62 protein-coding genes (1 of these 62 only partly in view) are annotated in these 53,428 nt (G+C 70.4%); 38 read left to right on the top strand and 24 right to left on the bottom strand.

All coding sequences use genetic code 11. The features are described from left to right. Nucleotides 1–306: 306 nt before the first annotated feature. The 5 genes from ACOKM3_RS20670 to mshD form a co-directional block, all read right to left on the bottom strand. Nucleotides 307–1,254: an ABC transporter permease gene (locus tag ACOKM3_RS20670; protein ID WP_426902478.1), complete on the bottom strand. Its 948-nt coding sequence runs from the start codon at nt 1,252–1,254 to the stop codon at nt 307–309. Further along, nucleotides 1,251–2,267, bottom strand: coding sequence for a hypothetical protein (locus ACOKM3_RS20665; protein ID WP_426902476.1), 1,017 nt, complete (start codon nt 2,265–2,267; stop codon nt 1,251–1,253). The genes ACOKM3_RS20670 and ACOKM3_RS20665 overlap by 4 nt, the downstream gene beginning before the upstream one ends. After that, a complete protein-coding gene (locus ACOKM3_RS20660; protein WP_426902474.1) occupies nt 2,264–3,160 on the bottom strand; it encodes an ABC transporter ATP-binding protein in 897 nt (298 codons plus the stop codon). Before ACOKM3_RS20660 ends, ACOKM3_RS20665 begins: the two co-directional genes overlap by 4 nt. Further along, a complete protein-coding gene (locus ACOKM3_RS20655) occupies nt 3,157–3,567 on the bottom strand; it encodes a GntR family transcriptional regulator (protein ID WP_266712479.1) in 411 nt (136 codons plus the stop codon). The genes ACOKM3_RS20660 and ACOKM3_RS20655 overlap by 4 nt, the downstream gene beginning before the upstream one ends. Nucleotides 3,568–3,718: 151 nt before the next feature. After that, nucleotides 3,719–4,654 carry a mycothiol synthase gene (mshD, locus tag ACOKM3_RS20650; protein ID WP_426902471.1) on the bottom strand — a complete coding sequence of 312 codons (936 nt, stop codon included), beginning with the start codon at nt 4,652–4,654 and terminating at the stop codon, nt 3,719–3,721. Nucleotides 4,655–4,917: 263 nt separating this feature from the next. On the opposite strand from mshD, the gene ACOKM3_RS20645 reads away from it, so the two are divergent. Next, a complete protein-coding gene (locus tag ACOKM3_RS20645) occupies nt 4,918–6,726 on the top strand; it encodes a bifunctional metallophosphatase/5'-nucleotidase (RefSeq protein WP_426902469.1) in 1,809 nt (602 codons plus the stop codon). 106 nt (nt 6,727–6,832) lie between these two features. After that, nucleotides 6,833–8,041, top strand: a complete 1,209-nt coding sequence (locus ACOKM3_RS20640) for an LmeA family phospholipid-binding protein (RefSeq protein WP_426902467.1) — start codon at nt 6,833–6,835, stop codon at nt 8,039–8,041. A 44-nt stretch (nt 8,042–8,085) separates the two neighbouring features. Here ACOKM3_RS20640 and ACOKM3_RS20635 read toward each other — a convergent pair whose 3' ends face one another. From ACOKM3_RS20635 to ACOKM3_RS20615, 5 genes are all read right to left on the bottom strand, one after another. Further along, nucleotides 8,086–9,510, bottom strand: a complete 1,425-nt coding sequence (locus ACOKM3_RS20635; protein WP_426902465.1) for a sensor histidine kinase — start codon at nt 9,508–9,510, stop codon at nt 8,086–8,088. Continuing rightward, entirely contained in the window at nt 9,507–10,238 is a 732-nt protein-coding gene (locus ACOKM3_RS20630) for a response regulator transcription factor (RefSeq protein ID WP_426902463.1), read from the bottom strand. The genes ACOKM3_RS20635 and ACOKM3_RS20630 overlap by 4 nt, the downstream gene beginning before the upstream one ends. Nucleotides 10,239–10,315: 77 nt before the next feature. Then, nucleotides 10,316–11,368 (bottom strand): S1C family serine protease, encoded by a 1,053-nt coding sequence (locus tag ACOKM3_RS20625; protein WP_426902461.1) that lies wholly within the window; start codon nt 11,366–11,368, stop codon nt 10,316–10,318. A 138-nt stretch (nt 11,369–11,506) separates the two neighbouring features. Further along, a complete protein-coding gene (locus ACOKM3_RS20620) occupies nt 11,507–12,529 on the bottom strand; it encodes a LacI family DNA-binding transcriptional regulator (protein WP_426902459.1) in 1,023 nt (340 codons plus the stop codon). Nucleotides 12,530–12,582: 53 nt separating this feature from the next. Next, nucleotides 12,583–13,422 carry a response regulator transcription factor gene (locus tag ACOKM3_RS20615; protein ID WP_426902458.1) on the bottom strand — a complete coding sequence of 280 codons (840 nt, stop codon included), beginning with the start codon at nt 13,420–13,422 and terminating at the stop codon, nt 12,583–12,585. A gap of 247 nt (nt 13,423–13,669) precedes the next feature. On the opposite strand from ACOKM3_RS20615, the gene ACOKM3_RS20610 reads away from it, so the two are divergent. From ACOKM3_RS20610 to ygfZ, 11 genes are all read left to right on the top strand, one after another. Then, nucleotides 13,670–14,494 (top strand): alpha/beta hydrolase, encoded by an 825-nt coding sequence (locus tag ACOKM3_RS20610; protein WP_426902456.1) that lies wholly within the window; start codon nt 13,670–13,672, stop codon nt 14,492–14,494. Nucleotides 14,495–14,549: 55 nt separating this feature from the next. Next, nucleotides 14,550–14,804, top strand: a complete 255-nt coding sequence (locus tag ACOKM3_RS20605; RefSeq protein ID WP_266712497.1) for a MoaD/ThiS family protein — start codon at nt 14,550–14,552, stop codon at nt 14,802–14,804. A 7-nt stretch (nt 14,805–14,811) separates the two neighbouring features. Beyond that, entirely contained in the window at nt 14,812–15,861 is a 1,050-nt protein-coding gene (locus ACOKM3_RS20600; protein ID WP_426902454.1) for a hypothetical protein, read from the top strand. A 35-nt stretch (nt 15,862–15,896) separates the two neighbouring features. Further along, entirely contained in the window at nt 15,897–16,631 is a 735-nt protein-coding gene (locus ACOKM3_RS20595) for an LmeA family phospholipid-binding protein (RefSeq protein WP_426902453.1), read from the top strand. 212 nt (nt 16,632–16,843) lie between these two features. Next, nucleotides 16,844–16,924, top strand: coding sequence for a putative leader peptide (locus ACOKM3_RS20590; protein ID WP_352133573.1), 81 nt, complete (start codon nt 16,844–16,846; stop codon nt 16,922–16,924). 116 nt (nt 16,925–17,040) lie between these two features. Next, the gene (locus tag ACOKM3_RS20585; protein ID WP_426902451.1) at nt 17,041–17,886 is read left to right on the top strand and encodes a sulfurtransferase; all 846 of its coding nucleotides are present in this window, start codon (nt 17,041–17,043) and stop codon (nt 17,884–17,886) included. A gap of 31 nt (nt 17,887–17,917) precedes the next feature. Continuing rightward, the gene (locus tag ACOKM3_RS20580) at nt 17,918–18,205 is read left to right on the top strand and encodes a DUF1416 domain-containing protein (protein ID WP_266712503.1); all 288 of its coding nucleotides are present in this window, start codon (nt 17,918–17,920) and stop codon (nt 18,203–18,205) included. Between the two features lie 111 nt (nt 18,206–18,316). Then, nucleotides 18,317–18,577 carry a DUF3099 domain-containing protein gene (locus tag ACOKM3_RS20575; RefSeq protein WP_426902449.1) on the top strand — a complete coding sequence of 87 codons (261 nt, stop codon included), beginning with the start codon at nt 18,317–18,319 and terminating at the stop codon, nt 18,575–18,577. A 255-nt stretch (nt 18,578–18,832) separates the two neighbouring features. After that, the gene (locus ACOKM3_RS20570) at nt 18,833–19,426 is read left to right on the top strand and encodes a heme-binding beta-barrel domain-containing protein (protein WP_426902447.1); all 594 of its coding nucleotides are present in this window, start codon (nt 18,833–18,835) and stop codon (nt 19,424–19,426) included. Between the two features lie 16 nt (nt 19,427–19,442). Beyond that, complete coding sequence (locus ACOKM3_RS20565) at nt 19,443–19,907, top strand: Fur family transcriptional regulator (protein WP_426902446.1); 465 nt, start codon at nt 19,443–19,445, stop codon at nt 19,905–19,907. Between the two features lie 34 nt (nt 19,908–19,941). Then, a complete protein-coding gene (gene ygfZ, locus ACOKM3_RS20560; protein WP_426902444.1) occupies nt 19,942–20,922 on the top strand; it encodes a CAF17-like 4Fe-4S cluster assembly/insertion protein YgfZ in 981 nt (326 codons plus the stop codon). Between the two features lie 12 nt (nt 20,923–20,934). Here ygfZ and dtd read toward each other — a convergent pair whose 3' ends face one another. Continuing rightward, complete coding sequence (gene dtd, locus ACOKM3_RS20555) at nt 20,935–21,360, bottom strand: D-aminoacyl-tRNA deacylase (RefSeq protein WP_266712508.1); 426 nt, start codon at nt 21,358–21,360, stop codon at nt 20,935–20,937. Between the two features lie 200 nt (nt 21,361–21,560). Here dtd and ACOKM3_RS20550 point away from each other — a divergent pair, with 200 nt between their 5' ends. Together ACOKM3_RS20550 and ACOKM3_RS20545 are read left to right on the top strand one after the other, a co-directional pair. Next, nucleotides 21,561–22,187 (top strand): RsiG family protein, encoded by a 627-nt coding sequence (locus tag ACOKM3_RS20550; protein ID WP_426902442.1) that lies wholly within the window; start codon nt 21,561–21,563, stop codon nt 22,185–22,187. Nucleotides 22,188–22,268: 81 nt separating this feature from the next. Beyond that, a complete protein-coding gene (locus ACOKM3_RS20545; protein WP_426902440.1) occupies nt 22,269–23,561 on the top strand; it encodes a GNAT family N-acetyltransferase in 1,293 nt (430 codons plus the stop codon). A gap of 70 nt (nt 23,562–23,631) precedes the next feature. Here the strand turns inward: ACOKM3_RS20545 and ACOKM3_RS20540 are convergent, their stop codons facing one another. Continuing rightward, nucleotides 23,632–23,817, bottom strand: a complete 186-nt coding sequence (locus ACOKM3_RS20540; RefSeq protein ID WP_266712510.1) for a hypothetical protein — start codon at nt 23,815–23,817, stop codon at nt 23,632–23,634. A 165-nt stretch (nt 23,818–23,982) separates the two neighbouring features. Between ACOKM3_RS20540 and ACOKM3_RS20535 the strand changes: the two genes are divergently transcribed. Continuing rightward, a complete protein-coding gene (locus ACOKM3_RS20535; protein ID WP_426902438.1) occupies nt 23,983–24,939 on the top strand; it encodes a winged helix-turn-helix domain-containing protein in 957 nt (318 codons plus the stop codon). Nucleotides 24,940–24,973: 34 nt separating this feature from the next. Here the strand turns inward: ACOKM3_RS20535 and ACOKM3_RS20530 are convergent, their stop codons facing one another. Beyond that, the gene (locus ACOKM3_RS20530) at nt 24,974–25,165 is read right to left on the bottom strand and encodes a hypothetical protein (RefSeq protein WP_426902436.1); all 192 of its coding nucleotides are present in this window, start codon (nt 25,163–25,165) and stop codon (nt 24,974–24,976) included. A gap of 218 nt (nt 25,166–25,383) precedes the next feature. Between ACOKM3_RS20530 and ACOKM3_RS20525 the strand changes: the two genes are divergently transcribed. The 3 genes from ACOKM3_RS20525 to ACOKM3_RS20515 all read left to right on the top strand — a co-directional run bounded on the left by ACOKM3_RS20525 (nt 25,384) and on the right by ACOKM3_RS20515 (nt 28,041). After that, entirely contained in the window at nt 25,384–26,271 is an 888-nt protein-coding gene (locus ACOKM3_RS20525) for a GntR family transcriptional regulator (protein WP_426906852.1), read from the top strand. Further along, nucleotides 26,220–27,056, top strand: a complete 837-nt coding sequence (locus ACOKM3_RS20520) for an HAD family hydrolase (protein WP_426902434.1) — start codon at nt 26,220–26,222, stop codon at nt 27,054–27,056. Before ACOKM3_RS20525 ends, ACOKM3_RS20520 begins: the two co-directional genes overlap by 52 nt. Before the next feature lie 97 nt (nt 27,057–27,153). Further along, entirely contained in the window at nt 27,154–28,041 is an 888-nt protein-coding gene (locus ACOKM3_RS20515; protein WP_426902433.1) for a winged helix-turn-helix domain-containing protein, read from the top strand. On the opposite strand, the gene ACOKM3_RS20510 is transcribed toward ACOKM3_RS20515, so the two are convergent. Beyond that, on the bottom strand, nt 28,032–28,223 hold the full coding sequence (locus ACOKM3_RS20510; protein ID WP_426902431.1) for a hypothetical protein: 192 nt from the start codon (nt 28,221–28,223) through the stop codon (nt 28,032–28,034). The two genes, ACOKM3_RS20515 and ACOKM3_RS20510, sit on opposite strands and share 10 nt — an antisense overlap. Nucleotides 28,224–28,386: 163 nt before the next feature. Here ACOKM3_RS20510 and ACOKM3_RS20505 point away from each other — a divergent pair, with 163 nt between their 5' ends. The 7 genes from ACOKM3_RS20505 to ACOKM3_RS20475 all read left to right on the top strand — a co-directional run bounded on the left by ACOKM3_RS20505 (nt 28,387) and on the right by ACOKM3_RS20475 (nt 34,755). Continuing rightward, nucleotides 28,387–29,262, top strand: a complete 876-nt coding sequence (locus ACOKM3_RS20505) for a winged helix-turn-helix domain-containing protein (RefSeq protein ID WP_426902429.1) — start codon at nt 28,387–28,389, stop codon at nt 29,260–29,262. Between the two features lie 206 nt (nt 29,263–29,468). Continuing rightward, nucleotides 29,469–31,736, top strand: coding sequence for an aminoglycoside phosphotransferase family protein (locus ACOKM3_RS20500; RefSeq protein WP_426902427.1), 2,268 nt, complete (start codon nt 29,469–29,471; stop codon nt 31,734–31,736). Continuing rightward, nucleotides 31,628–32,494 carry a hypothetical protein gene (locus ACOKM3_RS20495; RefSeq protein ID WP_426902425.1) on the top strand — a complete coding sequence of 289 codons (867 nt, stop codon included), beginning with the start codon at nt 31,628–31,630 and terminating at the stop codon, nt 32,492–32,494. Before ACOKM3_RS20500 ends, ACOKM3_RS20495 begins: the two co-directional genes overlap by 109 nt. A gap of 28 nt (nt 32,495–32,522) precedes the next feature. Next, nucleotides 32,523–33,149, top strand: a complete 627-nt coding sequence (locus ACOKM3_RS20490; RefSeq protein WP_426902423.1) for a TetR/AcrR family transcriptional regulator — start codon at nt 32,523–32,525, stop codon at nt 33,147–33,149. A gap of 85 nt (nt 33,150–33,234) precedes the next feature. Further along, a complete protein-coding gene (locus tag ACOKM3_RS20485) occupies nt 33,235–33,663 on the top strand; it encodes a helix-turn-helix domain-containing protein (protein WP_426902421.1) in 429 nt (142 codons plus the stop codon). Between the two features lie 22 nt (nt 33,664–33,685). After that, nucleotides 33,686–34,297: a hypothetical protein gene (locus ACOKM3_RS20480; RefSeq protein ID WP_426902419.1), complete on the top strand. Its 612-nt coding sequence runs from the start codon at nt 33,686–33,688 to the stop codon at nt 34,295–34,297. 119 nt (nt 34,298–34,416) lie between these two features. Continuing rightward, nucleotides 34,417–34,755, top strand: a complete 339-nt coding sequence (locus ACOKM3_RS20475; protein WP_266712522.1) for a DUF2516 family protein — start codon at nt 34,417–34,419, stop codon at nt 34,753–34,755. A 55-nt stretch (nt 34,756–34,810) separates the two neighbouring features. Here the strand turns inward: ACOKM3_RS20475 and ACOKM3_RS20470 are convergent, their stop codons facing one another. The 3 genes from ACOKM3_RS20470 to ACOKM3_RS20460 form a co-directional block, all read right to left on the bottom strand. Beyond that, nucleotides 34,811–36,199 carry a PP2C family protein-serine/threonine phosphatase gene (locus ACOKM3_RS20470; protein ID WP_426902417.1) on the bottom strand — a complete coding sequence of 463 codons (1,389 nt, stop codon included), beginning with the start codon at nt 36,197–36,199 and terminating at the stop codon, nt 34,811–34,813. A gap of 303 nt (nt 36,200–36,502) precedes the next feature. Next, entirely contained in the window at nt 36,503–37,564 is a 1,062-nt protein-coding gene (locus tag ACOKM3_RS20465; RefSeq protein ID WP_426902415.1) for a C40 family peptidase, read from the bottom strand. Between the two features lie 172 nt (nt 37,565–37,736). Continuing rightward, the gene (locus ACOKM3_RS20460; RefSeq protein WP_426902413.1) at nt 37,737–38,546 is read right to left on the bottom strand and encodes a class I SAM-dependent methyltransferase; all 810 of its coding nucleotides are present in this window, start codon (nt 38,544–38,546) and stop codon (nt 37,737–37,739) included. Nucleotides 38,547–38,725: 179 nt separating this feature from the next. Between ACOKM3_RS20460 and mshA the strand changes: the two genes are divergently transcribed. Together mshA and ACOKM3_RS20450 are read left to right on the top strand one after the other, a co-directional pair. Then, nucleotides 38,726–40,069: a D-inositol-3-phosphate glycosyltransferase gene (mshA, locus tag ACOKM3_RS20455; protein WP_426902412.1), complete on the top strand. Its 1,344-nt coding sequence runs from the start codon at nt 38,726–38,728 to the stop codon at nt 40,067–40,069. Next, nucleotides 40,062–40,562 carry a type III secretion system chaperone family protein gene (locus ACOKM3_RS20450; RefSeq protein ID WP_426902410.1) on the top strand — a complete coding sequence of 167 codons (501 nt, stop codon included), beginning with the start codon at nt 40,062–40,064 and terminating at the stop codon, nt 40,560–40,562. Before mshA ends, ACOKM3_RS20450 begins: the two co-directional genes overlap by 8 nt. Nucleotides 40,563–40,619: 57 nt before the next feature. Here ACOKM3_RS20450 and ACOKM3_RS20445 read toward each other — a convergent pair whose 3' ends face one another. The 3 genes from ACOKM3_RS20445 to ACOKM3_RS20435 form a co-directional block, all read right to left on the bottom strand. Then, a complete protein-coding gene (locus ACOKM3_RS20445; protein WP_356376001.1) occupies nt 40,620–40,811 on the bottom strand; it encodes a hypothetical protein in 192 nt (63 codons plus the stop codon). 68 nt (nt 40,812–40,879) lie between these two features. After that, on the bottom strand, nt 40,880–41,158 hold the full coding sequence (locus tag ACOKM3_RS20440) for a hypothetical protein (RefSeq protein WP_426902408.1): 279 nt from the start codon (nt 41,156–41,158) through the stop codon (nt 40,880–40,882). Between the two features lie 30 nt (nt 41,159–41,188). Next, nucleotides 41,189–42,451, bottom strand: coding sequence for an MDR family MFS transporter (locus ACOKM3_RS20435; RefSeq protein WP_426902406.1), 1,263 nt, complete (start codon nt 42,449–42,451; stop codon nt 41,189–41,191). Nucleotides 42,452–42,586: 135 nt separating this feature from the next. Here ACOKM3_RS20435 and ACOKM3_RS20430 point away from each other — a divergent pair, with 135 nt between their 5' ends. From ACOKM3_RS20430 to ACOKM3_RS20420, 3 genes are all read left to right on the top strand, one after another. Then, the gene (locus tag ACOKM3_RS20430; protein ID WP_426902404.1) at nt 42,587–43,348 is read left to right on the top strand and encodes a phosphoglyceromutase; all 762 of its coding nucleotides are present in this window, start codon (nt 42,587–42,589) and stop codon (nt 43,346–43,348) included. A 134-nt stretch (nt 43,349–43,482) separates the two neighbouring features. Further along, nucleotides 43,483–43,752: a hypothetical protein gene (locus ACOKM3_RS20425; RefSeq protein WP_426902403.1), complete on the top strand. Its 270-nt coding sequence runs from the start codon at nt 43,483–43,485 to the stop codon at nt 43,750–43,752. Nucleotides 43,753–43,781: 29 nt separating this feature from the next. Further along, complete coding sequence (locus tag ACOKM3_RS20420) at nt 43,782–44,081, top strand: hypothetical protein (RefSeq protein WP_426902401.1); 300 nt, start codon at nt 43,782–43,784, stop codon at nt 44,079–44,081. Here ACOKM3_RS20420 and ACOKM3_RS20415 read toward each other — a convergent pair. The 3 genes from ACOKM3_RS20415 to phoU all read right to left on the bottom strand — a co-directional run bounded on the left by ACOKM3_RS20415 (nt 44,054) and on the right by phoU (nt 46,106). Beyond that, on the bottom strand, nt 44,054–44,548 hold the full coding sequence (locus tag ACOKM3_RS20415; RefSeq protein ID WP_426902399.1) for an HAD domain-containing protein: 495 nt from the start codon (nt 44,546–44,548) through the stop codon (nt 44,054–44,056). The genes ACOKM3_RS20420 and ACOKM3_RS20415 overlap by 28 nt on opposite strands. After that, entirely contained in the window at nt 44,545–45,066 is a 522-nt protein-coding gene (locus ACOKM3_RS20410) for a chloramphenicol phosphotransferase CPT family protein (RefSeq protein WP_426902398.1), read from the bottom strand. The genes ACOKM3_RS20415 and ACOKM3_RS20410 overlap by 4 nt, the downstream gene beginning before the upstream one ends. 356 nt (nt 45,067–45,422) lie before the next feature. Next, nucleotides 45,423–46,106 carry a phosphate signaling complex protein PhoU gene (phoU, locus tag ACOKM3_RS20405; protein ID WP_426902396.1) on the bottom strand — a complete coding sequence of 228 codons (684 nt, stop codon included), beginning with the start codon at nt 46,104–46,106 and terminating at the stop codon, nt 45,423–45,425. Between the two features lie 196 nt (nt 46,107–46,302). Here phoU and ACOKM3_RS20400 point away from each other — a divergent pair, with 196 nt between their 5' ends. Next, nucleotides 46,303–47,595, top strand: a complete 1,293-nt coding sequence (locus ACOKM3_RS20400) for a sensor histidine kinase (RefSeq protein ID WP_426902394.1) — start codon at nt 46,303–46,305, stop codon at nt 47,593–47,595. Then, nucleotides 47,592–48,272, top strand: a complete 681-nt coding sequence (locus ACOKM3_RS20395) for a response regulator transcription factor (protein ID WP_266712540.1) — start codon at nt 47,592–47,594, stop codon at nt 48,270–48,272. The genes ACOKM3_RS20400 and ACOKM3_RS20395 overlap by 4 nt, the downstream gene beginning before the upstream one ends. Before the next feature lie 82 nt (nt 48,273–48,354). Here the strand turns inward: ACOKM3_RS20395 and ACOKM3_RS20390 are convergent, their stop codons facing one another. Continuing rightward, nucleotides 48,355–49,014 (bottom strand): copper chaperone PCu(A)C, encoded by a 660-nt coding sequence (locus ACOKM3_RS20390; protein WP_426902392.1) that lies wholly within the window; start codon nt 49,012–49,014, stop codon nt 48,355–48,357. A gap of 619 nt (nt 49,015–49,633) precedes the next feature. Between ACOKM3_RS20390 and ACOKM3_RS20385 the strand changes: the two genes are divergently transcribed. The 5 genes from ACOKM3_RS20385 to ACOKM3_RS20365 all read left to right on the top strand — a co-directional run. Further along, entirely contained in the window at nt 49,634–50,116 is a 483-nt protein-coding gene (locus ACOKM3_RS20385; protein ID WP_266712542.1) for a CarD family transcriptional regulator, read from the top strand. Nucleotides 50,117–50,403: 287 nt separating this feature from the next. Further along, the gene (gene ispD, locus ACOKM3_RS20380; protein ID WP_426902390.1) at nt 50,404–51,165 is read left to right on the top strand and encodes a 2-C-methyl-D-erythritol 4-phosphate cytidylyltransferase; all 762 of its coding nucleotides are present in this window, start codon (nt 50,404–50,406) and stop codon (nt 51,163–51,165) included. Continuing rightward, the gene (ispF, locus tag ACOKM3_RS20375) at nt 51,155–51,661 is read left to right on the top strand and encodes a 2-C-methyl-D-erythritol 2,4-cyclodiphosphate synthase (RefSeq protein WP_426902388.1); all 507 of its coding nucleotides are present in this window, start codon (nt 51,155–51,157) and stop codon (nt 51,659–51,661) included. Before ispD ends, ispF begins: the two co-directional genes overlap by 11 nt. Before the next feature lie 375 nt (nt 51,662–52,036). Beyond that, nucleotides 52,037–52,600, top strand: coding sequence for a GNAT family N-acetyltransferase (locus ACOKM3_RS20370; protein ID WP_426902386.1), 564 nt, complete (start codon nt 52,037–52,039; stop codon nt 52,598–52,600). Further along, nucleotides 52,600–53,428 carry the 5' portion of an ABC transporter substrate-binding protein gene (locus ACOKM3_RS20365; protein ID WP_426902384.1) on the top strand. The gene runs 644 nt beyond the window's last position, so the window shows 829 of its 1,473 coding nt (coding positions 1–829); it begins with the start codon at nt 52,600–52,602; its stop codon lies off the right edge, out of view. Before ACOKM3_RS20370 ends, ACOKM3_RS20365 begins: the two co-directional genes overlap by 1 nt.

The raw sequence follows: 53,428 nt of genomic DNA, 5'->3' as shown, positions 1-53,428 counted from the left end.
GCTACCGCGGCGGCGCAGGTGGGGCCGGTCCATGGTGCGGGACGCAGGCGGCACAGGTCGGGCGCGGCCCTCAGAGCTCAGCTCAGCCATGCCGCGGGCCGTAACCGTCAGGCCGGGGGCGTCGGGCCGAAGCCCCCGGAGGGGGCGGGTGGGTGAGAGGTGAGCGGGGGCAGCGACCGTGCCCCATGCAGTGCGGCGAGGAATCGCTCCCGCTGCTCTGCCCCCGGTGGGGCCGAGCCACCCCCACCCGGCCACGGGGCCCCCGGCGGGGCCGAACCACCCCACCCGGCCGCGGGACGCCCCCCGCTACCTCGCCCTGCGGCGCAAGAGGTAGAAGGCCGTGGCCGTGGCTGCGCCGGTGAGGGTGAGGATCAGGCCCGTTTCGACGAGCTGGAGGGGCCAGAAGTGGGACGGCGGGTGGCCCTCGCGGTAGAAGCCCGTGACGTTGTGAGCCGTGAGGCACGCGCGGTCGTCCACGCACAGGGGGTCGGAGATACGGGCCCCGGAGGCGGTCACCGCGCCTTCGGAGACCAGGGACCCGGCGAAGTACTGGTAGCCCTCGTTCACGTCCCCGGTCACCGTCACCGTGGGCCACAGCCGGTCGCGGACCGCGTCGAGCGCGCCGACCACCACGACCGTGGCGATCAGCGAGTACGTCGCCGCGGGCAGCGTGCGGCGCGTCAGGAGTGCCACCATCGCGCCGATGGCCAGGCCGAGCAGCGGCAGTGCCACGGCCGTCGGGCCGAGGACGTTGTAGAGCTGCGTCGACCCGTACCAGCGGTGGTCCGAGAGACCCGGGGCCTCGGAGGCGACGAGGCGGCGCAGCAGCATCAGGATCGTGGTGCCGACGACGAGGAAGGCCGCGGGCAGCGCCAGCTTCGCGGCCAGCCAGCGCACCGGGGTCACGGACTGCGTCCACGCCAACTCCGCGGTGCCCCTGCTCAGTTCGCGTCCGATGAGCAGGCCGCCCGCGAACACGGCGACCGCCACGGGCACCACCGTGATCAGGTTGTCGGTGAGGGTGAGGACGTATTGATACGCGTCCGCGGTCGCGCCCTTCGCGGTGCAGCCGTTCGCGGTGGCCGGGTCGCAGTGTCCCGTGATGTCGAGCCCGGCCGTGCCGGGGCCCCACAGCCACAGGAGCAGCGCCGCCGTCACCGCGACGTAGGCGATCCACAGCCAGCCGGCGATGCGGTGCAGCCGCAGCACCGTCCAGGACAGGCCCGAGGGGAAGGTGGTGGCGGCGGCGCTCATGCGGTGGCCTCCTTCGGGAGCGGAGCGGTCGGCGGCTCCGGCTGGAACCGGCGCAGCACGAGGAACGCGGCGACGACGGCCAGCGCCGTGAGCCCGAGCAGGATGCCCGTCTCGGCGAGCTGGCGCGGCCAGTAGTCGGGGGAGGGGAGGTAGTGGCGGGTGAAGCCGGTGATGTCGTGCTTGTCCAGGCAGCTCTGGGTCATGCAGCTCGGGTCGCGGATCTCCGCCCCCGTCGATGTGATCGCCTTGCTGTGCACGGGGATCTCCGGCTGCTGGTAACTGCCCTGGAGCGGCCAGGAGTTGGAGCGGAACGCGCCCACCAGGTACGTCACGATCCCGGCGAGGGCCGCGGCCGGCAGCGTCCGGCGCAGCACCAGCGCGGCCAGCACTCCGATGGCCAGGCCGAACAGGGCGTTCGCCACCGTCGCGGGACCCACGGAGAAGTTGAAGTCGCGCGGTCCGATGCCGGCGACGAGCAGATGGTTGCGGCCGTCCCAGACGAGGCGGTAGAGGATCACGACGAGCGTCGTGCCGACCGTGATCAGCAGCGCCGGTACGTAGAGCTTGGTGGCGAGCCAGCGGGCGGGGGAGACGGACTGGGTCCACGCCAACTGGGCGGTGCCCTGCTCCAGTTCGCGGGCGATCAGCGGGCCCGCCGCGAAGACGGCGATGGCGCACGCGGCGATCCGGGTCAGCGTCAGCGGATCGTAGAAGAGGGTGTCGAAGGTGGTGCCGACGAACGGCAGGAAGGCGGAGAGCGCGCCCTGGAACGCGTTGTCCTGCGCGCCGTCGTAGCCGAGCTTGTCGAACGCCGCTTGGACGTCCGCGGAGCCGGGGCCCCACAGCCACAGGAGCAGGCCGAGGCTGACCGCCACGTAGCCGATCCACACCCACAGCGCGCCGCGGTGCAGTCGCAGGACCGTCCACACCAGGCCGTCGGGCCCGGGCTTCGTGCGCCGCACGGCGGCGGGCTTCGCGGGCTCGGCGGGCTTGTTCATGGAAGGGGCGCTCATGCCGTCACCGCCTTCCGGCGCGGGCCCGCCGTGGTGCCGGGCGTGATCAGGGGCGGGGCGTCGGGCGAGCGGAGGTGGGCCAGGAGCAGCTCCTCCAGGGAGGGCTCCTGGACCTGCCAGCCCTCGCCGATCGGCCCGTCCCTGCGGATCAGGGCGGTGACGCCGCGGCCGGAGGCGCGGGACTCGACCACCGTGTGCGGGGCGAGGTCGCCGCGGCCCGTGACCAGGCTGTGCGCGCCGATCAGGTCGTCGATGCCGCCGCCGAGCCGGATCCGGCCGCCGCCGAGCAGCAACAGGTGGTCGCAGGCGTCGGCCAGCTCGGTCACGATGTGCGAGGACATCAGGACGGTCGTGCCGTGCTCGGCCGCGTCCGCCATCAGCGTGCCCATCATCTCGTGCCGCGCCAGCGGGTCGAGGTCGGCCATCGGCTCGTCGAGCAGCATCAGCTCGGGGCGCTTGCCGAGGGCCAGGGCGATCGCGACGCGGGTGCGCTGGCCGCCCGAGAGCGAGCGGATCTTCGCCTTCGGGTCGAGCTCACCCTGCTCGACGATCTTCGACGCGTACGCGGCGTCCCAGCGATCCGGGTTGAGCGCGGCGCCCACCTGAAGGGTGTCCGCGACGGACAGCTGGGGGTACAGGGGCTTGCCCTGGGCGAGGTAGGAGACCTTCGCGCGGTGCGTGCCGGGGGCGGCGCCGAGCACGGAGACGCTCCCCGCGGTGGGACGGGACAGGCCGGCCGCGATGGTCAGCAGCGTCGACTTGCCCGCTCCGTTGGGCCCGACGAGCGCGCTGATCCGGCCTTCTGGCAGCCGGAACGAGCAGTCGTCCAGGGCCGCCGCAGCGCGCCTTCCGTAGCGCTTGACGAGGCCGTTCGCCTCGATGGCCGTGCTCATGAAGTCCCCTTGGTCATGGTGCCGAAATGCGCCTCCAGGGCGCTGCCGAACAGGGCCTCGACGTCCTCGCGGTCGAGGCCCGCCTCCTTCGCCCTGCCCGTCCAGTCCTCGAGCTCCGCCCTCAGCGGTGAGTCGCCGGAGCCGGAGCCGAGCGTCGCGCGGACGAACGTGCCGAGCCCGCGGCGGGCCTCGACGAGTCCGGAGCGCTCCAGCTCGCGGTACGCCTTCAGCACGGTGTTCGGATTGATCGCCGTCGCCTCGACGACCTCACGCGCCGTGGGCAGCTTGTCCCCGGGCTCGAGCAGTCCGAGCCGCAGCGCGTGCTCGGTCTGGTGGACGATCTGGAGGTAGGTGGCGACGCCGGTGTGGCGGTCGATGCGGAATTCGATGACCGGTTCCTGTGCCACGGCGTACCCCCTTTCACTAATCAAGTAGTGAAAGGGTGATGCAAGAGAGGGGGCGGCGTCAAGCGGCGCCGCCCCCTCATTGCCGTCCGGCCGGGAAAACCCCAGGTCAGAGGCTTGGAAGTCTCAGGAAGCCTCAGGAGGCATCAGAGAGTCAGGACTCCGTCCGGTACATCAGGTCCGTCTCGTAGGTAGTGAAACCCAGCCGCTCGTACACGCTCACCGCTGCCTTGTTGTCCGCGTCGACGTAGAGCATCGCGGTCGGGAGCCCTGCCGCCGCCAGGTGGCGCAGGCCCGTCGCCGTCAGCGCCTTGCCGAGGCCGCCGCCCTGGCCCGCGGGCGCCACCCCGACGACGTACACCTCGCCGAGCCGCTCCTGCGCGTGCACCTTCGTCCAGTGGAAACCGACCAGCTCGTCGCCGCGGAAGGCCAGGAAGAAGCCCGCCGGGTCGAACCAGGGCTCCGCCTTGCGGTCGTCCAGGTCGCGCTGGGTGAGGGAGCCCTGCTCGGGGTGGTGGGCGAACGCCGCCGCGTTCACCGCGAGCCACGCCGCGTCGTCCTGGCCGGGCACGAACGTACGGATCCGCACGCCGGCCGGCAGGACCGGCTCCGGGAGCTCGAGGTCCTTCAACGGCCGCCGCATCTGCCGCAGTTCACGGAACAGGGTGAGGCCGAGCACCTGCGCGAGATGCCGCGCCGCGCTGTGCCCGCCGTGCGCCCACACGCGCAGCCGCTTCCCGGAGGCGGCGAGCAGCGCGGCGCCGAGCGCGCGCCCGTGCCCGTGCCCCCGGTGCGCCGGGTGCACGACCAGCTCGGCGGCCGGGGCCTCGACGGGGTCGGTGTCCTCCAGCTGCGCGTAGCCGGCCAGCTCGTCGCCGATGCTGAGCAGCAGGTGCCGTACGCCCTCCCGCTCCCCTCCCCGCAGTTGCAGCCGGCCCTGCTCGGACACGGCCTGCTGGCCGTCCGTGCGGGCGGCGTCGGTGAGCAGGTCGAGCACCGCGGTGGACTGTTCGGCGGACAGGGCGGTCAGGGTGTCGATCCGGCGGCCCGAGGCGGTCGGATCACTGGTGGGGGCGGGGTCCGTGGTCATGGATACGAGGGTAGACCGGGGGTGTGGTCCCGCCCCGTCGCCCGTCGTGCGGCGGGTGGGCTCCGGCCGGGGCGGGGTCTGGTGCGCGGCACCGGGCTCACGTCGCGGGGCTCTGCCCCGGGCCCCGCTGCTCAATCGCCGCAGGGGCTTGAAAATGCCCACCCGCTACGCGCGTTGACCGTAAGCTGCCCGGCATTCGTAGTGACCGGCGCCCGTCGCAGTGACCGGCGTCGCATCGCACGGCATCCCCAGGGGGGACCCACATGCACATCACGACCAAGAGACCCCGGCGCCGCCTGCGTGCGGCCCTCGCGGGTGCTGCCACCCTCGTCACCGCAGGCGCGCTGATGGCCGCGCTGCCCGCCGGGGCGGCGCCGCAGAAGGGGGCGGCGGGCGGCCGGTACCAGGACGTACAGCTGCTGTCCTTCAATGATTTCCACGGGAACCTGGAGCCGCCCGCCGGGTCCTCCGGGCAGGTCACCGAGGACCAGGCCGACGGCACCACCAAGAAGATCGACGCGGGCGGCGTCGAGTATCTGGCGAGCTCCCTGCGCAAGGCCCGCCAAGGGCACCCGTACAGCGTCACGGCCGCCGCGGGCGACCTGATCGGTGCCAGCCCGCTGCTGTCCGGGCTGTTCCACGACGAGCCGACCGTCGAGGCCATGAACAAGCTCGACCTGGACGTGACCTCGGTCGGCAACCATGAATTCGACGAGGGTGCAGGGGAGTTGGCGCGGCTTCAGAGCGGCGGCTGTCATCCGAAGGACGGCTGCTACGAGGACGGCCGCACCTTCGAAGGCGCCGACTACCCCTACCTGGCCGCGAACGTCACCGACGAGAAGACCGGCAAGCCGATCCTGAAGCCCTACACGGTGTGGAAGCACAAGGGCGTGAAGGTCGGGTTCATCGGCGTGACGCTGGAAGGCACGCCGGACATCGTGTCGGCCGAGGGCGTCAAGGGGCTGAAGTTCCACGACGAGATCGAGACCGTCGACAAGTACGCGAAGATCCTCGACAAGCAGGGCGTGAAGTCGATCGTCGCGCTGGTCCACGAGGGCGGCGCCCCGGCCTCGGCCTCGTACAACTACGACTGCGACACGGGCGGCGCGGGCAGCGGCATCTCGGGCCCGATCGTCGACATCGCCAAGGGCGTCACGTCGAAGGTCGACGCCCTGGTCACCGGGCACACCCACAACGCGTACGCGTGCACGATCCCGGACCCGGCGGGCAAGCCGCGCATGGTCACGTCCGCGTCCTCGTACGGGAAGCTCTACACGGACACGACCCTGACGTACGACCGCGCGACCAAGGACGTCGTCCGTACGGCGGTGAAGTCGCCGACCTCCGAGAACCACGTCGTCACGCGGACGCAGGCGAAGGCCGCCGACATGACGGCCCTGATCGGGCGGTGGAACAAGCTGGCCGCGCCGGTCGCGAACCAGCCCGTCGGCTTCATCTCCGCCGACGTTCCCGGCCGGGGCGCCACGACCCCCGAAGCGCCGCTCGGCGATCTCATCGCGGACGCCCAGCTGGCGCACGCCAAGTCCCTTGACCCCAAAGCCTCTCTGGCCCTGATGAACCCGGGCGGGATCCGCTCCGACCTGGTGTTCAAGGCGAGCGGGAGCGAGGGTGACGGCGTGGTGACGTACGGCGAGGGCTTCGCCGTGCAGCCGTTCAGCAACACCGTCAATCTGGTCGATCTGACCGGAGAGCAGCTCGTCACCGCGCTCAAGCAGCAGGTCAGCGGGGCGAACGCGGCCTCGCCGAAGATCCTTCAGCCCTCGGCGGGACTCGCGTACACGCTCGACATGACCAAGTCGGGGGCCGACCGTGTCGTCACCGACTCGATCAGGCTGAACGGCGCCGCCATCGACCCGGCCGCCACCTACCGCGTCGCGATGAACTCCTTCCTCGCGGGCGGCGGCGACGGCTTCGCGGCGCTCGGGGCGGGAAAGAACCCGCTGGTCGGAAGCGATGACCTGAAGGCGTTCAACGACTATCTGACCGCCAACTCGACGGCCTCGAAGCCGATCGCTCCGCCGAAGGCGGACCGCATCACGATCGTCAAGTAGCCGAAACAAAGCTTGCATTGGGGTGGCCTACGGTTGAACAGTGGGTCACCCCACACTTGTGAAGGATGTTTGTGCGATTGGTGGGGGTGTGTGATGGAATCGGCCGATGCGTACCCCCCACCGCATGGCCGACGACCCCATAGCCGACGACTACACAGCCGACGACTACATATATGACGAGCGCGCAGCGGACGAGCACGCGGCGTTCGACGACTGGTTTGATGGCGGGGCGGAGGATTCGGTTCCACCCGACCACAGGCGAGGTGGCAGGCGCAGGCGCCGCAGCCGTTTCGCCGGTCTCTCCTTCGCGCTCAAGGGCCTGATCGCGATTCTTGTCCTGTGCGGATTCCTCGCCCTGGCCGACCGCTGGGCGGTGCTCTACGCCGAGAACAAGGCGGCGCAACAGATCAAGAAACAAATGAAGTTGGCGGCCGCGCCCGAGGTGGAGATCGGCGGCTTCCCGTTCCTCACGCAGCTCGCCGACCGCCGCATCCACGAGCTGAAGGTGACCGTCCCCGACGTCGCCGCCGACCGCGTCACCCTCGCCAAGGTCTCCGCGACCGCGCACAACGTACGCATCAAGGGCTCGGGTCCCACCGACATCAGCGGCGCCTACGCCGACGCGATCCAGGGCCAGGTGCTGCTCAGCTTCGCCGACCTGAACAGGGAACTGGGCTCGTCCCAGGTCACGTTCAGCGGGCACGGGAAGAACAAGGTGCTCGCGCGCGGCACCCTGCCCGTCGCCGGGCACGACGTGAAGGTGCGGGCGGACGCGAACATCCAGCGGCTCGGCGCGTCCGGGATCTCCACCGACATCGACAACATGAGCCTGGCCATCGGCGACCTCGCCACCTACCGCCCCGGCACCCGCTCGTCCGAGGGCCTGCACCTCACGCGCTCCTCCGTGGACAAGCTCACCAAGCAGGTCGACAAGGCGCGGCAGCTGCTCGCCGTCCCCGCGGTGGTCAAGCGTCTCGGGGTGCCGGACAGCGCGGTGCGGCAGGCGCTGAACAGCGACGCGAAGCTGCGCGAGCTGACGGGGACGCCGCGCTTCGTGAAGCAGCTGATGGGCACGAACCTGATCGACATCGCGCTCGCCCACCCCGCGATCCTGAAGAAGCTCGGCCTCGACCCGGCGCTGCTCGACGGCCTCACCCGCCTCACCCGGCCCGAACTCGCCGACCGCCTCTCCCTCGCCTTCCGGCTGCCGAAGCTGCCGGGCGACGACGGATACGTGCGGCTGCAGGACGTGACCGTGGAGAAGGAAGGGATCCGGGTGGACCTGTCGGGCGGGGGCCTCTCCGTCGGCAAGTGACCGACAAGTGACCGACCGCAAGTGACCGACAGGACGCGGGTCCGCTACGGGATCTCCGGCGGCGGCGTCGGCGCTCCCGGCAGGACCAGCGTGGCGATCGTGCCGCCGCCGTCCGCCGCCGAGAGCGCGACATGGCCGCCGCTGGCCTCGACCGTGCGCGCCACGATCGACAGGCCGAGCCCCGAACCCGGCAGGGCGCGCGCGGTCGGCGAGCGCCAGAACCGGTCGAAGACGTACGGGAGTTCATCGTCCGGGATGCCGGGGCCGTGGTCCCGCACGGTGAGCGTGCCGCGCATCAGCCGGACCTCGACGCGGCCCTTCTCCGGGCTGAACTTCACGGCGTTGTCCAGCAGGTTCACGACCGCCCGCTCCAGCGCCGCCGGCTCGGACCGTACGTACCAGGGGGCCAGCTCCGCGTCGAAGGTCAGCTCGGGGCCGCGCAGCCGGGCGCGCTCGATGGCGCTGCGCACGGTGTCGTGCAGCGAGACCACCTTCAACGGCCCTTCGGCCCCGGTCAGTCCCGTACGCGACAGCTCCTGAAGGTCGCCGATGAGCGCGGCCAGCTCCGTCATCTGCGCCTTCAGCGAGGCCATCAGAGCCTTGCGGTCCTCCGGGGGGATGGTGCGGCCCGTCTCCTCGATCCGGGTGAGCAGTTCGATGTTGGTACGCATCGAGGTCAGCGGCGTCCGCAGCTCGTGACCCGCGTCGGCGATGAGCTGCTGCTGGAGCTCGCGGGAGCTTGCCAGCGAGGCGGTCATCGAGTTGAAGGACTCCGAGAGCCGCGCGATCTCGTCGTCGCCCTCGACCGGGATCCGGACCGTGAGGTCCTCGGTCCTGGCCACGTGCTCGACGGTCTCGGTGAGCTGGTCGACGGGCCGCAGCCCCGTCCGGGCGATCCACAGCCCGGCGGCGGTGGAGCCGAGTACGCCGATGCCGCCGACGAGGAGGAGGACCCAGGCCAGCGTCGTCAACGGCTTGGTGATCTCGTCGAGGGGAGTGGCGACGGACGCGGCGACACCGGCGAGCCGTGCGTCGTCCTGGGTGGTGATCGGGACGGTGAGGACCCGCATCGACTGGCCCTTCACGTTGTCCGTGGTGTGCAGCGAATGGTCCGAGGTGCCCGCCGCGACGGCCATGTCCGAGGACTGGACGGGGATCTTGTGGTCGCCCTGCGAGGTGCAGGCCCTGCCGTCGGACTGGATGATCTGGATCGTGGGCCCCGGAAAGTTGTGCTGGGCCGAGGCGCTGCCGGACTGACAGCCGGCGAGAACGTACTCCATCTGCTCGCGCTTGACCGAGTGGGCCTGCTGCACCAGGTCGTTGTCCAGCTGTGCGTACAGCTGCTTCTCCGTGATGAACCAACACGTCACCGCCACCGCGGCAACCGCCGCCGCCACCGCCACCGCGACGAGCAGCGCGATCCGCGACCGCAGCGGCAGGGACCTCAGCCGCCGTACGACCTTGTTCACTCGCCGGTCCCGTCCGATCGCAGCACGTACCCCACACCCCGCACCGTGTGCACGAGGCGCGGTTCGCCGCCCGCCTCCGTCTTGCGCCGCAGGTACATCACGTACACGTCGAGCGAGTTGGAGGACGGCTCGAAGTCGAAGCCCCAGACCGCCTTGAGGATCTGTTCGCGGGTGAGGACCTGGCGCGGGTGGGCCAGGAACATCTCCAGGAGCGTGTACTCGGTGCGGGTCAGCTCGACCGCGCGCCCGCCGCGCGTGACCTCGCGGGTCGTCAGGTCCATGCGCAGGTCGGCGAAGGAGAGGGCGTCGGAATCGTCACCGCCGTCGCCGGCCCCGGCCGCGTACGAGCTGCGGCGCAGCAGGGCCCGTACCCGGGCGAACAGTTCGTCGAGCTCGAAGGGCTTGACCAGGTAGTCGTCGGCGCCCGCGTCGAGGCCCGTGACGCGGTCGCCGACCGTGTCACGGGCGGTGAGCATGAGGATCGGGGTGGTGGATCCGGTGGCGCGCATCCGGCGGGCGGCGGTCAGTCCGTCCATGCGGGGCATCTGGATGTCGAGGACGACCAGGTCGGGGCGGTACGCGGCGACCTTCTCCAGGGCGTCGGCGCCGTCGACCGCGACCTCGGTGGCGTAGCCCTCGAAGGCGAGGGAGCGCTGGAGCGCCTCCAGTACCGCGGGCTCGTCGTCGACGATGAGGATGCGGTGCGGTTCGCCTTCGGCGGGGCTCATGGTCAGGGTTTCCTGTCGGTGGGTACGGGCGGGTGGTCGGCGCTTCTCAGCCTCGCACGGCCACCCGGGATGTGGCGTCAGCTGTCGGCTCCGCCGGCCCGCAGCGTGTCCAGGTCGGCCTTGACGGTGTTGATCGGGATGGCGAAGCCGAGGCCCACGCTGCCGTTGCTGGACGACGACGTGGAGGAGTCCGAAGAGGACGAGTACATCGCCGAGTTGATGCCGACGATGTTGCCGTTCATGTCGATGAGCGCGCCACCGGAGTTGCCGGGGTTGAGCGACGCGTCCGTCTGAATGGCCTTGTACGTCGTCTTGGACGAGCCGGTGTCGCCGTTGAACTCCTGGCCGCCGTACTCGAACGGCCACTGGCCGCTCCCGCCGCCCTGCTGTTGCTGCTGTCCCTCGTCGGTGGAGACGGTGACGTCACGGGCGAGCGCGGAGACGATGCCGCTGGTCACGGTGCCGGTCAGGCCCTCGGGGGAGCCGATCGCGACGACGTCGTCGCCGACCTTGACGCCCTCGGAGTCGCCGAGCGTCGCGGCCTTGAGGCCGGAGGCGTTCTTCAGCTTGATGAGCGCGAGGTCCTTCTTCGCGTCGGTGCCGACGACCTCCGCCGTGTACGTCTTGCCGTCGCTCGTCGAGACCTTGACGGAGGAGGCGCCGGACACGACGTGGTTGTTGGTGACGATCTCGCCGTCGCTCGTGATGATCACGCCGGAGCCGGTCGAGGAACCGGAGCCGAGCGTCGCGTTGATCTCGACGATCGACGGGCTGACCGCCTCCGCGACGCCGGACACGGTGCCCTTCTTGCTGCTGGGCACGACCGTGGTGCTGGTGGAGGACGAGGCCGTGGCGGAGCCGGTGAGCTCCTGGAAGGCGTACGCGGTGCCGCCGCCGACGGCCGCGGCCGCGATCGCCACCGCCGTGATGAGCCCGGCAGGACCGCGCAGCCGCTTCTTCTTCGGGCTGCCGTGCTGCGGCTGCTCCTGCTGCGGCTGCTGCTCGTGCTGCGGGTGCTCGTAGCGCGGCTGCTCGTGCGTCTGCTCGGAGAGCACCACGCCCGGCAGGTACGGGGGCTGCGGAGGATAGGCCTGGGAGTCATCGCCGCTTCGGCGGTAGGTCTCGGTCATGGCACCAAGCCTGTGGCGCGTACATGAGAGCCGGCTGAGTGCGCCCTGAGAGTCCCAGCAGAACCCTGTTTGCCCGAAGTAAAGACCCGAAGCAGAGACCCGAAGCAGAGACCCGAAGTGAAGACCGGGCGGCGGAGCCTACGGGCAGCCGCAGGACTGCCGGACGACCAGCCGCGAGGGGAACAGCTTCAGCCGCTCGCGCCGCGACCCGGCCACCCGCAGCGAGTCGTCCAGGACCAGGTCCACGGCGGCCCGCGCCATCGCGGGACGGTCCGAGGCGACGGTGGTCAGCGGCGGATCGGTGAGCCCCGCCTCCTTCACGTCGTCGAACCCGGCCACCGCCAGCTCGCCCGGCACGTCGAGGCGCAGCTCGCGCGCGGCCCGCAGCACACCGATGGCCTGGTCGTCCGTGGAGCAGAAGATCGCGGGCGGCCGGTCGGGCCCGGCCAGCAGGCCGAGCGCCACCTTGTAGGCGTCGTAACGGTTGTACGGCGCCTCGAAGAGCCGGCCGTCGATGGACCGCCCCGCCTCCTTCATGGCGCGGCGCCAGCCCTCGACGTGGTCGGAGACCGGGTCGCCGACGGAGGGGGTGTCCGCGGTACCGCCCAGGCAGGCGACGTACTCGTGGCCGTGCTCCAGGAGGTGCCGGGTGGCGAGCTGGGCGCCGCCGACGTCGTCGGTCACGACCGCGACGTCGTCGATCGCCTCGGGCCGCTCGTGCAGCAGCACGACGCGGGCGTCCCAGGCCTCGATCTCGTTCGCCGCCAGGTCGTTGAAACCGTGGCTGACGAGGATCAGGCCCGAGACCCGCATGCCGAGGAAGGCGCGCACATAGTGGACCTCACGGTCGGCCGTGTAGTCCGAGTTGCCGACCAGAACCATTTTTCCGCGCTCCGCCGCCGCCTGTTCGACGGCGTGCGTCATCTCCGCGAAGAACGGCTGGCGCGCGTCCGGCACGATCATGCCTATGAGGTCGGTCCGCCGCGAGGCCATGGCCTGGGCGACCCGGTCGGGCCGGTACCCCAGCTCCTTGATCGCGGCGAGCACCCGCTCGCGCGTGGCCGGGGCGACCGGCCGGGGTCCGTTGTTGATCACGTAGGACACGACGGCGGTCGAAGTACCCGCCAGCCGCGCCACATCGTCCCGAGTCACCTTGGCCACGCGCGGAGTCTACGCGGATGGACCACCCTCTGGGCAGGGCGTGAGCCCCTCCGCTAACGGCGCACGGGGGCCGGGCGGCCCACTCCGTCCACGGGGGACGGAACCTTGTCCGTGTTTTCTGCGGTATCCGCCTTGTTCGCGGCCGCGGCCCGCTGCTCGGCCTGCTGTTCCGCCTGCTTCTCGGCCCGCGCCTCGGCGTTCTTCTCCGCCTTCTTCTCCGGCTTCTCCGGAGTGACGAAGCGGTAGCCCACGTTGCGCACGGTGCCGATGAGCGACTCGTGCTCGGGCCCGAGCTTGGCCCGCAGCCTTCGCACGTGGACGTCCACGGTCCGGGTGCCGCCGAAGTAGTCGTAGCCCCAGACCTCTTGGAGCAGCTGGGCGCGCGTGAACACGCGACCGGGGTGCTGCGCCAGGTACTTCAGGAGCTCGAACTCCTTGAAGGTCAGGTCGAGGACCCGGCCCTTGAGCTTCGCGCTGTAGGTCGCCTCGTCCACCGACAGATCACCGTTGCGGATCTCCATCGGGGAGTCGTCGGTGACGATCTGCTGCCGGCCCATGGCGAGCCGGAGCCTGGCCTCGACCTCCGCGGGTCCCGCGGTGTCCAGGAGTACGTCGTCGATGCCCCAGTCCGCGGTGACGGCCGCGAGGCCGCCCTCCGTCACGACGAGCACCAGCGGACAGCCGGGCCCCGTCGAGCGGAGCAGCTGACAGAGACTGCGGACCTGCGGGAGGTCCCGGCGCCCGTCGATCAGGATGACATCGGCACCTGGGGTGTCGACGAGAGCGGGGCCCTCCGCCGGAGCCACTCGCACGTTGTGCAGGAGCAGGCCGAGAGCGGGGAGCACCTCCGTCGACGGCTGAAGGGCATTCGTAAGGAGCAGCAGAGAACTCATCGCCGCCCACCTGCCTGGGTCGTCATACGTTCGTGCACGGTTCGCTCGCCCATAACGTCTGGTTCCTCCTCGGGTCCCTACGAGGACGTTTGCGGCACTGCTTCGTACTGGCAGGAGACCCCGCGCCCTGGGGTCCTGACCTGCTGTTTTGCCAGTGTTTTCGGGTCGTCGTATACAACGCCCCTGAAAGCACAAAAGGACCCGGGGGCTGCATTGCCCGAGTCCTCTTCCCAGCAGAATAGCCCACATGAGTTGGGGTCCGGCAGGTGACAAGCGTGGATCTTCTGTGTGGCCGATCACGGAACGGAGACAGCGCGTGATGCTCCGGACACACGACGGAGTCGCCATCGACGCCTCGTACGAGCCCGGTCCCGGCGGCCCCGGGGCCCCGGCGATCGTGCTCGCGCACGGCTTCACCGGCGATCTGGAGCGGCCCCATGTGCGCCGCGCGGCAGCGGTGTTCGCGCAGCGTGCGGCCGTGGTCACGTTCTCGTTCAGGGGGCACGGCCGCTCCGGCGGGCGGTCCACGGTCGGCGACAAGGAAGTGCTCGATCTCGCGGCGGCGGTCGAATGGGCGCGCTCGCTCGGCCACGCGCGCGTGGCGACGGTCGGCTTCTCCATGGGCGGCTCCGTGGTGCTGCGGCAGGCCGCGCTGCACAGGGGGCGCACGGAAGCGCACGTTGACGGGGTCGTCGCGGTGAGCGCCCCCGCCCGGTGGTTCTACCGCGGCACGGCCCCGATGCGGCGGGTGCACTGGGCGGTGACCCGGCCCGCGGGGCGCCTCGTCAGCCGCTTCGGGCTGGGCACGCGGATCCACCCGTACGACTGGGACCCGGTCCCGCTCTCCCCGGTCGAGTCGGTCCCGCTGCTCGCGCCGACCCCGCTGCTCGTGGTGCACGGCGACCGCGACCCGTACTTTCCCGTCGACCACCCGCGGATGCTGATGGCGGCGGCCGACGGCGGCGCGGAGCTGTGGCTCGAAGCGGGGATGGGCCACGCCGAGAACGCGGCGAGCGACGAGCTGATCGAGCGGATCGGGGCGTGGGTCGCGGCGACGCTTGCCGCACAATAGGACGCCGCACACAGAGCAGTACCGAGAGAGCAGAGCGGGACCGAGAGGAGTCGGGATGGCGCAGGGCACGATCCGCTTCTGGGCTGCGGCCAAGGCCGCCGCCGGCGTCGCGGAGGAGCCGTACGAGGCCGAGACCCTGGCGGCGGCGCTGGACACGGTGCGCACGCGGCACCCCGGCGATCTCGTCCGGGTCCTCCAGCGCTCCTCGTTCCTGGTCGACGGGGACCCCGTCGGGACCCGCGGCCATGAGACGGTACGGCTTGCCGAGGGCGGCACGGTCGAGGTGCTCCCGCCGTTCGCAGGAGGATGACACCCCGATGAGCAACAACCAGCAGTACCCGTACCAGTACGAGCCTCAGTACGACCCGTACGGGCAGCCGCAGCAGCAGTACCAGGCCGAGCCGCCGACGCAGCAGTGGCAGGGCGCCACGTGGGACACCCAGGTGCAGCCGCAGGGGTACGAAGGGCTGCCGCCTCAGCAGCAGTGGTCGTACGAGGCTGCGCCGCAGGGGCCTGAGACGGGTCCCGCCCCGCAGATGTCGGAGACGCCCGCCGCACGGGGCTCCGCCCCGGACCCCGCGGGCTCTCGTCCCAGTGCGGGGCCTGATGTGGCCACCGCTGCCCAGCGCGCCCGCGCCGAGGGGCGGTCGCCCATCATCGAGCCCGGGTTGCAGCCCGCCGCGCTCACCGCCGTGCTCGCCCTGTTGCTCGCGGGGGGCGCCGCCATCGGCTCGTACGCGCTGCTCGTGCCGCTGGTGGTGCTGCAGGCGGTCACGGCCGCGGGGTGGTTCCGGCTCAACGGGATGTGGCCCGCACGCCAGGGCATCGCGCTCGCCTTCATGGGCGGCGTCGTCGCGGACATCGCCCTGCTCGTGGCCGGCCGCGACAACGGCCCCGCCGCGATCCTCGGCACGCTCGGCGTCTGGGTGCTGCTCACCCTGGTCCTCCAACTGCGTTCGCACGCCGACCCCGACGAGCGGATGTACGGCCTGATGGCGACGGTCGTCTCCGCGGCGCTCGCGATCGTGGCGGCCGGACATCTCGCGGCCGAGCCCGACGCGGTGACGGTCGGCGGGGTGGCCGTGGCGGTCGCGATCCTGGCCCGCGCGCTGCCGCTGCCGACCGTCGTGTCCGTCGTCGTCGCGCTGCTCGCGGCCACCGGGGCGGGGATCGCCGCCGGCGGTATGACGGACCTGGGTTCGGGCGGTGCCTTCCTCGGCCTCGGCGCGGGTGCCTGCGCCGTCATCGGCCACCGTGTCGCGTCGTACGACTTCCCGTCGCGCTTCGTGCACATGACGGCGGGCGTGGCGCTTCCCCTGGCCGCCGCCGCACCGGCGGTGTGGTTGCTGGGCCGAGCGCTCGGCTGACAGTCGTCCGGCGCGGTTCGCGTACCCTCCGGGCCATGCGCGCACTGCGAATACTGCTCATATTTGTCGTCGTCGTCGGCGGCCTCTTCGTGGCGGCCGACCGCGTCGCGGTCCACTTCGCCGAGAGCAAGGCCGCCGACAAGATCCGCACGAGCGAGGGGCTCGGGCAGACCCCCGACGTGTCGATCAACGGCTTCCCGTTCCTGACGCAGGTCGCGGGCGGCACCCTGGACGACGTCGAACTCGGCATCCAGGACTTCGAGGCGAAGAGCGGCAAGAGCGACGCCGGCATCCGTATCGCGGACCTCAAGGCCGAGATGCACGGCGTGAAGTTCGACAGCAGCTACAGCTCCGCCACCGCCGACTCGGCCACCGGGACCGCCCGGATCGACTACGCCGAGCTCCTCAAGGCCGTGAAGAAGGAGGGCCCGGCGCAGGTCGCCCCCGGCGTCACCGCGTGGATCGACGGGCTCGCGTACGCCGGTGACCACAAGGCCAAGGTCACGGTCGCGATCAAGACCCCGCTCGGCACGGTGCGGCCCACGGTGCGCAGCACGGTCGACGTCGACGGCGGCAAGCTCTCCGCGCGCGCCGACAGCCTGCCGGACGTGAGCGCGTTCAAGCTGGCCGATGGCCCGATCCGGGGCGTCACCGACTTCCAGCAGGCGCTCGACGACCTGCCGGCCGGGATCAAGCTCGACCGGGTGCAGGCCGTCGACAAGGGCATCGAGATCACCGTGAAGGGTTCGGACCTCGACCTGGTCGGGTAGGCCCGGGGAGATGCCGAAACGGGCCGGGGATACCGCCGGTCCGAAATGCGAGACAACGGCGTCCGCAGAGCAGATGTCGTCGGGCGTCCACCGGTGCGGCGGCGGGGCGGAAGCCGCCCGGGATCGCGATCGTTCTCATATTCCGGACGATCTCGTCTCATCATCCGACACGCCGGTGACACGGCCGCCGGTACGTCCTTACGATCGGACCCATGAAGCGACAGGCGGATCTCACGAAGCGGCGGGCAGTAGACCTGTGCCGCGTCGCCGCCATGCTCTGTCGCGCCGCCTGAGCGGGACGGCTCAACTCCCGCTTTCCCCGGACCCCTTGAGGCGCACGCCTCGGGGTCCCCGTGCAGCCACGCACACCCCTTTCGCATACCCCCGCAACTGCCCCGGAGGAATCAGCATGAGCCGCAGCGACGTCCTGGTAGACGCCGACTGGGTCGAGGCCAACCTCGACAACGACAGCGTGGCCATCGTCGAGGTCGACGAGGACACGTCCGCGTACGACAAGAACCACATCAAGAACGCGATCCGGATCGACTGGACCAAGGACCTCCAGGACCCGGTCCGCCGTGACTTCATCGACCAGGCCGGCTTCGAGGAGCTGCTGTCGAAGAAGGGCATCGGCAACGACACGACCGTCGTCCTCTACGGCGGCAACAACAACTGGTTCGCCTCCTACGCGTACTGGTACTTCAAGCTCTACGGCCACCAGGACGTGAAGCTCCTCGACGGCGGCCGCAAGAAGTGGGAGCTCGACTCCCGCGACCTGGTCGACGGCTCGCAGGTCCCGAACCGTCCGGCCACGCAGTACAAGGCCAAGCCGCAGGACACGTCGATCCGCGCCTTCCGCGACGACGTCGTCAACGCGATCGGCAACCAGAACCTCGTCGACGTGCGTTCGCCCGACGAGTTCTCCGGCAAGCTGCTCGCCCCGGCCCACCTCCCGCAGGAGCAGTCGCAGCGTCCGGGCCACGTCCCGTCCGCGCGCAACATCCCGTGGTCGAAGAACGCCAACGACGACGGCACGTTCAAGTCGGACGACGAGCTCAAGGCGCTCTACGCCGACGAGCAGGTCGACCTGGCGAAGGACTCCATCGCCTACTGCCGCATCGGTGAGCGCTCCGCGCTCACCTGGTTCGTGCTGCACGAGCTGCTCGGCCAGGAGAACGTCAAGAACTACGACGGCTCGTGGACCGAGTACGGCTCCCTCGTCGGCGTGCCGATCGAGCTCGGCGCCAACAAGTAACCCCCTGACCTTTACTTCCTAGGAGTTCAACATGTGCGGAGCGAAGGCCGGCGGCCCCGACGCCTCGACGATCAAGCCCGGTGAGACCACCATCCAGGGCCAGGTGACCAAGGACGGCGAGCCCGTCACCGGTTACGTGCGCCTGCTGGACTCGACCGGCGAGTTCACCGCCGAGGTCCCCACCTCGGCCACGGGCCAGTTCCGCTTCTACGCGGCCGAGGGCACGTGGACGCTGCGCGCCCTGGTCCCCGGCGGCCAGGCCGACCGTACGGTCGTCGCCCAGACCGGCGGCCTCGCCGAGGTCGCGATCGCCGTCTGAGCGATCACACGCAACGGCTGAAGGGCCGCACCCCGCCTGGGTTGGACGCCACTGGCACGGGTGCGGTCCTTCGGCATGTTCCCGGGGCCCGCGCGGGCTTACGCTGAAGGTATGTACGCGCGCCGGAAGCACGCTTACTTCGCCATGATGGGCGTATGCATCGCCCTGTTCGTCCTGGCCTGGGGTGTCGTACGGATCTGGTCGGTGCCCGCGGCCGTCGCCATGTGCGTCGTCGCCATGGTCATCCCGCCCTTCGCGGCCATCGTCGCCAACCGGCGAGGGCCCGACGACCGCTGGTGGGACGACCCCTCCGGCGATCCGAAGTCCGACGACTGGTGGGACGAACTGGACGGCAAGAAGCGTCACCAGTGACACCCGAGGACACCTGAGCGGCACCCGCTGTGACCGACCTCGCCGAGAGCCCCCGTGCCCGGACGACTACAGTGGGGCCCGGCTCTGTTATCCGCATACGTTCCGCTCACCGAGGAGCAATCCCGTGCTTGAGGCCTTCTTCTCCACCCTTCTCGTCCTGGTCTGCGTCGGCGTCGTCGCCTTCGCGGGTCTGTCCGTGAAGAAGCTGTACCAGGGCCAGCGCTGACCCCCCACTGAGAGACGTCTGAACCGCTCATGATCCAGATCCCGTCCGACCTGCACCCCGACCTCGTCCCCCTCGCCTTCCTCCTGGGCGACTGGGCGGGCGCCGGCGTCACCGATTTCCCGGGCGCCGAGAAGGCCAACTTCGGTCAGGAGGTCTCCTTCACCCACGACGGGCGGGACTTCCTGGAGTACCACTCGCACTCCTGGATCCTGGACGCCGAGGGCAACAAGGTGAAGCCCCTGGAGTCCGAGTCCGGCTTCTGGCGGATCACGGCCGCCGAGGGTGACAAGGGCCGCCCCAGCCAGGTCGAGGTCGTCATGGTCCGTGACGACGGCGTCGTCGAGGTCTGGTACGGCGAGCTCGCCGACAAGAAGCCGCAGATCGACATCGCCACGGACGCGGTGGCCCGCACGGCGGCCTCCGGCCCGTACAGCGGCGGCAAGCGCCTCTACGGCTACGTGAAGAGCGACCTCATGTGGGTCGGCGAGAAGCAGACCCCCGAGGTTCCGCTGCGCCCCTACATGTCGGCCCAGCTCAAGAAGGTCGTGTCCCCGGAGGAGGTCGCCGACATGGCGCGCAACCTCCCGGACATGCCGGACGACGGCATCGCGTTCTTCAAGTAGTTCTAGACTCGTCGGTGTGGTGAGCACCGAAGGCATCGACTGGAAGAGCGATCTGCGGCAGCGAGGCTACCGGCTGACGCCGCAGCGCCAGCTTGTCCTGGAAGCCGTGGACACCCTGGAGCATGCGACCCCCGACGACATCTTGTGCGAAGTGCGCAAGACGGCGTCGGGGGTCAACATTTCGACGGTCTACCGGACCCTCGAGCTCCTGGAGGAGCTCGGGCTCGTCTCGCACGCCCATCTCGGGCACGGCGCACCCACGTACCACCTCGCCGACCGGCACCACCACATCCACATGGTCTGCCGGGACTGTACGAACGTGATCGAGGCGGATGTGGACGTCGCCGCGGAGTTCACCGCCAAGCTGCGCGAGGAGTTCGGCTTCGACACCGACCTCAAGCACTTCGCCATCTTCGGGCGCTGCGAGAACTGCGCCAAGAACGCCAAGAACGCCGGAGACAAGGGGCGGGCGCAGGAATAAGCGCGTCCGCCCACTCGTCGTAGTGTGTGTGAACATGCAGCGACATTCAACGAGCAGCCCCCTGCTGGCCCTGCCCGGCGCCGTTCCCGCCGAGGGCGTGGACGAAGGCGTCGCCGCGCACTACGGCGACCTGTTCCGCGAGCAGCGCGCCCTCGCCGACGGGACGGGCGTCGTCGACCTGTCGCACCGCGGCGTGATCACGGTCACCGGCGCGGACCGGCTGAGCTGGCTGCACCTGCTGCTCACCCAGCATGTGGAGCAGCTGGAGCCGGACCGGGCCACCGAGGCGCTGATCCTCTCCGCCAACGGACACATCGAGCACGCCCTGTACCTCGTCGACGACGGCACGACGACGTGGGCGCACGTGGAACCGGGCACGCAGGAGTCCCTCCTCGCGTACCTGGAGTCCATGAAGTTCTTCTACCGGGTCGAGACCGCCGACCGGACCGACGAGTTCGCCGTCGTGCACCTCCCGGCCGGGTCGATCGCGCCGGTGCCGGACGGGGTGGTCGTGCGCGAGACGCCGCACGGCCGCGACCTGTTCCTGCCGCGCGCCGACCTGGAGTCGTACGCGAGCGAGAACGGCCCGGCGGTCGGGCTGCTGGCCTACGAGGCGCTGCGCGTCGAGCAGCACCGCCCGCGCTTCGGCTTCGAGACGGACCACCGCACCATCCCGCACGAGCTGGGCTGGATCGGCTCGGCCGTGCACCTGCAGAAGGGCTGCTACCGGGGGCAGGAGACCGTCGCCCGCGTGCACAACCTGGGCAAGCCGCCGCGGCGGCTCGTCTTCCTGCACCTGGACGGCAGCGAGGTGCACCTGCCGCCGCACGGCGCCGAGGTGCGGCTCGCCGCGGACGGCCCCGAGGGCCGCAAGATCGGTGTCGTGACGACCTCCGTACGCCACCACGAGCTGGGCCCGATCGCGCTCGCGGTCATCAAGCGGAACGTGCCGGCCGACGCGGAGCTCCTCGCGGAGGCCACGGCGGCGGCGCAGGAGATCGTCGTAGAACCCTGATTCGCTGAGGAATCACATCTCCAGCAGCACCGTGAACGGGCCGTCGTTCGTCAGGGACACCCGCATCTGTGCCCCGAACCGGCCCGTCGCCACGGTCGCGCCGAGCGCCCGAAGCTGCGCCACGACCTCGTCGACCAGCGGCTCGGCGACCGGGCCAGGCGCGGCGGCGTTCCAGGTGGGGCGGCGGCCCTTGCGGGCGTCTCCGTAGAGCGTGAACTGGCTGATCACGAGGAGCGGCGCGTCGATGTCGCTGCACGACTTCTCGTCGGCCAGCATCCGTACCGACCAGAGCTTGCGGGCCAGTTGGGCCGCCTTCTCCTTGGTGTCCTCGTGCGTGACCCCGACGAGGACGCACAGGCCCTCGCCCTTGATCTCGCCGACCGTCTCGTCGTCCACGACGACGCTCGCGCCGTCCACCCTCTGCACCACTGCTCGCATACGACCATCATGCCGCGCACCGATTTTCGTGCCGCACAAGGGGTTTGAGCATGCTCCCCAACCCCCCATCCGGGGCGGATCTGGGGCACTCGGGCCCGAAGTGGGCACTGGGAGTGGCACCATGCTGACACGCGGTGCGTCGGTGGCGTGCGGCGCGGTCCGGTCGAGGGGACGGTAAGCAGACCATGGATACCCATGCCATGAGCCACACAACGAGTACGGGGCTGCCCGGGCAGCCCGTATCGCTGACGCACAGGGAGCGGGTGGCCCCGCTGACGCGCCCGCCGGCCCAGCGGACCGACAGCCCGGAACTGCCCGCCGTGCCCGCACCGGACCTGTCGGCCCTGCGCCTGCCGGAGCTGCGCACGCTGCGCCGCGACTCCCAGCAGAACGAGGCGGACCTGAGCTACGTACGACGCCTGCTCCAGGGCCGGATCGACATCCTGCGGGCCGAGTTGGGCCGGCGGAAGGACCCCGAGTCGCCGGTCGTGGACCGGCTCTCGGAGATCCTGCGGGACCAGCCGACGCGGCAGCGCTCGTCGGCCCGGCACGTCACGCTCGGCACCCCGCACAGCGAGGAGTCCCGGCGCCTCGTCCAGGAGATGCTCGCCGAGGTCGAGCTCTCCGACCTCGTCGCCCGCACGGACGACGAGCTGCTCGCGGCGATGGGCCGCCTCGTCCGCTACGAGCAGCTGGTCTCGCGCCGCCGCCACCAGTTGCAGCGCACGGCGGACGACTGCAGCGCGGAAATCGCTCGCCGCTACCGGGCGGGGGAGGCCCAGGTGGACGACCTCCTGACTGGTTCGACGGGCCTGGTAGGCGACTGAGGGGTGGGGTCCGGGGCGGAGCCCCGCGACGTGGGAAGAATCCGGGCGACACACACACCGGGCCCCGCCTAGCGTGAGCTCATGAGTAACCGTGCCGCCACCCCTGATGACCGCGAAGCGATAGACGTCCGGGCCGTCACCGAGGACGAGCTGCCCGAATGGTGCCGCACCCTCAACACCGGCTTCCTGCGCCCCCCGACCGCCTCACCCCAGACGGTCGCCAAGCGCCGCGCCCACTTCGACCTCCCCCGCACCCGCGCCGCCTTCGCCCCAGCCGGAGGCGGCGGCACCCGTCAGGTCGCCACGTTCCGCTCCTTCGCGCAGGAGCTCACCGTTCCGGGCGGCGCCACCGTCCCCACGGACGCGATCACCAACGTCACCGTCAGTCCCACGCACCGCCGCCGCGGCCTGCTCAGCCGCATGATGGCGGCCGACCTCGCCGAGGCGAAGGAGCGCGGCGACGTCGCGGCCACGCTGATCGCCGCCGAGTACCCGATCTACGGCCGCTTCGGCTTCGGCCCCGCGACCACCACCACGACCTGGGAGATCGACGTGGTGCGGTCCGGCCTCGACGCCCGCTGGTCGGGCCCCGGCGACGACGGCCGGGTGGACCTGTCCGACGCCGAGGAGATCCGCAAGGTCGGCCCTGAGCTGCACGGGAAGCTGCGCGGCCGGGTCGCCGGTCTCGTCTCCCGCGGCGAGCAGTGGTGGCAGTACAACACCGGCCTGTGGCCGACCCCGGAGGACCCGTGGACGGAGCCGTTCCACGCGGTGTACCGCAACGCGCGCGGCGAGGTGGAGGGCCTGGTCGCGTACCGCACGGAGGCCCGGTTCAACGACCACGTACAGCCGGCGTGCACGGCGAAGGTGCAGGACCTGCTCGCTCTCACCCCGGCCGCGGAGCGGGCCCTGTGGCACTTCGTCTGCTCGGTCGACTGGGTCACCGTCGTGGAGAGCGGGCACCGCGCCCAGGACGACCTGCTGCCGGACCTCCTCCCGGACCCGCGCGCGGCCCGCGTGACGCAGCAGGCCGACTCGATGTGGGTACGGATCCTGGACGTCGTACGGGCCATGGAGGCGCGCTCGTACGACACCAGCGGGGAGATCGCGTTCGAGGTGCTCGACGCCGCGGGGCTCGCGGGCGGGCGGTTCACGTTGACGGCGGCGCCCGGCGGAGCGGTCTGTTCGCCGGGCGCCGCCTCGCCCCAACTCACGGTCGACGTACGCGAGTTGGGAGCTCTGTGGCTGGGCGGCGAGTCCGCGGTGCGGATCGCCGCCCTGGGGCGGATCGTGGAGCACGAGGAGGGCGCGGCCGCCGGGTTCGACGCCCTGCTGCGGACCTCGCGGCGGCCGTGGTGCCCCGATGTGTTCTGAGCCGCGGCCCCATCCGCGTACGACGTACTGACCGACCGGGCTCCCGGCTCCCCTCCGGAAGGGAGCCCGGTCAGCCGCTCTGGGCGAGCAGCATCACGAGGACGACGGCCCCGATGCCGCTGATCACGGTGTTCTTGGCCTTGAGGCCGACGGAGAGAACGATGAAGGCGATGATGCCCATCGGCCCGTACTTCCACTGGATGAGCTGCTCGAATCCGATGGCGAGTGCGGCGATGACGATGGCGAAGAGCGGCATTGTCCTACCTCCTTCAGGACCTGAGGTCCTCGTGGTGACCAACTTCAGGTCCCCCGACCATGTCCGGGAAGTTGGTCACCAACTCAAAGGTAGTTATCTCCGCTGAAGGGCGTCTCATAACCACCTTCACGTCAACTCCCCAAAGATGGCGGGAAGTTGTAGGGTTTGGTTGTGAGCGGGGAACATGCCGCCGTCAATGGACGGCCCAGGTCACAGCGGGCGCGTTATACGTACCGCGAAGTGGCCGACGCGCTGCGCGACCGGATCACGTCCGGCCGCCTGAGCCCCGGCCAACGGATGCCTACACAGGCACAGTTGGCGGGCGAATTCGGTGTGGAGCGCTCCGCCGTACGTCAGGCGCTGCGCATTCTGCAGTCCGAGAACCTGTTGGTGAACGCCACGAAGGGCAGTCCGGCCACCGTCGCGCAGCATCCGCGGCCCGCGCTGCTCGGCCCCGAGGCACAGCCGCAGTCGACCATGGTGACGCTCGCTCCACGCATCGCCGAAGCCTTCCAGCAGACCGACGTGGAGATCGACGCGCTGTGCCTGACGGCGGTCTCGCTGACGCTCGCGATGGGTGAACCGCTGCGCCTCATCCACGAGGGGCGTACGAAACCGGCCAGGATCCGGGTGCGGGTGCTGCTGCCGAGCCGGGACATCGACCTCGCGTTTCCCGCGCCCGCGCCACCGGTCGTCGATCCCGTGTCACGGGCGGCGGAGGCCTCGCGGGCGGAGGCGGCGGTCGGCGGCAGGCTGCGGCGCGACTGGCTGGAGCAGCGCAACGCGCAGGGGCAGGTGCTGCGCCACAATCTGCTGGCCCTGCGGGCCACGCACGGCATGGACGTCACGGTGGAGTTCCGCGCGCTGCCGTTCACGCCCCCGGTCAAGCTCTACCTGCTCAACAGCAACGAGGCGCTGTTCGCGTACTACACGCTGACCAGGCGCGACGCCCAGATCGACCATGAGCGGGTGGACGTGTACGACGCGCAGGGCGTGCGGCAGATGCTCTTCGCGTTCGAGCACGGGGCGGGGCTGCGCGACACGACCTTCGTGGAGCAGTCCCATCTTTGGTTCAACGGCCTCTGGAACACGATCAGCCAGGACCTGTGGCTCAGCTCATGAGGGCGGGGCCGGCCAGGGGCGGTGGTGAGCCCATTCAGTGCAGCGCGGGTCCGGCCACGGTCAGCGCGAGCAGCACGCCGCCCATCGAACTGCAGGTGGCGTTCCTGGCCTTGGCGCCGACGGCGAGCAGGAGCAGGCCCGCGAGGCCGGCCGGACCGTAGTGCCACTGCGCGAGCTGCTCGAAGGTGAGCACGACCACCGCGGAGAGGAGGCTGAGTACGGACATGGTGGTTCCTCCTGCTTCGGTGTTGCGTTGCTTCGCTGCTGGGCCTTACTTGGTCTCCTTCGCTGCCACCATTGGCCACCTTCTTCCAAGTTGGCGACCAACTGCACTGGAGTTGTCCCCACTTGGTCGTGGTATATAAACGGGAGGACGACAACTCTCGCCAAATGACGGCGAGTTGTGCCGTTTGGTCGGATCCAGGGGAGCAGGGCGTGGCGGACATGGCAGACGCGACACTGAACGGCAGGAGAAGGCTCACGGCCCAGGAGATCGCCGACCAACTCCGCGAGCGCATCCGGGAGGGCGCGCTGCGGCCGGGGGATCAACTGCCCACGCAGGCCACGCTCGCCGATGAGTTCGGCGTCGAGCGCGGCACGGTCCGTCAGGCGCTCCAGCTCCTGGAGACGGACGGCCTGCTGAGCAAGCGCAGCAAGGGCAGCCCGCCGCGGATCGCCCCGGGGAGCGCCGCGCGCGACGAGCCGCAGCCGTCGATGGTCGCGCTCGCCCCCCGCCTGGTGGAGGCCTTCCACGCCCCCCACGTCCGTATCGACGCGGTCTGCATGACCTCCGAAACCCTGATGCTGGCCCTCGGCGAGCCGCTGCGCCACATCCACGAGGGCCGCATCCGCCCCGAATCCCTCGACGTACGCATCCTGCTGCCCAGCCGCGACATCAACCTCGCCTTCCCGGTGCCGGTCCCGGACGGCAGCGACGGGATCGACCACGACGAGGGCGTCGCGGTGCACAACCGCTGGCTGGCGCAGCGCAACGCGCAGGGCCAGGTGCTGCGCCACAACCTGCGCTCCCTGCGCTCCTCGCACGACATCGACGTGCGGGTGACCTTCCGCGCGCTCCCCTTCACCCCGCCGGTCAAGCTCTATCTGCTGAACCAGTCCGAGGCCCTGCTCTCGTACTACATGGTCACGCGGCGCGAGGAGGAGATCGACAACGACACCAAGCTGGAGATGTTCTCGGCCACCGGCACGCAGGCCCTGCTCTTCTCCTTCGAGGAGCGGGCGGGCCACCGCGACCGGACCTTCGTGGAGGAGTCGCAGAAGTGGTTCGACGCCCTCTGGGAAACCATCACCTCCGACCTGACACTCTCCTAGTGACTTCAGAGACGACGAAGCAGACTGTTCCGGTGGCAGAAGAGACCGAACCAAGTCGGGAATCGACCGAACAGGGCGACGCACGCGAGTCGGGCACCCTCGCGGACCTGATCGCGAGCGCCCGCCATGTCCTCTTCGACTTCGACGGCCCGATCTGCCGACTCTTCGCGGGCCGGCCGGCGGCGGGGATCGCGCGGGAGCAGGTGGAGTGGCTGGATGCGCAGGGGCTCGGGGACGTACTGACGGCCGAGGAACGGGCCGACGTGGACCCGCACGCGGCCCTGCGCCTCCTCGGGCGGGCGCGGCCGGACACCGACCTGGTCGTGGAGATGGAGAGCAGGCTCACCGAGCAGGAGCTGCGAGCCGTCGCCTCCGCCTGGCCCACGGAGCATGCGGACCCGCTGATCCGCACCTGGACGGCGGTGGGCACCCGACTCGCCATCACCACCAACAACTCGGCAGAGGCGGCCCGCCGCTACATCGCGGGCCGCGGACTGTCCGGCTGCTTCGAGCCCCACATCTACGGCCGTACCAAGGACCTTTCCCGCCTCAAGCCCGACCCGTACTGCCTTCAGCGCGCCATGTCGGCGATGGGCGCGGCGCCCGGAACCACGCTGATGATCGGCGACGCGGCGTCGGACCTGGTGGCGGCGCGGCAGGCGGGCGTCGCGTTTCTGGGCTACGCGCGTAATGACCGCAAGGAGGCCGTCCTGCGGGAGGCGGGGGCCCGGCAGGTGACCGCGACCCTGGAGCCGATCATCGACATTCTGCGGGGCCGCGCCTGACCTGCGATTCCCTCACCCTTTGGCGCAAGCCGGGGGAGTTGGCAGCCAACTGCCGTAGAGTTGTACGGACTTGGTCGGGGGGTGAGGGGAGATCGTCGTGGTGGACGCGAATACGGAGAACACCCCCAGACCCACCGCCGAAGAGATCGCCGACATCCTGCGCAAGCGGATCCTCGGCGGCGAACTCAAGTCCGGCGAACGCCTCCCGACACAGGCCACGCTCGCGCGGGAGTTCGGAGTGGAGCGCGGCACGGTCCGCAACGCGCTGCAACTGCTGCGCGCCGACGGCATGTTGACGAACGCCCGCAAGGGCAGCCCGCCCACGGTGTCCCGCCCGCAACAGCATTCTGTGCCGGGTGCACAGTCGGCACGGAGCATCCTGGGCCCACGCCTGGTAGCGGCCTTCGAGGCGCAGCACGTCTACGTGGACGTGGCGAGCCTGACCGGAGAGACACTGCTGACGGCCCTCGGCGAGCCGCTGCGGAAGGTGTACGAAGGGGCGCTGCGGCCGGAGTCCGTACACGTACGGATGATGGTGCCGAGGCTCGGGGAGAATGTCGATTACCCAGCGCCCGCGGCCGGCTGGGGCCACGACGAAAAGCTCGACGAGGCGATCAGGCGCCGCGGCCGCATCCAGTGGGACGCGCAGCGCACGGTGCTCGTCGGTGCCTTCAAGGGACTGCGCGACAGCGGCGTCGACGCGAGCTTCGAATACCGCTTCGTCTCCGGCGTCCCGACCCGGAAGGTGTACCTCCTGAACCGGCAGGAGGTGCTGGTCGGGCACTACGTTCCGGATCGGATCGAGCGGGAGATCGACGACTACGAGGACGCGGACACGGTGGAGCTCGTGGACGTGGAGGGCTTCGAGACCGAGATGTTCCCCTTCCAGCGCTCCAACGGCGAGGACCAGGCCGCCTTCGTGGACGGGGAGCAGGCGATGTTCGACGGCCTCTGGAAGCACGTCGCGCGGCGTCGTCAGACCTGAGTCAGGGCGAGGAACACCAGCGCGGCCCCGATCAGCGCACCGGCCCTAGACCTCCGCTCGGCGGACAGGAGAAGTGTGAGGGCGGCGAGGGCCACAAGTCCGAGGGCTCCGTACTCGGACTGGAGGAACTGCTCCAGTCCATAGCCGAGCACGGTCGCCAGCAACTGCGGTATCGGATTCATGGGTCCCCACCCTTCAACTGTTCTGCCAACCAGCCCAATTGGACTGCTGGACTTGAATTGGTGTTCCCCGGTCGGACAGATCGTTAATCAACGCCCCTAAAAAGCCTGGAAGTTGACTGAAACCGGTGTGCCGTTGGGCTGACGGAGGTACGTTCCCCTTGTGGTGAGCAGCGGCGGTGGAGCCAGTGGCGGCAAGGAGGTCTTCCGTGTCGTGGAGGAGCTGCGCTCGCGGATGGCCGGCGGCGTCTACCCGCTGGGGTCCTTGCTGCCGGCCCAGCGGGGGCTGGCCGAAGAGTTCGACGTCTCCCGTGACACGGTGCAGCGCGCGCTGAAGCAGTTGCGCTCAGAGGGGTGGATCGACCCGAAGCAGGGCAGCGGCACCCGCGTCATCCGGGCGCAGGCGGTCCAGTCGTACACCGCGCGGGCCGCGATAGAGGGGCGGGTGACGCTGCGCGGCTTCTTCGACGAGGCGTTCGCGGGTCCCGAGGTCGTGCTCGACGTGTTCACCCTGACGTCCGAATCGCTCGACATGCAGGTGAAGGGCCAGATCGAGCGGATCAGGCTCGGCGAGGTGCGGCCGCGGCGCGTCGCCATCCGGATGCTGATTCCCGACGAGGCCCTCGACCTGCCGTATCCGCGGGCGCTGGACGATCCGGACGGCCGGTTCACCGCCCGGCTGAAGGAACGGCTGCTGGACATCACGCGTCGGCACAGTGCGTCGATGCAGGTGGAGCTGCGCCAGCTGGAGGCCGAGGGCCTTGTGGAGACGGCGAGCATCGAGATCCGGCACGTGATGCTCACGCCGACATCGAAGCTGTACCTGGTCGGAGGTGAGCAGGCACTGCACGGCCCGTACGAGGTCATCGAGCGCCCCATCGTCCTCGACGACGAGGTGACGCTGCGCGCCCTCGACGTGCTCGGCCTCGGAGCCCAGCTCACGCACTACGTCAAGGACGACAACCCGGGCTCGCGCGGGTCGGTCTTCATGAAGAGTTGGCAGGCGTGGTTCGACTCCGTGTGGGAGCACTTGGCGCGCTGAGTCGATCGGGGATCGAACGCCATACCCCTGTGCGTGTTTCTTTACACCCCTGAAACCGCTCACTTCGCTCAGTCCGGTCGTCAGGGCTGCGCGTGGGCGTTACTGTGTGGCCGTCTGTTACGGCCCGTTGCATGAGTATTCAGGAGCGGCGTGTGGGCGCTGTCATCGCCCCGATTGCCCCGACGTCCGTTGTCTGGCGTCAAGTCGTGGAGCGTGCGCAGCGCAGCGGCGAGCGGATCAGTGGCCACCACAACGTCAACCATGTGGTGCGTCTGACGGCTGAAGAGGCCGATGCCGTCGGCTTCCCTCCCGACTCCAAGGTCATGGTGCGACAGCGTCGCAAGGACGTCGCCTCTGTGGTGATCAGGACCTGGGAGCCCGAGCAGGGCGTCCTGGAGGCGCTACGACCCCACGAGGAACCCGTACCGCAGGTGCTGGAACGGTTCGAGGGCGGCGCGGTCCACAGCTATCTGGAGGGCACACCGTTCTCCAGTATCTGCCGGAACGGGGAGCCGGTGGAGCCGCAGCTGATCCAGGCGTTCGCGGAGCTGCTCGCGGACATGGCGCGGGTGCCCGAGTCCGCCCTGCCGGACCGTCCTCCGTACTGGCCGAGGAACGGCGACAGCAGGGGATTCCTCAGGATGCTGCTGACTCAGGCCGAGGAGCAGATCCGCCAGGTCAATTGGCCTGAATTCGGAGGGCTGTTCGTGGCCCTTGGTGTCCCGGAGAACGCACTCCGCCTTCATCAGCATTGGGCGCCCTCCCTGACCCCACGGCCGTTCCAGCTTCTCCACGGAGATCTGCACAGAGGGAACGTGATCGTCACCCACGACGGTTGGCCGCGGCTGCTGCTGGTGGACTGGGAACTCGCGACGTACGGGGATCCGCTGCACGACCTGGCCGTGCATCTGGTGCGCATGGACTACCCGCGTGGGCAGTGGCCCGAGGTTATCGAGCAGTGGCACAAGGCCCTGTGGATGGTTCAGCCCGAGGCGGTCGCGGGCCTGGAGTCCGACCTCGCGCACTACATCGACTTCGAGCGGGCCCAGTCCGTGTATCCGGATGTCATCCGGGCGGTCGGGACCCTCGGCAAGAGCTTCAGCCAGAGCGATCTGGAGCAGGCGGCCGAGGAGGTACACCGTGCTCTCGCCGTGGCCCGCGAACCTCTGAGGCTGCGCAATGTCCTGCCCGCGTCCGCGATCGAGCCGCTGCTCTACCGGTGGCGGGTGGCCAAGGACGGGCGTCATCGCGGCAAGGTCTTCTCGACGTCCATTCATTGGAAGCGGGACAAGCGCCTCGACCTGCCGGGGGACTTCGGCCCGGAACATGTTGAGGAAGCTCTCTGGGCAGAGGGCCTGGCTCCGGCATCGCACGTTTTCAAGGGCACGGCACACCTGGGCACGTTCGTCGACGTCCGTGGTTTCGGGCGCGTCATGGTCCGCCGGAAGGTCGGCACGGTCAGTCCCATCGAGCCGAGGTTCCTCGACGAGCACGCGGTGCTCCGGGCCATCGAGGAATCGGGCGCCAAAGTCAGTGTCTCCCGGGTGCTCGCGCTGGGGACGAGTGACTTGGGAGAACAGTTCACCATCCAGTCGTACGCCGGGCGCCCCAGTGACCGCGGGGGCCCGCAGCATCCCGTGCACGGACTGCTGCCCGGCGAAGTGAGCGACCTGGTCGGTCAGCTGTGCCAACTGGCGCGGCCCGAGATCAAAGTGCGGCCGCAGGACATGGGCGGGCTCGGTTTCTACCCGTGGCTGTGTCGTCAACTGGAAGTGCTGGTCGGTGGGTTGGCTCAGCCTGCGAAGGATCTTGCCGCCCGGCTCGGGCTCCCCGATGCGGCCGAGCTCAAGGCGCGATTGCTGCGACACGACGTGCATCAGCGCAGACACGGACTGCTCCACGGCGACCTGAACCCCTGGAACCTGGTCCGGCGCGAGGAGCGGACCGGTCTCACGCTGATCGACTGGGAGATGGCCATGGTCGGGGATCCGCTGTACGACCTCGTGCGGCACATCCACCTGACGCCGACCACCAGAGAGGTCAGGGACCGGATGTACTCCCGGTGGTCGCAGCGGATGCCGGCGGACTTCACCCGCGGGTGGGAGCGCGACGTACCCGTGTACCAGGGCCTCGAAGTGGTTCGTTCCGCGTATGTGGACCTGGAGCGCCTGGTCACCGGTTCCAGCCTCGACGCCCCGAACGTGAAACGGGCTGTCGGCTCGTACACGACAACGCTTCGCAAGGCCCTGGTCTGGCTGGAAATGCCCGCCGGAACGGAGCAGGCGGCCAATCCGTACCTTGCCCTCGCCCTGCCGCACGCGGACCATGACATGCATGAGGCAGGCGGCGCCGGGGAGGGCTGCGCATGTCGGGTGACAGGGGCGGGGTCGTCAGATCGCTGCGCAGGTTCCAACAGCGGGTCGAGCCGACGGCAGTACGGATTCTCCTCCTCGTCATCTTCGTCACCGGGCTGACCGCCCAATTCGTCGCACCGCTCGGAGACGCGCTGGATGGGAAGACGTTCCTGGGTGGCGCCCTGCTCAGCCTCGTCGCCTTCATCCTGTACGAGGCGGTCAAGGAACTGACCGCCGTCAGCCGGCTGCCTGCCCGGGTCGAGGCGAACTCCCGCAATCTGGGGGCCTTCGTGGCAGACGCGTTCGAGTCCAGGCTCGTGGAGATCAGTTTCTCCGGCTATACGGGAGAAACGCTCTTCAACGAGCTGTACCACCGGCTCGAACGGCTGGCGGAAGCGCCGGGGCCGACCCGCCGGGTGACAGTGCGGATGATCGTTCCGGACTTCTCCCTGCCCATGCACGTCCCCTCCAGGGTCGGTGCGGATGGGGTGGCGGAGGACGCGCCGGAATTCCGCCGCAGAATCGAGCGCAAATGCCAGGAGTACGACCAGATCCTCTCCGACCTCGCCACGGGTGTGACCCGGCTCGGCCATGTCGAGGTGCGCTGCGAGTACCGGGTCCTCTCAGGACCTCCGTTGCAGAAACTCTGCATCTTCAACCGCAAGCGGGTCCTGCACGGCCTGTACGACCTGTCCTCGCGCATGTCTCTGCAAGAGGAGTACTACGACCCCAAGGGCTACGACACCGATCTCACCGTCCTGGCCGCCGAACGCCGCCCCGAGGACGAGCCCGCCGTCGGAATGTGGGTCAAGCACTTCGACGACCTCTGGGAACTGGTGGCGCAGGCCCCGGCGTGGCGGCGCCCCGCGGCTGCCTGAGCACGGAGACGTACGTACCCTCCTCCCCATGACCGACCCCGCCCCCGGCCTCCGCGAACTGAAAAAGCGGCGGACCCGGCAGACCCTCTCCGAGACCGCCGTTCGGCTGTTCATGGAGAAGGGGTACGACAACGTGTCCGTGGCCGAGGTCGCGGCCGCCGCTGAGGTGTCGAAGCCGACGCTGTTCCGGTATTTCGCGGCCAAGGAGGATCTTGTTCTCCATCAGTTCGCGGATCACGAGGACGAGGCGGCGCGGGTCGTCGCGGGCCGGGAGGACGGGGAGGCGCCGCTCGGGGCGTTGCGGCGGCATTTTCTGGAGGGGCTGCGGCGGCGGGATCCGGTGACCGGGCTGTGCGACCACCCGGCGGTGCTCGCGTATCAGCGGATGTTGTACGGGACGCCGCAACTGGTGGCGCGGTTGTACGGGTATCAGGAGCGGTCCGAGCGGGCACTCGCGGAGGCGCTGGGCGGGCCCGCGGTGCGGGCGCGGATCGCCGCCGGGCAGATCGTGGCCACGCAGCGCATCCTCGCCGAGGAGAACGTGCGGCGGATCGTGGCCGGCGAGTCCGCCGATGAGTTGGAGGCGGTGGCCCTGAGCACCGCTGAGGAAGGGTTTCGGCTGTTGGGGGAGGGGGTCGGGCGGGATTACGGGTGAGTGTCTCCGCCGACCCGGTGTCGCGTGGAACACTTTTGCAAGCAGGTGCTTGCAAAAGTTAGCAAGGATGCGGCACCATCGACGTATGGCATCGCTCAACGTCGGAAGTCTCGGCGAATATCTGCGCGAGCAGCGTCGCAACGCGCAGTTGTCGCTCCGTCAGCTTGCCGACGCCGCCGGAGTGTCCAACCCGTACCTGAGTCAGATCGAGCGCGGGCTGCGCAAGCCGAGCGCGGAAGTTCTGCAGCAGGTCGCCAAGGCGCTGCGGATCTCCGCGGAGACGTTGTACGTGCACGCCGGCATTCTCGACGCCGAGCGCGAGCGGACCGAGGTGGAGACGCGCGCCGTCATCCTCGCCGACCCGCTGCTCAACGAGCGTCAGAAGCAGGTGTTGTTGCAGATCTACGACGCCTTCAGGCACGAGAACGGCGACAGCGACGGCGAGCCGGACAGTGGTGAGCCCGACAGCGGCGAGCCCGACGGCGGCGATGCCGAGCCCTCAAGCAGCAGTTGATGTGATCCGGGAGGACCACGCCATGGCCATCAAGGACGACCTGCGCAAGACCCTCACCGACCCGACCCCGCTCTACTTCGCCGCCGGCACCGCCGAGCTGGCGTACCAGCAGGCCAAGAAGGTGCCGGGGATCGTCGAGCAGCTGCGGAGCGAGGCGCCCGCCCGCTTCGAGTCCGTGCGGCAGACCGACCCCAAGGATGTGCAGGACAAGGCGACCACCCGCGCCAAGGAGGCGCAGGCCACTCTCACGGCGAAGGTGAACGAGATCGTCGGCACCCTCGACGCCGACCTGAAGAAGTTCGGCGAGAGCGCCCAGGAGTTCGCGCTGCGCGGCGTCGGCTACGCCGCCGAGGCCGCCGTCAAGGCGCGCGAGACGTACGAGAAGGTCGCCGAGCACGGCGAGGAGGCCGTGAAGGCGTGGCGCGGCGAGGCCGCCGAGGAGATCAACGAGCTGGCCGTGGCCGTGGAGCCCGAGTCGGCCGACGAGCCGAAGCCCGAGTCCAAGGAGACGCCGGCCGCCGACGCGGACAAGTCCGGCGCCGCCAAGAAGACCGCGGCCAAGAAGACCACCGCGAAGAAGACGGCCCCCGCGGCCAAGAAGACGGGCTCCGGCTCCACGCCGCCCGCCAAGTAGGCCCTACGCCGACGGGCCGGGCACTTGTGGAGTGTCCGGCCCGTTGTCCGGGTACCGTGGCCGTGGTCGGAAGGTCCCTTGAGCAGACTTGAGCAGATTCGGGTGGTGGCGTTGTGCTGATGCAGGGGTTCGCCAATGTGATGTGGCTGCTGAGCATGGCGTTGATCATCTTCAGCGGCTTCGCGCTCGTCGACGCCGCCATCCGGCGTGAGGACGCCTACCGCGCGGCCGACAAGAAGACAAAGCCGTTCTGGCTGATCATCCTCGGGATCGCGTTCGTCGTGAACCTGCTGTTCCCGATCCTGTCGTTCCTGCCGATCATCGGGCTCATCGCGACCATCGTGTACATGGTGGACGTGCGGCCCGCCGTCAAGCAGATCAGCGGTGGCGGCGGGGGCCGCAAGGGCCGCGGCTCCAGCAGTGACGGGCCGTACGGTCCGTACAACGGCGGCCGCTGACCGACCCGTTCGGGCCCGGCCGCGAGGCCAATGGGCCGGCGGCCGGGGGTTGGGCTCACCGGTCGAGCAGCAGTACCGCCACGTCGTCCGTCAGATCGCCCCCGTTGAGATCGCGCACCTCGTTCATCGCGGCCTCGAGCAGCCCCTCGCCGGTGAGGCCCTGCTCCCGCTGGCGGCGGATCATCTCCACCATCCCCTCCTGGCCGAGCCGCTGCCTGCCCTGGCCGATCCGGCCCTCGATCAGGCCGTCCGTGTAGAGCATCAGGCTCCACGAGGACCCCAACTCGACCTGCATGCGCGGCCACCGGGCCTTCGGCAGCAGTCCGAGGGCCGGGCCGTTGTTCTCGTAGGGGAGCAGGACCGCGGGGCGGCCGGGGCTCGCGATCAGCGGTGACGGGTGGCCCGCCAGGCACAGGCCCGCGCGCCGGCCGTCCGGCGAGATGTCGACCGTGCACAGCGTCGCGAAGATCTCGTCGTCCGGGCGCTCGTGCTCCAGGACCTGCTGGAGCGTGGAGAGCAGCTCGTCCCCGCACAGCCCCGCGAACGTCAACGCCCGCCAGGCGATCCGCAGTTCGACGCCGAGCGCCGCCTCGTCGGGGCCGTGCCCGCAGACGTCGCCGATCATCGCGTGGACCGTGCCGTCGGGCGTGCGCACCACGTCGTAGAAGTCGCCGCCGAGCAGCGCGCGCGAGCGGCCCGGACGGTAGCGGGAGGCGAAGCGCAGCGTCGAACCGTCGAGCAGCGGGGTCGGCAGCAGGCCGCGCTCAAGGCGGGCGTTCTCCTGCGCGCGGATCCGGGACTCGGTGAGCCCCTGCTGCGCGATGTCGGCGCGCTTGCGCTCGACCGCGTAACGGATGGCCCGGCCGAGCAGCCGGGAGTCCAGCTCGTCGCGGAACAGGTAGTCCTGCGCGCCCACGCGGACCGCCTCCGCGCCGCGCTCGGCGTCGCCCGAGGTGGTCAGGGCGAGCACGGCCCGGCGCGGGGCCAGGCGCAGCAGGTGCCGCAGCGTCCCCAGCTCGTCGTGGTGCTCAGGCTCCGACCTGTCGGGCTTCGCGCCGGGCAGCGCGAGGTCCAGCAGGATGCAGCTGACGTCGTCGGTGAGCAGCCGCTCGGCCTCGGTGAGGTTGCGCGCGGTGCGCACGCGGATCGGCTTGCCCGCGGCGTCGGGCACCTCGGGGATGCTGAGGGAGCCCGCCGGGTCGTCCTCTATGACCAGGATCGTCAGACCGGTCGCGTCACGCTCGGCGGGTGCCGGCTCGTGAGCGGTGTCGTCGGTCGGCGTCTCCTGGCGGCGCTCGGCGCTCTGTATGTCGTTGGCGTCGGGGCGGTCGGTGGTCTGCCGCTCGTCCTGCGGGTCGTACGTGTCGGTCGTGGTGTGCGCGTCCGGAGCCTGACCACTTTCCACGGCCGGGATGACTCTCCGCCGCGGTACGGGTGCGGGCATCGCTTCGGTTTCCTTCCCTCCCCCCGAGGGCACGGTGGGACGAAGGTCCTCGCACCACCGACGGGGACCTTAGCGGTAGCCGATGCCCGAACGGAATGGTGAGCGGCAAGGGGCCCACGTCATATGCCGTCCCCCGCACCGGAATTGAGTGGGTTCCGTCCCTGGTCGGGCGGGTCGAAGATGACGAACGTCACGCCGGGGCGCCGGAACCGCGGAGCTCCGCGTGCCCTGGGTCACGTGGGGCACGTCACCCATCTCGGGCCATATCCGGCACCCGGCCGACCGGGCCTCGGGCGTCGGGTCTCAGGCGTCGGGCCTGACCACCCCGAGCATCGCCATGGAACCCGCGCCCGCGACCGTCACGTTCCGCCCCGGACGGGGCGCGTGGATGATCGCCCCCTTGCCTATGTACATCCCGACATGGCTGGCGTCGTCGTGGTAAATGATCAGGTCGCCGGGGCGCATGTCCTTGATGTCGATGTGCTTGAGCTGCTTCCACTGCTCCTGCGACGTACGCGGTATCGGCCGCTTCGCCGAGGCCCACGCCTGCGAGGTCAGGCCCGAGCAGTCGAACGACTTCGGGCCCTCGGCGCCCCACACGTACGGCTTGCCCAGCTGCTCGGACGCGTAGCGCACGGCCTTCTTGCCGGCCGCCGACGCCTTGCCGTCGATCTCCTTCAGGACGCCCGAGGAGAGCCATTCCGTCTGCGCCTTCTGCTCGGCCGCCTCCTCCAGCTGCCGCAGCTGCTCGCGCTCCTTCTTGGCGAGCTTGTCCTCGATCTTCTGCGCCGCCTTGATCTGCTTCTCGATCCGCTCCTTCGCGGCGGCCTTCTTCTTGCGCCCCTCGTCCAGCGCCTTCCACTTGTCGGCGGCGGCGTCCGCGTACGCCTCCAACTCGTCCTGGGTCCTGGTGAGGCGGGACATCAGGTTCCGCGTGGCCTGCTGGCCCTGGTAGGCGCGGCCCGCGTTGTCGAGGAAGCGGCTCGGGTCGCCGGCGAGCATGAACTGGGTCTCCTGGGAGATTCCGCCGTTGCGGTACTGCTCGCGGGCCGCCGCGCCCGCCCGGCCCTTGAGGGCGTCGAGCTCCTGCTGGCCCGCGGCGATCTTCCGGGCCAGCTTCACGATCTGGTCGGACTGGTCGGCCGCCTTCTCCTCCGCCGCGTTGTACTCGTCGGTGGCGACCGCCGCCCGGTGGTACAGCTTGTCGATCTTCTTGCGGACCGACTCAAGGTCCTTGACCCCGGGGGAACTCGACGGTGACGGGGAGGGGGACGGCTCCGCGTACGCCAGTCCCGTCGGCGTCAGTACGGTCACCGCGCACACGAGCGCCAGGGCCGCCACCGTCGTCGTGCTCCGCTTGCTCATCTGCTCCGCCCCCACAGCAAAGACAAACCTGATGGACCGTCAGTAAGTCGAGCGCTCCGGGGATGGTGCCATGCGCGCCCCGAATCCGACAGACCCCGACGCGGTGTGGCAACTGCCCCGCACCGTTCGACGAACGAGGCCCCGAGATCGTTCCCTCGAATTCCGCCGCGCCTCAACCGCCCGCCGAAACCCGCCGCGGCGCCAACGCCTCCCACGTCACGGTCACTTCACCCTGCCGCCAGCGCCCCGGCCTGTCCACCACCGGCCAGTCCGCCGAGAGCTCCCGCACCGCCCGGATCCAGCGCTGCCGCGCGCCGTACGAGGCGTAGGGCGCGGCCGAGGCCCACGCCCGGTCGAAGTCGCGCAGGAAGGCGTGCACCGGCTCGCCGGGGACATTGCGGTGGATCAGCGCCTTGGGGAGGCGCTCGGCCAGGTCGGACGGGGTGACCAGGGAGCCGAGCCGGGTCGCGAGGGTCACGGTGCGCGGGCCTTCGGGGCCGAGCGCCACCCACACGTGCCGGCGCCCGATCTCGTCGCAGGTGCCCTCCACGAGGAGGCCGTCCGGTGCGAGCCGCGCGCACAGCCGCTCCCACACCGCGGCGACCTGCTCCTCGTCGTACTGACGCAGCACGTTCGCGGCGCGGATCAGGAGCGGGGGAGCGGCGAGCGGCACCTCGAAGCCGCCGTGCCGGAAGGTGAGCCCGTCGCGCTCGTACGGTTTCGCGGCGGCGACCCGGGCCGGTTCGATCTCGATGCCGACCACGCGCGCGTGCGGAGCCGCTCCGCGCAGCCGGGTCAGCAGTTCCACCGCGGTCCAGGGCGCCGCGCCATAGCCGAGGTCGACCGCCACCGGGTCGTCGGCGCGGCGCAGTGCGGCGCCGTGCACGGCGGCGATCCAGCGGTCCATGCGGCGCAGCCGGTTCGGGTTGGTGGTGCCTCGCGTCACGGTTCCCACGGGGCGAGAAGGGGGACGCGGGCTCATGGTGAAGAGGGTATGCGCCGGCATCCGCCAGGTGGATCACGACTTTGGTTGAGACCCGTACGGTAATGATTCGGCAAAGTGGAAATGGAGCAGCCGAATCCGGCGTTGCCACCTTGGAAGAGGGCCTGGGCCCTCCGGTCGTCGTGCCCGCAGTAAGCCCACCAAGGAGGGCCCGCCACGTGAGCCAGTACGTGACCAGGTTCCGCCGCTCCGGGGCTGCTCCGGCCCTGCTGCGGTTCCCCGGTGCGCATCGCCGCCCCCGCCGCGTCGCGATGCTCAGCGTGCACACCTCGCCCCTCCACCAGCCCGGCACGGGTGACGCGGGCGGCATGAACGTCTACATAGTCGAGCTCGCCAAGCGCCTCGCGGCGATCAACATAGAGGTCGAGATCTTCACGCGGGCCACCTCCGGCGGACTGCCGCCCGAGGTCGAGCTGACACCGGGCGTCCTCGTACGGCATGTGGACGCGGGCCCCTACGAAGGACTCGCCAAGGAGGACCTGCCCGCCCAGCTCTGTGCCTTCACGCACGGCGTCATGCAGGCGTGGGCGGGCCACCGCCCCGGCTATTACGACCTCGTCCACTCGCACTACTGGCTGTCCGGGCAGGTCGGCTGGCTGGCCGCCGAGCGCTGGGGCGCGCCCCTGGTGCACGCCATGCACACCATGGCCAAGGTCAAGAACGCGGCGCTCGCCGAGGGGGACACCCCCGAACCGGCCGCCCGCGTCATCGGCGAGACCCAGATCGTGCGCGCCGCGGACCGCCTCATCGCGAACACGGCGGAGGAGGCCGACGAGCTGGTCCGCCACTACGAGGCCGACCCCGGCAGCGTCGCCGTCGTGCACCCCGGCGTGAACCTGGAGCGCTTCCGCCCCGCCGACGGCAGGGCGGCGGCCCGCGCGCGCCTCGGCCTGCCCCAGGACGCCCTGGTCCCCCTCTTCGCGGGCCGCATCCAGCCCCTCAAGGCCCCGGACATCCTCCTCAAGGCCGTCGCCGTCCTCCTCGACGAGCGCCCGGAGCTGCGTTCCCGCATCGTCGTCCCGGTGGTCGGCGGTCCCAGCGGCAGCGGCCTCGCCAAGCCGGCGGCCCTCCAGAAGCTCGCCGCGCGGCTCGGCATCGCGGACGTGGTCCGCTTCCAGCCGCCGGTCGGCCAGGAGGCGCTCGCGGACTGGTTCCGCGCGGCCTCCGTCCTGGTCATGCCGTCCTACAACGAGTCCTTCGGCCTCGTCGCCATAGAGGCCCAGGCCGCCGGTACGCCGGTGATCGCCGCGTCCGTGGGCGGCCTCCCCGTAGCCGTACGGAACGAACAGACCGGCTTCCTGGTCGACGGCCACGAACCCGCCCGCTACGCGCGCGTGCTCCGCGACTTCGCCGACCACCCCCACCTGGTCGACACCATGGGCGACGCGGCCGCCCGCCACGCCCTCTCCTTCGGCTGGGACACGGCGGCCTCCGCCACGGCGGACGTCTACACGGCGGCGATGCAGGCCCGACGCCGTGTCGTACCCTCGCACCATGGCTGACCAGCGACAGGCACACGACGTCATCGAGTCCACGCTGAAGGACGCCGAGCTGGAGTGGGAGAGCCCTCAGGCGGGCTCGTACGTCGTGAAGCTCCCCGGCACCCGCAAGCTCTCCACGACGCTCTCGCTGCGCGTGGGCCGGCACAGCCTCTCGCTCAACGCCTTCGTGATCCGGCACCCGGACGAGAACGAGGCCGGGGTGCACCGCTGGCTCCTGGAGCGCAATCTCCGCCTGTACGGCGTGAGTTACGCGGTCGACCAGCTCGGCGACATCTACCTCACCGGGAAGCTCCCGCTCGCCGCCGTCACCCCCGACGAACTGGACCGCCTCCTCGGCTCGGTCCTCGAAGCGGCGGACGGCTCTTTCAACACGCTCCTCGAACTCGGCTTCGCGAGCGCGATCCGCAAGGAGTACGAGTGGCGGGTGTCGCGCGGCGAGTCGACGCGCAACCTGGACGCGTTCACGCATCTGACCCAGCGCCCCACGAAATAGCTTTCTTCGACCGCTGGTTGACCGCTGGTTGGGCCCTAGTCGAGCCCTAGCCGAGCCCTAGTTGAGCGCGACCATCCGGACCACCGTCACGGTCAGCACCGATCCGGAGACGTAGTAGAGGACTATCGCCCCGCCGACCGTCGCCTCGCGGCGGTCGCGTTCGCCGCACACCGTCGTCGAACCGTGGCCGTACGGGTCGTGGGACAGGGTGCGGGCCATTTCGGCGCGGAAGGCGTCCGGGTTGGCCATCTTGGCGAGGGTGTCGTCGGCGGGCGGTGCGAAGGCGACGCGGCAGGCGCCGCGCCTGCGTCTGCGGCTCAAGCCGGGCCCCGCCTCTCCGCCTCGTCGCGGGCGAGCCGGGCCAGGATCGCGTCGGCCTCCGGGTCGGGGACCGCCTCCAGCATCCAGTGCCGCATGACGGCGTGGATCTCGCCGACCCCCGCCGCGTTGATCGCCTTGTCGAACTCGACGCGGCGCTTCGGGTCGAGCGCGGCGCGGATCGACGGGATGCTGTTGGGGACGTCGACCTCGACGCCGCCCACCAGCGTTCTGGGCGGTTCGTCAGTTCTGGAGGAGGTCCTTGGGGGTTCGGCCATGTACGGTCACGTACCCGCCGAACTGCCCGGTCAAGCGGGGCTGTTCTCGGCCTTGACGGGCGCCGCGGCGACGGGCCCGGAAGCCGCCGCGTCGGGCAGCCCCCGCATCAACGCCCAGTATCCGAACGCGGTCACCGTGCCGAGCGCCGCGCACCCCGCCCACAGCCATCCGGCGCCCGCCGTGTCGATCACCCAGCCGCCCGCGAGCGGGGCGACGAGGGCCGCCGCGGACCACGACATGGTGTAGACGCCCTGGTAGCGGCCGCGTCCTTCGGCGGGGGAGAGCCGGGCCACGAGCCCCGACTGCGTAGGCGCGTTGATCATCTCGCCGAGTGTCCACACCACGACCGTGAGCGCGTACGCGGCGAGCGATCCGGCGAGGGCGGTCAGCGCGAAGCCGTAGCCGATGAGCAGTGACGAGACCGTCAACAGGCGGCCCGGGTCCCGGCGTTCGATGTACCGGGTCAGCGGGATCTGCAACGCGACGATCACGACACCGTTCACGGCGGCGACGAGCCCGACGTCCGAACTGCTCAGCCCGTTCTCGCCCATGACGATCGGCAGCCCCACCGAACTCTGGGTGAACACGACGGCGACCAGGAAGGACAGCCCCACCATCAGCATGAAGCGCCCGTCGCGCAGCACGGTCCCCATGGTGACCACCGGGCTGGACGGGGCGCCGGTCACCACTGTCTTCGTCGGCCGCGACTCCTTCACCTTCACGAAGACGACGCACGCGCAGGCCAGCGTCATCCCGGCCTCGACGAGAAAGCCCAGCGTGTAGCTCTGCGCGACCAGGAAGCCGGCGTACACGGACGAGACGGCGAACCCCAGGTTGATCGCCCAGTAGTTGAGCGAGAACGCCCGCACGCGGTCCTCGGGGCGCACGATGTCGGCCATCATCGCCTGGATCGCGGGCCGCGAGGCGTTCGACGCGAGGCCGAGGGCGAAGCCGGTGACCGCGATCCACGCCGGGTCGCGCACGAAGGCGAGCGCGGCGACCGTCGCCGAGGTGGCGAGCTGCGCGCCGAGCAGGGTGGGCCGCCGACCGAGCCGGTCGGCGAGGACCCCGCCGAGCACGGAGGCGATGACGCCGCCGAGCCCGATCAGCGAGGCGACGAGACCGGCGTACGCGGCGGAGAACCCGCGCGAGGCGGTCAGGTACAGGGCAAGGAACGTCAGAACGAAATTCCCGAGCCGGTTGACCAGGGTGCTGGTCCACAGCCACCAGAATTCACGCGGCAGCCCGGAGACGGACTCCGTGGCGGCACGTCTGAGCGAGGCGACTGACATGGGTGCATCCCCCGGGGCCGATGTAAGCAGTGCAGAAGGTTTACGTAACTTACGCGCCGGGTATCGGTGTGGGCCACTCAATTGACGGGGACCGTCAATCGGCGGCCGCCGGACCGGTCGATTAGGCTCGGCCCCATGGCCGACGCACCGTACAAGCTGATCCTCCTCCGCCACGGCGAGAGCGAGTGGAACGCGAAGAACCTGTTCACCGGATGGGTGGACGTCAACCTGAACGAGAAGGGCGAGAAGGAGGCGGTCCGCGGCGGTGAGCTGCTCAAGGACGCCGGCCTGCTCCCCGACGTGGTCCACACGTCGCTCCAGAAGCGCGCGATCCGCACCGCGCAGCTGTCCCTGGAGGCGGCCGACCGCCACTGGATCCCGGTCCACCGCAGCTGGCGCCTGAACGAGCGCCACTACGGCGCCCTCCAGGGCAAGGACAAGGCGCAGACGCTCGCCGAGTTCGGCGAGGAGCAGTTCATGCTGTGGCGCCGCTCGTACGACACCCCGCCGCCGGCCCTGGACCGTGACGCGGAGTACTCGCAGTTCTCCGACCCGCGCTACGCGACGCTCCCGCCGGAGCTGCGTCCGCAGACGGAGTGCCTGAAGGACGTCGTCGTCCGCATGCTCCCGTACTGGTTCGACGGCATCGTCCCGGACCTCCTCACGGGCAAGACGGTCCTGGTCGCGGCCCACGGCAACAGCCTCCGCGCCCTGGTCAAGCACCTCGACGGCATCTCCGACGCCGACATCGCGGGCCTGAACATCCCGACCGGCATCCCGCTCTCGTACGAGCTCGACGCCGACTTCAAGCCGGTGAAGCCGGGCGGCACGTACCTGGACCCCGACGCGGCGAAGGCGGCCATCGAGGCGGTCAAGAACCAGGGCAAGAAGAAGTAGCTTCCGCGATCATGCCTCCCACCTGCGCGAATGGCGCGGGTGGGAGGCATTTTCATGCGCTGGAACCTCCCTGGGGCCGGCGGCGACCGCGGGGCGGGCCCCTAAGCTCGTGGTCCCGATGCCGTGGAGGACTCATGAGACGCATACCCGTTCTCGTCGCGGTGGTGGTCCTGGCCGCCGCTCCGCTCTCGGCGTGTGCACAGGAGAAGCCCGAGCTGCGACCCACCAGGTCGGAAGGGGAGGGCGCTTGGTACGAGAGCACCAAGGCCGAGCGCCACGAGTACTGCGAGGCCTACCGCGCACACGACCCGCAGCACCCCATCAGTATCCCGACGTACGCGTCGGAGGAGTCGAGGGACGAGTTCGCCGACGACTTCTACAACGTGCTGAAGAGGAAGTGCTGAGGCCGCAGTTGGAGCCGTAGTGTCGGCGTATGGCCCGTGATCTCTACAACGTGCGTGTGCTCCCAGGTGACGACGCTCCCGCCCCGCTCAGCGAGGAAGAGGAGCGGCGCTACCGGACCATCCTGTTCAGCGAGTTGGGCAACCAGATCGCCGATCGCGGGACCGCGACGTACCCCGCGTACACCCCCGAGGAGCGCCGGCGTCTCGTCGAGGTGGGGCAGCGGCTGAGCGCGCACTGGGGGATGCCGGTGCGAGTGACGGCCGACGACGAGTGCAGGATGCGGTTGAGTGTCGGAGCTCCTCAGGGCGCTGTCTCGCGGAGCCACTGAGCCAGTACGGAGAAGTCCGCTTCGGTGAGGCCCTGGGACGGGTCGACCCGGTGCAGCAGGGCCGGAGCCGGGTGCTGTGCCTCGACCCACTGCCGGTCCATCGGGCCGATCTCGTCGTCGACCCAGATGAACGGCCGGCTGCCCGCCCACGCGACGATCGGGCGGGTCTTCCAGTGCAGGCCGTGCGGGCCGTCCGCAGGGGTGTGGGCGGGCCATTCCAGCACGGGCAGGGGTGGCGGCAGGCCGATGAGCGGCGCGACGACCTCGTTCGCCTCGTGTCCCCAGGTGGTCGCCCACACCAGCTCACAGCCGAGCGCCAACAGGCGGGTCCCGACGGTCGGGTCGAGCCGGGCGAGCAGCGGGTTGCCGTCCTGTACGGGGCCGGGGGCGGCGTCGGCCGTCGCGCCGAACGGGAGCAGTGGGCCGTCCACGTCGAGGAAGAGGAGCGGCCGCTCGTCGGTGTTCACCCCGCATGCCCCGCGATCTCCCCCGCGCACTCCGCCGCCCCCGTCCCCGTCGTGTTCACCGTCAGGTCGTAGGTGACGCCCTCGTGCACCAGGGTTGCCTGGGAGGAGGCCATTCCGGGGGTGCGGTCGGGCCGGGCCGCCTCCCGGGCAGCCGCGACCCGCGCGTCGCAGTGGACGCCCACCCAGAGGACGTCGAGGCCGGTCAGGGCCTTGCTCCAGCGGTTCTGGGAGTGGGGGCCGCCCAGGAAGACCTCGTCGATGATCACGGGTGCGCCGGCCGCTGCCATCGCCGCGACGCCCCGCATCCACGCGTCCTCGATGCGGCGGAAGGCGGGCCCCACGGTGATCGAGCCGTCGGCAGCGAACTCGATGCCCGCGCCGGACGGCGGCAGTGCCTGGATGAGAGTGTCCACGCTGAGGGTCAGCCACGGCGAGGGCAGGAGCAGTGTCTGGAGTTCGCGGGCGATGGTCGACTTGCCTGAGCTGGAGCCGCCGTTGAGGACGATCACTTGGGGCATGGCGGCAGCCTACGCAGCAACTGCCGCGCTCGCGTGCGCCGTTGATGCGCCCGCCCGAATGGGCATGCAATGGGGGAAGGACTCCACCGCGGAGCCCCGTCGAGGAGGGAACACCATGGCCGCCGACTCCCCGAAGCCGAACCCGTCCCCCGAAGTACCGGTCGAAGTGGGCCGGTCCGTACCGAAGTTGGTGCTGCTCGGAGCCTGCGGATGCGGCTCGGGCTGCGGCTGCGGCTGCCAGTCGGGCGCTCCGTGCAAGTGCGGGGGCAGCTGCTGACCCCAGCCGCCGAGATCGACGAACGGGGCCCCGCACACATCCGTGCGGGGCCCCGGTCGCGTAGAAGCGACGGAAGGTGTCAGGCGGTCTCGGCCGGCGCCGCCGTCGACGCCTGCACCTCGTCCGCGTGCTCACCCGTCACCAGGTAGACGACCCGCTTGGCCACCGACACCGCGTGGTCCGCGAAGCGCTCGTAGTAGCGGCCGAGCAGCGTCACGTCGACCGCCGTCTCGATGCCGTGCTTCCACTTCTCGTCCATCAGGTGCTGGAAGAGCGTGCGGTGCAGCAGGTCCATCTCGTCGTCGTCCTGCTCCAGCTGCATCGCCAGGTCGACGTCCTTGGTGATGATGACCTCGGCCGCCTTCGCCATGAGGCGCTGGGCGAGCTGGCCCATCTCCAGGATCGTGGCGTGCAGGTCGTGGGGGACCGCCCGCTCCGGGAAGCGGAGGCGGGCCAGCTTCGCCACGTGCTGGGCGAGGTCGCCGCTGCGCTCCAGGTCCGCGCTCATGCGGAGCGAGGTGACGACGATACGGAGGTCCGTCGCCACCGGCTGCTGGCGGGCCAGCAGGGCTATGGCCCGCGCCTCCAGGTCGTGCTGCAGATCGTCCACCTTCTGGTCGGCGGCGATCACGGACTCGGCGAGCTTCAGGTCGGCGTCGAGCATGGCCGTGGTGGCGCGCCCGATCGCCGACCCGACAAGGCGGGCCATCTCGACCAGGCCCTCGCCGATCGAGTCAAGTTCCTCGTGGTACGCGTCACGCATGCGGCGTTCCCTCTCTGTACCTGGCTACGTATGGGACCCGGTTGGCCCCACGCTCCCACGTTCCGTCCTGTACGCGTCCGAATCCGGCACCACAAGTGAATCGACCCCGTACCCAAGGTGAACTCTGGGCGACGAGTGTTCGAGCGACCACTCGGATGGCTGTGGAGGAGCGGCCGGTGCCGCATAACCTGAAGACATGGACGTGAACGCGGCGGTCGCCGCAGCGGCAGCGATCGCCGGAGTGTGCACCGGTGTCATCGCCATGCTGGCGTTTCGCTGGAGCGAACGCGACCAGAAACGCCCCACCCGCACCTCCCTGCACACGGACCCGGTCCTTCCGCCCGGCGTCGACACCGTGCTCTCCGTGCTCCGCTCCTCCGCCGTCGTCCTCGACGAGGCGGACAGCGTGGTCAAGGCCAGCTCGGCGGCGTACGCCCTCGGTCTCGTACGCGGCGGGAAGCTCGCGGTCGAACCGATGCTGCAGATGGCCCGCGACACCCGGCGCGACGGGGAGATACGCCAGGTCGAGCTGGATCTGCCGCGCCGCGGCACGGGGCGCGGCGACGCGCTCGCCGTGTCCGCCCGCGTCGCCCCGCTCGGCTCCCGGCTCGTGCTGCTGCTCGTCGAGGACCTCACCGAGGCCCGGCGCATCGAGGCCGTACGCCGCGACTTCGTCGCCAACGTGAGCCACGAGCTGAAGACGCCGGTCGGCGCCCTGTCGCTGCTGTCGGAAGCCGTGATGGACGCCTCCGACGACCCCGAGGCCGTCGAGCGGTTCGCGGGACGCATGCAGAACGAGGCGACCCGGCTCACCAGCCTCGTACAGGAGCTCATCGACCTCTCACGGGTGCAGAACGATGATCCGCTGGAGGACTCCGAGCCGGTGCGCGTCGACGAACTCGTCGCCGAGGCCATCGACCGCTGCCGCCAGCCCGCCGCGAGCAAGCAGATCACGATGGCCGCCGGGGGCACCGCCGACCTGCGCGTATGGGGAAACCGGGGCCAGCTCGCCGCAGCCCTCGGCAACCTCGTCGAGAACGCCGTCAACTACTCGCCGGCCCGTACGCGCGTGGGCATAGCCGCCCGCCGCGTCTCGGCGGGCGGCGGCGACCGCATCGAGATAGCCGTCACCGACCAGGGCATCGGCATCTCGGAGAAGGACAAGGAGCGCGTCTTCGAGCGCTTCTACCGCGTCGACCCGGCCCGCTCACGCGCGACCGGCGGCACGGGCCTCGGCCTCGCCATCGTCAAGCACGTGGCGGCCTCGCACGGCGGGGAGGTGACCGTGTGGAGCTCCGAGGGACAGGGCTCCACCTTCACGCTGCGGCTGCCCGAGGCGGCCGCGACCCGCGCCTCACGTTCCCCCAAGACATCCCGCACCAGTGGCCCCGGAGACGTACGCGACGAAGACGACGCACACGGGCCCGACAACACAACCGCATACGCATCCCTTCCTGCCACTCCTGCCGCCCCGGAGGTCCTTCCGTGACCCGAGTGCTTGTCGTAGAGGACGAGGAGTCCTTCTCCGACGCCCTGTCCTACATGCTCCGCAAGGAGGGTTTCGAGGTCGCCATCGCGGCCACGGGACCCGACGGCCTCGACGAGTTCGAGCGCAACGGCGCCGACCTCGTCCTGCTCGACCTGATGCTGCCGGGCCTGCCCGGCACCGAGGTCTGCCGCCAGCTGCGCGGCCGCTCCAACGTTCCGGTGATCATGGTGACCGCCAAGGACAGCGAGATCGACAAGGTCGTCGGGCTCGAAATAGGAGCCGATGACTACGTCACCAAGCCGTTCTCCTCGCGCGAGCTTGTCGCCCGTATCAGGGCCGTCCTGCGCCGCCACGGCGAGCCGGAGGAGGTCGCGCCGCAGGCCCTGGAGGCCGGGCCCGTCCGCATGGACGTCGACCGTCACGTGGTGACGGTGGGCGGCGGCAAGGTCGACCTGCCGCTCAAGGAGTTCGACCTCCTGGAGATGCTGCTGCGCAACGCGGGCCGCGTGCTGACCCGTATGCAGCTGATCGACCGGGTCTGGGGCGCCGACTACGTGGGCGACACCAAGACGCTCGACGTCCACGTGAAGCGCCTCCGCGCCAAGATCGAGCCGGACCCCGGGGCGCCGAGGTTCCTCGTCACGGTGCGCGGTCTCGGCTACAAGTTCGAGCCGTAGGCCGTACCCGGCACGCGACATACGGCGGAGGGGCGGAACCCGATGTGGGTTCCGCCCCTCCGCCGTATGTACGGCTACGTGCTCAGTGGCCCGCGGGGCTCTCCGACTCGGAGGCCGTCGCGGAGGTGGAGGCCCCCGCCGAGGCCGAGGCCTTGTCGTCCGGCGTCGCGGACGTCGAGGTCGACGCCGACGTGGACGGGCTCGCGGAGGCGCCCGGCGCGGCCGGGACCTCGCTCGGGCCCCACTTCTTGAAGTAGCTCTCGGCCGGCACCACGAACGCCTTCAGCTTCACGTCTCCGGCCTTGCTGAAGGAGAACGTGATCGGCTGCGCGTTGCCGTCGAGCACGGCGGTGCGGCTGTTGGGCAGCTCGGCGGAGGCGTTGCCCTTGCCGCCGAGGACGACGGAGCCGCCGGCGGGGACGGTGATCTTCGAGCCGCCCTTGGCGTCCGACAGCTTCGCGGTCTTGCCGACGCCGTCGACGGTGATCGCGTCGAGCGTCTGGGCGGTGCTCCCGTTGTTGAAGAGCGTGCCGGTGACGACGGCCGGGCCCTTGGACTTGAGGTCCGGCTGGGTGACGACGGTGGCGTTCTGGATCCGGATGTCACCGACCGAGGTCGCGGCGTTGTCCGGCTTGACCTCAAGTGTCTGCGCGTTGTTGCCGGCGCCGCACGCGGCGAGCGAGGCGATCGAGAAGGCGATGGCGGCGGCGGCGAGGGAGCCGCGTCGAAGGCTGCTGCTCACGGCGGCGGCAACTCCTTGAACGTGGGCGGGCAAGGCGGCGGGGTGTAAAGCCGCCCTAAGGGTCTGTCAGCGGCCTTAGGTTACCGAGCCGTTCCCGAGCCGCCGCACCCGACCCGCCCCTCGGGACCGGACGCTGTTCCCGGCTGCTCCGCCCGCACCCCGATCACCCCGCGTTCCCCACGGTCACCATTGGGTCGCCGAGGCCTCTTGTTCATCATTCACATAAGGCCTGTCCAGGTGCCGGGACGGATATCCGGTAAGGAATGCGCGGGGGTCCGGAAAAACGATCACGTGGGGCGACGATTCGCGAAGATCAATTCTGGATTCATCTCGAACGTACCTCCGGGTCCCTGAACGGAGTAGCGAAAGTTCATCGCTTCGAAGCACGCAAACCGGGACTTTCGGCCCCTGGAGGGCCCGCTACGGCGGCGGTAGCGTACCCGTTTCGGCTTCCTCGAAGAACGGCTCCGACCTGCGAATACCGCCCTCCGTCACCCCTCCGCAGCACGTTCCCGATGGAGTTGTCAAGCCCCGAGATATGCCCTGACCTGCGAAAACGCCATTCAGAACCCGCAGTTTCCGTGTTAGACTGGATAGCCACGGAAGGGGTACCTGTCACATGACGTTCAAGGTTGGCGACACCGTGGTCTATCCCCATCACGGGGCCGCGCTGATCGAGGCTATCGAAACTCGCCAGATCAAAGGCGTGGACAAGACCTACTTGGTGCTGAAGGTCGCCCAGGGCGACTTGACGGTACGTGTGCCAGCGGACAATGCGGAGTTCGTCGGCGTGCGTGATGTGGTCGGTCAGGACGGGCTCGACCGGGTCTTCGAGGTGCTGCGCGCGTCGTACGCCGAGGAGCCCACGAACTGGTCGCGCCGTTACAAGGCAAACCTGGAGAAGCTCGCCTCCGGTGATGTCATCAAGGTCGCGGAAGTGGTTCGTGACCTGTGGCGTCGGGAGCGTGAGCGCGGACTGTCCGCGGGTGAGAAGCGCATGCTCGCCAAGGCTCGCCAGATCCTGGTGAGCGAGCTCGCACTCGCGGAGAACACGAACGAGGACAAGGCCGAGGCCCTGCTCGACGAGGTTCTCGCGTCCTGATACGCGCTGCTGCGACGACATGTACGTAACGGTCATGCGCGTAACGGCCAAGCACGTACCGACTGCTGTCGCGTAAAGAACAATGCCGTGGTGCCCGATGACCCTGATGGTGTCGCCGGGCGCTGCGGCATGTTCGTACCCATACACGCTTCGCGTGATTCCCTCTGGTGTGCCGGGCCCGGACAGCTGGCTCGACCAGTGTCACGGAAGGGTCCGGTCAAGGCGTCGCGCCCGGCACGCTGTGGCCATACCCACCTCTCCCGAGCGCACAAACCTGAACGGAACCGATGTCTGACGAAACGCGTCCATTGGACAACGCAGCAGGCAGCGCAGTGCGCACCGCGGCCGTGATTCCGGCCGCCGGCCGGGGCGTGCGCCTCGGTCCGGGCGCCCCCAAGGCGCTGCGCGCGCTGAGCGGTACCCCGATGCTGATCCATGCCGTCCGAGCGATGGCGGCGTCCCGCGCCGTGTCCCTCGTCGTGGTGGTCGCGCCGCCCGACGGCGCCGCCGAAGTGAAGATGCTGCTTGCCGATCACGCCCTGCCCGAGCGCACCGACTTCGTCGTCGTGCCCGGTGGGGAGAGTCGGCAGGAGTCGGTGCGGCTCGGGCTCGAGGCCCTGCCGGCCGGCATCGACATCGTGCTCGTGCACGACGCGGCCCGCCCCCTCGTGCCGGTCGACACGGTCGACGCGGTCATCGAGGCCGTACGGGACGGGGCTCCGGCCGTCGTCCCCGCGCTGCCGCTCGCGGACACGGTCAAGGAGGTCGTGCCGACCACCGACGGTTCGCCGGAGCCGGTTGTCGCGACGCCCTCGCGGGCCAAGCTGCGGGCCGTGCAGACGCCGCAGGGGTTCGACCGGGAGACGCTCGTGCGTGCGCACGAGACCGTGACCGAGGATGTGACGGACGACGCCGGGATGGTCGAGCACCTCGGCCACCAGGTGGTGCTGGTGCCCGGGCACGAGGAGGCGTTCAAGGTGACGCGGCCGCTCGATCTGGTGCTGGCCGAGGCCGTGCTCGCGCGGAGGAGGGCCAACGATGGGTTCTGAGGGGCTTGTGAACCCGGGGTTCGTGCTTCCGCAGGTCGGCATCGGGACCGACATCCACGCCTTCGAAGAGGGCCGCGAGCTGTGGTGCGCCGGGCTGAAGTGGGAGGACTCCGGTCCCGGGCTCGCGGGGCACTCCGATGCGGATGTCGTGGCGCATGCGGCCTGCAACGCGTTGTTCTCGGCTGCCGGGCTGGGTGATCTCGGGCAGCACTTCGGTACCGGGCGGCCCGAGTGGTCCGGAGCGAGTGGGATTACGTTGCTGGCCGAGGCCGCGCGGATCGTGCGCGAGGCCGGGTTCGTGATCGGGAACGTGGCCGTGCAGGTCGTCGGGCCGCGGCCCAAGATCGGGAAGCGGCGGGACGAGGCGCAGAAGGTGCTCTCGGAGGCCGCGGGGGCGCCGGTGACGGTGTCGGGTGCGACCACGGATGGGCTCGGGTTTCCCGGGCGTGACGAGGGGTTGATGGCGGTGGCGACGGCGTTGGTGGCGCGGGTGTAATCCGCCGGTCACCGCCGGGGCGCTGCCCCGGGCCCCGCGCCTCAAGCGCCGGCGGGGCTGAAAAGGCCGGGGCGCTGCCCCGGGCCCCGCGCCTCAAGCGCCGGCGGGGCTGAAAAGATCGGGGCGCTGCCCCGGGCCCCGCGCCTCAAGCGCCGGCGGGGCTGAAAAGGCCGGGGCGCTGCCCCGGACCCCGCGGGCTCTCGTCCGAGAGCGGGGCTTGATTGGCCCGGGCCCCGCTGCTCGATCGCCGCAGGGCTTGAGTGGCTTGAGTGGCCCGGACCTCACTCGAGTGGGCACAGTGCCCCGCAGCTTATTGCGAATCGGTTGCAGTTAGCATGGGTGGGCAGTGTGGTCCGTTCGTGGTGAAGGCAGGCGATGGGTGAATACGTGATCCGCGTGGCCGGGGACGGCGACGTGGACGAGGCCCGTGCCGTCATGCTGGACACCGTGTACCGCGATCTGCGCTCCGGGTACGTGCCCCGCTGGCACGCCGACATCATCGACCCGGCCGCCCACTATCTGCGCCCCGAGCGCTGCACCCTGCTCGTCGCCGAGCACCGGGAGAGCGGTCAGATCGTCGCGACCGGCGCCGTCCGTGACCGCGGGCCCGCCGCCCCGCCGAACCCGCAGTGGGTCGCCGACCGCTTCCCCTCCGGGTCCACCGCCCAGCTGTGCCGGATCTACGTACGGCCCGAGCACCGGAGGCACGGGCTCGCGAGGGCTCTCGTGCGGGAGCTGACCGACTTCGTGGCCGGGGTCGGCGGGTACGAGGCGCTGTACCTGCACACCGATCCCGCCGTGCCGGGCGCCGAGCCCTTCTGGCGGTCCCTCGCCCAAGAGGTGTGCGACGAGCGGGAGTTGCCGGGGGGTGGCCAGGGCATCGTGCACTTCGAGCTGCCGCTGCCCGCGCCGGTTCCCGCGTACGCGCCCGTCGGCTGATGCGGCGCCGCGGCTTTCTGCTGGCGGCGGCCGGGATCGGGCTGACGTCCGCCTGCGGCTCGTTCACCGGTACCGCGCGGCGTGGCCGGATAGCGGTCGACCTCGCCTTCGCGCCCACCCAGGGCCTCTCCCCGTACAGCGACGACGGGCTGCTGCTCAGCCGGCTCGCCGTCGTCGACGGGCTCACCCGGATGGACACGGAGGGCGTCGTCCATCCCGCGCTCGCCGAGAAGTGGACCCGTACGTCCGCCACCACCTGGGAGTTCACGCTGCGCGACGCCCGGTTCCAGGACGGCGGGCGGGTCACCGCCGATGCCGTCGAGGGGGCACTGACGCGGGCCGGGCGGGCGAAGACGCAGCCGCGAGTACTCAGCGACATGCGGCTCACCGCCCGCGCCGTGGGGCAGCGGACCGTACGGATCACCACGGGGACCGCCGACCCGCTGCTGCCCGCGCGGCTCGCGAACCCGTCGCTCGCGATCTTCTCCCCGGCCGCGTACAAGAAGGCCGGGAAGGACGGCGGTGTTGATCCCGTCGGGACGGCCACCGGGCCGTTCGCGCTGACGAAGGTGAACGGGGCCGTGTCCGCGACGCTCGACCGGTTCGACGGGCACTGGCGCGGGAAGGCGGCCGCGCGCGGGCTCGACGTGACGTTCGTCGCCGACAACAACGCCCGTGCCAACGCGCTGCGTTCGGGCCAGATCGAGATCGCCGAGTTCGTGCCCGCCGCCCAGGCGCTCGTCCTCGGCGACCGGGCGCGCGAGGTCGCCACCGTGCGCACCACGACCCTGTACCTGAACACGCGGACCGGGCCGCTCGCGGACGCCG

Origin of the sequence: Streptomyces nidicola (assembly GCF_050106155.1) — a bacterium.
In the GTDB taxonomy this organism is placed as follows: Bacteria; Actinomycetota; Actinomycetes; order Streptomycetales; family Streptomycetaceae; genus Streptomyces.
The sequence above is the reverse complement of the archived record's forward strand: the minus strand, read 5'-3'. Positions and strand labels throughout refer to the sequence as shown.

Bases quoted from the DNA above. Each gene is read 5' to 3' on its own strand.
- ACOKM3_RS20670 (WP_426902478.1), bottom strand. From the start codon at position 1,254: ATGAGCGCCGCCGCCACCACCTTCCCCTCGGGCCTGTCCTGGACGGTG.
- ACOKM3_RS20665 (WP_426902476.1), bottom strand. From the start codon at position 2,267: ATGAGCGCCCCTTCCATGAACAAGCCCGCCGAGCCCGCGAAGCCCGCC.
- ACOKM3_RS20660 (WP_426902474.1), bottom strand. From the start codon at position 3,160: ATGAGCACGGCCATCGAGGCGAACGGCCTCGTCAAGCGCTACGGAAGG.
- mshD (WP_426902471.1), bottom strand. From the start codon at position 4,654: ATGACCACGGACCCCGCCCCCACCAGTGATCCGACCGCCTCGGGCCGC.
- ACOKM3_RS20645 (WP_426902469.1), top strand. From the start codon at position 4,918: ATGCACATCACGACCAAGAGACCCCGGCGCCGCCTGCGTGCGGCCCTC.
- ACOKM3_RS20640 (WP_426902467.1), top strand. From the start codon at position 6,833: ATGCGTACCCCCCACCGCATGGCCGACGACCCCATAGCCGACGACTAC.
- ACOKM3_RS20630 (WP_426902463.1), bottom strand. From the start codon at position 10,238: ATGAGCCCCGCCGAAGGCGAACCGCACCGCATCCTCATCGTCGACGAC.
- ACOKM3_RS20625 (WP_426902461.1), bottom strand. From the start codon at position 11,368: ATGACCGAGACCTACCGCCGAAGCGGCGATGACTCCCAGGCCTATCCT.
- ACOKM3_RS20615 (WP_426902458.1), bottom strand. From the start codon at position 13,422: ATGAGTTCTCTGCTGCTCCTTACGAATGCCCTTCAGCCGTCGACGGAG.
- ACOKM3_RS20610 (WP_426902456.1), top strand. From the start codon at position 13,670: ATGAGTTGGGGTCCGGCAGGTGACAAGCGTGGATCTTCTGTGTGGCCG.
- ACOKM3_RS20605 (WP_266712497.1), top strand. From the start codon at position 14,550: ATGGCGCAGGGCACGATCCGCTTCTGGGCTGCGGCCAAGGCCGCCGCC.
- ACOKM3_RS20600 (WP_426902454.1), top strand. From the start codon at position 14,812: ATGAGCAACAACCAGCAGTACCCGTACCAGTACGAGCCTCAGTACGAC.
- ACOKM3_RS20595 (WP_426902453.1), top strand. From the start codon at position 15,897: ATGCGCGCACTGCGAATACTGCTCATATTTGTCGTCGTCGTCGGCGGC.
- ACOKM3_RS20590 (WP_352133573.1), top strand. From the start codon at position 16,844: ATGAAGCGACAGGCGGATCTCACGAAGCGGCGGGCAGTAGACCTGTGC.
- ACOKM3_RS20585 (WP_426902451.1), top strand. From the start codon at position 17,041: ATGAGCCGCAGCGACGTCCTGGTAGACGCCGACTGGGTCGAGGCCAAC.
- ACOKM3_RS20580 (WP_266712503.1), top strand. From the start codon at position 17,918: ATGTGCGGAGCGAAGGCCGGCGGCCCCGACGCCTCGACGATCAAGCCC.
- ACOKM3_RS20575 (WP_426902449.1), top strand. From the start codon at position 18,317: ATGTACGCGCGCCGGAAGCACGCTTACTTCGCCATGATGGGCGTATGC.
- ACOKM3_RS20570 (WP_426902447.1), top strand. From the start codon at position 18,833: ATGATCCAGATCCCGTCCGACCTGCACCCCGACCTCGTCCCCCTCGCC.
- ygfZ (WP_426902444.1), top strand. From the start codon at position 19,942: ATGCAGCGACATTCAACGAGCAGCCCCCTGCTGGCCCTGCCCGGCGCC.
- dtd (WP_266712508.1), bottom strand. From the start codon at position 21,360: ATGCGAGCAGTGGTGCAGAGGGTGGACGGCGCGAGCGTCGTCGTGGAC.
- ACOKM3_RS20550 (WP_426902442.1), top strand. From the start codon at position 21,561: ATGAGCCACACAACGAGTACGGGGCTGCCCGGGCAGCCCGTATCGCTG.
- ACOKM3_RS20545 (WP_426902440.1), top strand. From the start codon at position 22,269: ATGAGTAACCGTGCCGCCACCCCTGATGACCGCGAAGCGATAGACGTC.
- ACOKM3_RS20540 (WP_266712510.1), bottom strand. From the start codon at position 23,817: ATGCCGCTCTTCGCCATCGTCATCGCCGCACTCGCCATCGGATTCGAG.
- ACOKM3_RS20530 (WP_426902436.1), bottom strand. From the start codon at position 25,165: ATGTCCGTACTCAGCCTCCTCTCCGCGGTGGTCGTGCTCACCTTCGAG.
- ACOKM3_RS20525 (WP_426906852.1), top strand. From the start codon at position 25,384: ATGGCAGACGCGACACTGAACGGCAGGAGAAGGCTCACGGCCCAGGAG.
- ACOKM3_RS20510 (WP_426902431.1), bottom strand. From the start codon at position 28,223: ATGAATCCGATACCGCAGTTGCTGGCGACCGTGCTCGGCTATGGACTG.
- ACOKM3_RS20495 (WP_426902425.1), top strand. From the start codon at position 31,628: ATGTCGGGTGACAGGGGCGGGGTCGTCAGATCGCTGCGCAGGTTCCAA.
- ACOKM3_RS20490 (WP_426902423.1), top strand. From the start codon at position 32,523: ATGACCGACCCCGCCCCCGGCCTCCGCGAACTGAAAAAGCGGCGGACC.
- ACOKM3_RS20485 (WP_426902421.1), top strand. From the start codon at position 33,235: ATGGCATCGCTCAACGTCGGAAGTCTCGGCGAATATCTGCGCGAGCAG.
- ACOKM3_RS20480 (WP_426902419.1), top strand. From the start codon at position 33,686: ATGGCCATCAAGGACGACCTGCGCAAGACCCTCACCGACCCGACCCCG.
- ACOKM3_RS20475 (WP_266712522.1), top strand. From the start codon at position 34,417: ATGCAGGGGTTCGCCAATGTGATGTGGCTGCTGAGCATGGCGTTGATC.
- ACOKM3_RS20470 (WP_426902417.1), bottom strand. From the start codon at position 36,199: ATGCCCGCACCCGTACCGCGGCGGAGAGTCATCCCGGCCGTGGAAAGT.
- ACOKM3_RS20465 (WP_426902415.1), bottom strand. From the start codon at position 37,564: ATGAGCAAGCGGAGCACGACGACGGTGGCGGCCCTGGCGCTCGTGTGC.
- ACOKM3_RS20460 (WP_426902413.1), bottom strand. From the start codon at position 38,546: ATGAGCCCGCGTCCCCCTTCTCGCCCCGTGGGAACCGTGACGCGAGGC.
- ACOKM3_RS20450 (WP_426902410.1), top strand. From the start codon at position 40,062: ATGGCTGACCAGCGACAGGCACACGACGTCATCGAGTCCACGCTGAAG.
- ACOKM3_RS20445 (WP_356376001.1), bottom strand. From the start codon at position 40,811: ATGGCCAACCCGGACGCCTTCCGCGCCGAAATGGCCCGCACCCTGTCC.
- ACOKM3_RS20440 (WP_426902408.1), bottom strand. From the start codon at position 41,158: ATGGCCGAACCCCCAAGGACCTCCTCCAGAACTGACGAACCGCCCAGA.
- ACOKM3_RS20435 (WP_426902406.1), bottom strand. From the start codon at position 42,451: ATGTCAGTCGCCTCGCTCAGACGTGCCGCCACGGAGTCCGTCTCCGGG.
- ACOKM3_RS20430 (WP_426902404.1), top strand. From the start codon at position 42,587: ATGGCCGACGCACCGTACAAGCTGATCCTCCTCCGCCACGGCGAGAGC.
- ACOKM3_RS20425 (WP_426902403.1), top strand. From the start codon at position 43,483: ATGAGACGCATACCCGTTCTCGTCGCGGTGGTGGTCCTGGCCGCCGCT.
- ACOKM3_RS20420 (WP_426902401.1), top strand. From the start codon at position 43,782: ATGGCCCGTGATCTCTACAACGTGCGTGTGCTCCCAGGTGACGACGCT.
- ACOKM3_RS20410 (WP_426902398.1), bottom strand. From the start codon at position 45,066: ATGCCCCAAGTGATCGTCCTCAACGGCGGCTCCAGCTCAGGCAAGTCG.
- phoU (WP_426902396.1), bottom strand. From the start codon at position 46,106: ATGCGTGACGCGTACCACGAGGAACTTGACTCGATCGGCGAGGGCCTG.
- ACOKM3_RS20400 (WP_426902394.1), top strand. From the start codon at position 46,303: ATGGACGTGAACGCGGCGGTCGCCGCAGCGGCAGCGATCGCCGGAGTG.
- ACOKM3_RS20385 (WP_266712542.1), top strand. From the start codon at position 49,634: ATGACGTTCAAGGTTGGCGACACCGTGGTCTATCCCCATCACGGGGCC.
- ispD (WP_426902390.1), top strand. From the start codon at position 50,404: ATGTCTGACGAAACGCGTCCATTGGACAACGCAGCAGGCAGCGCAGTG.
- ispF (WP_426902388.1), top strand. From the start codon at position 51,155: ATGGGTTCTGAGGGGCTTGTGAACCCGGGGTTCGTGCTTCCGCAGGTC.
- ACOKM3_RS20370 (WP_426902386.1), top strand. From the start codon at position 52,037: ATGGGTGAATACGTGATCCGCGTGGCCGGGGACGGCGACGTGGACGAG.